This is a genomic window from Luteibacter sp. dw_328 (assembly GCF_018449605.1).
GTDB lineage: Bacteria > Pseudomonadota > Gammaproteobacteria > Xanthomonadales > Rhodanobacteraceae > Luteibacter.
Window position 1 is genome coordinate 1 of the sequence record NZ_JAAVUW010000008.1, and the last position, 57,671, is coordinate 57,671.

The 57,671-nt window shown below is 65.7% G+C and carries 45 protein-coding genes and 1 other RNA gene (1 of these 46 running past the window's edge); 8 read left to right on the forward strand and 38 right to left on the reverse strand.

Going from position 1 to position 57,671, the window contains the following annotated elements:
* Positions 1–311 precede the first annotated feature (311 nt).
* Entirely contained in the window at positions 312–3,026 is a 2,715-nt protein-coding gene (gene secA / locus HB634_RS18390; protein WP_213949655.1) for a preprotein translocase subunit SecA, read from the reverse strand.
* A gap of 131 nt (positions 3,027–3,157) precedes the next feature.
* Positions 3,158–4,096, reverse strand: coding sequence for a M23 family metallopeptidase (locus HB634_RS18395; protein ID WP_213949656.1), 939 nt, complete (start codon positions 4,094–4,096; stop codon positions 3,158–3,160).
* 31 nt (positions 4,097–4,127) lie between these two features.
* Between HB634_RS18395 and HB634_RS18400 the strand changes: the two genes are divergently transcribed.
* Positions 4,128–4,586, forward strand: coding sequence for a DUF721 domain-containing protein (locus tag HB634_RS18400; RefSeq protein ID WP_063574324.1), 459 nt, complete (start codon positions 4,128–4,130; stop codon positions 4,584–4,586).
* Positions 4,587–5,586: 1,000 nt separating this feature from the next.
* Here HB634_RS18400 and lpxC read toward each other — a convergent pair.
* The 16 genes from lpxC to rnpB all read right to left on the reverse strand — a co-directional run bounded on the left by lpxC (position 5,587) and on the right by rnpB (position 23,029).
* Positions 5,587–6,498: a UDP-3-O-acyl-N-acetylglucosamine deacetylase gene (gene lpxC, locus HB634_RS18405; protein WP_063574109.1), complete on the reverse strand. Its 912-nt coding sequence runs from the start codon at positions 6,496–6,498 to the stop codon at positions 5,587–5,589.
* 320 nt (positions 6,499–6,818) lie between these two features.
* Complete coding sequence (gene ftsZ / locus HB634_RS18410) at positions 6,819–8,003, reverse strand: cell division protein FtsZ (protein WP_213949657.1); 1,185 nt, start codon at positions 8,001–8,003, stop codon at positions 6,819–6,821.
* 132 nt (positions 8,004–8,135) lie between these two features.
* The gene (gene ftsA / locus HB634_RS18415) at positions 8,136–9,371 is read right to left on the reverse strand and encodes a cell division protein FtsA (RefSeq protein ID WP_063571605.1); all 1,236 of its coding nucleotides are present in this window, start codon (positions 9,369–9,371) and stop codon (positions 8,136–8,138) included.
* Between the two features lie 8 nt (positions 9,372–9,379).
* Entirely contained in the window at positions 9,380–10,120 is a 741-nt protein-coding gene (locus tag HB634_RS18420) for a cell division protein FtsQ/DivIB (RefSeq protein WP_213949658.1), read from the reverse strand.
* The gene (locus HB634_RS18425; protein ID WP_213949659.1) at positions 10,117–11,091 is read right to left on the reverse strand and encodes a D-alanine--D-alanine ligase; all 975 of its coding nucleotides are present in this window, start codon (positions 11,089–11,091) and stop codon (positions 10,117–10,119) included. The genes HB634_RS18420 and HB634_RS18425 overlap by 4 nt, the downstream gene beginning before the upstream one ends.
* Positions 11,091–12,530, reverse strand: a complete 1,440-nt coding sequence (gene murC, locus HB634_RS18430) for a UDP-N-acetylmuramate--L-alanine ligase (protein ID WP_213949660.1) — start codon at positions 12,528–12,530, stop codon at positions 11,091–11,093. The genes HB634_RS18425 and murC overlap by 1 nt, the downstream gene beginning before the upstream one ends.
* Positions 12,527–13,624, reverse strand: coding sequence for an undecaprenyldiphospho-muramoylpentapeptide beta-N-acetylglucosaminyltransferase (gene murG, locus HB634_RS18435; RefSeq protein ID WP_213949661.1), 1,098 nt, complete (start codon positions 13,622–13,624; stop codon positions 12,527–12,529). Before murG ends, murC begins: the two co-directional genes overlap by 4 nt.
* Entirely contained in the window at positions 13,621–14,844 is a 1,224-nt protein-coding gene (gene ftsW, locus HB634_RS18440) for a putative lipid II flippase FtsW (RefSeq protein WP_213949662.1), read from the reverse strand. The genes murG and ftsW overlap by 4 nt, the downstream gene beginning before the upstream one ends.
* Before the next feature lie 5 nt (positions 14,845–14,849).
* Complete coding sequence (mraY, locus tag HB634_RS18445; protein WP_063571599.1) at positions 14,850–15,932, reverse strand: phospho-N-acetylmuramoyl-pentapeptide-transferase; 1,083 nt, start codon at positions 15,930–15,932, stop codon at positions 14,850–14,852.
* Positions 15,922–17,286 (reverse strand): UDP-N-acetylmuramoyl-tripeptide--D-alanyl-D-alanine ligase, encoded by a 1,365-nt coding sequence (gene murF / locus HB634_RS18450; protein ID WP_213949663.1) that lies wholly within the window; start codon positions 17,284–17,286, stop codon positions 15,922–15,924. The genes mraY and murF overlap by 11 nt, the downstream gene beginning before the upstream one ends.
* Positions 17,283–18,776 (reverse strand): UDP-N-acetylmuramoyl-L-alanyl-D-glutamate--2,6-diaminopimelate ligase, encoded by a 1,494-nt coding sequence (locus HB634_RS18455; protein ID WP_213949664.1) that lies wholly within the window; start codon positions 18,774–18,776, stop codon positions 17,283–17,285. The genes murF and HB634_RS18455 overlap by 4 nt, the downstream gene beginning before the upstream one ends.
* Positions 18,773–20,581, reverse strand: coding sequence for a penicillin-binding protein 2 (locus HB634_RS18460; RefSeq protein ID WP_063572841.1), 1,809 nt, complete (start codon positions 20,579–20,581; stop codon positions 18,773–18,775). The genes HB634_RS18455 and HB634_RS18460 overlap by 4 nt, the downstream gene beginning before the upstream one ends.
* Positions 20,578–20,850, reverse strand: a complete 273-nt coding sequence (gene ftsL, locus HB634_RS18465; protein WP_063572840.1) for a cell division protein FtsL — start codon at positions 20,848–20,850, stop codon at positions 20,578–20,580. Before ftsL ends, HB634_RS18460 begins: the two co-directional genes overlap by 4 nt.
* Positions 20,847–21,770: a 16S rRNA (cytosine(1402)-N(4))-methyltransferase RsmH gene (gene rsmH / locus HB634_RS18470; RefSeq protein WP_213949665.1), complete on the reverse strand. Its 924-nt coding sequence runs from the start codon at positions 21,768–21,770 to the stop codon at positions 20,847–20,849. The genes ftsL and rsmH overlap by 4 nt, the downstream gene beginning before the upstream one ends.
* A 44-nt stretch (positions 21,771–21,814) precedes the next feature.
* Complete coding sequence (mraZ, locus tag HB634_RS18475; protein WP_213949842.1) at positions 21,815–22,261, reverse strand: division/cell wall cluster transcriptional repressor MraZ; 447 nt, start codon at positions 22,259–22,261, stop codon at positions 21,815–21,817.
* 401 nt (positions 22,262–22,662) lie between these two features.
* Positions 22,663–23,029: RNase P RNA component class A (gene rnpB / locus HB634_RS18480), an RNA gene on the reverse strand.
* Between the two features lie 217 nt (positions 23,030–23,246).
* Here rnpB and rsmI point away from each other — a divergent pair.
* The 3 genes from rsmI (at position 23,247) to HB634_RS18495 (ending at position 26,395) form a co-directional block, all read left to right on the forward strand.
* Positions 23,247–24,074 (forward strand): 16S rRNA (cytidine(1402)-2'-O)-methyltransferase, encoded by an 828-nt coding sequence (gene rsmI, locus HB634_RS18485; RefSeq protein WP_213949666.1) that lies wholly within the window; start codon positions 23,247–23,249, stop codon positions 24,072–24,074.
* Positions 24,075–24,185: 111 nt separating this feature from the next.
* The gene (locus HB634_RS18490) at positions 24,186–25,988 is read left to right on the forward strand and encodes a penicillin-binding protein activator (RefSeq protein WP_213949667.1); all 1,803 of its coding nucleotides are present in this window, start codon (positions 24,186–24,188) and stop codon (positions 25,986–25,988) included.
* A gap of 29 nt (positions 25,989–26,017) precedes the next feature.
* The gene (locus tag HB634_RS18495; protein ID WP_213949668.1) at positions 26,018–26,395 is read left to right on the forward strand and encodes a YraN family protein; all 378 of its coding nucleotides are present in this window, start codon (positions 26,018–26,020) and stop codon (positions 26,393–26,395) included.
* A 120-nt stretch (positions 26,396–26,515) separates the two neighbouring features.
* On the opposite strand, the gene HB634_RS18500 is transcribed toward HB634_RS18495, so the two are convergent.
* From HB634_RS18500 to HB634_RS18510, 3 genes are all read right to left on the reverse strand, one after another.
* A complete protein-coding gene (locus HB634_RS18500; protein ID WP_345777512.1) occupies positions 26,516–27,190 on the reverse strand; it encodes an HAD family hydrolase in 675 nt (224 codons plus the stop codon).
* 91 nt (positions 27,191–27,281) lie between these two features.
* Positions 27,282–30,026, reverse strand: a complete 2,745-nt coding sequence (locus HB634_RS18505; protein ID WP_213949670.1) for an EAL domain-containing protein — start codon at positions 30,024–30,026, stop codon at positions 27,282–27,284.
* A 59-nt stretch (positions 30,027–30,085) separates the two neighbouring features.
* Positions 30,086–30,862: an iron-containing redox enzyme family protein gene (locus HB634_RS18510; protein WP_063572800.1), complete on the reverse strand. Its 777-nt coding sequence runs from the start codon at positions 30,860–30,862 to the stop codon at positions 30,086–30,088.
* Between the two features lie 246 nt (positions 30,863–31,108).
* Between HB634_RS18510 and HB634_RS18515 the strand changes: the two genes are divergently transcribed.
* Positions 31,109–33,163: a M13 family metallopeptidase gene (locus HB634_RS18515; protein WP_213949671.1), complete on the forward strand. Its 2,055-nt coding sequence runs from the start codon at positions 31,109–31,111 to the stop codon at positions 33,161–33,163.
* A 119-nt stretch (positions 33,164–33,282) separates the two neighbouring features.
* Here HB634_RS18515 and HB634_RS18520 read toward each other — a convergent pair whose 3' ends face one another.
* The 5 genes from HB634_RS18520 to HB634_RS18540 are packed head-to-tail and all read right to left on the reverse strand — an operon-like array spanning position 33,283 to position 39,546.
* On the reverse strand, positions 33,283–33,996 hold the full coding sequence (locus HB634_RS18520; RefSeq protein WP_063573400.1) for an ABC transporter permease: 714 nt from the start codon (positions 33,994–33,996) through the stop codon (positions 33,283–33,285).
* Positions 33,993–34,922 carry an ABC transporter ATP-binding protein gene (locus HB634_RS18525; protein ID WP_063573401.1) on the reverse strand — a complete coding sequence of 310 codons (930 nt, stop codon included), beginning with the start codon at positions 34,920–34,922 and terminating at the stop codon, positions 33,993–33,995. The genes HB634_RS18520 and HB634_RS18525 overlap by 4 nt, the downstream gene beginning before the upstream one ends.
* The gene (locus tag HB634_RS18530; RefSeq protein ID WP_213949672.1) at positions 34,919–36,043 is read right to left on the reverse strand and encodes an ABC transporter permease; all 1,125 of its coding nucleotides are present in this window, start codon (positions 36,041–36,043) and stop codon (positions 34,919–34,921) included. The genes HB634_RS18525 and HB634_RS18530 overlap by 4 nt, the downstream gene beginning before the upstream one ends.
* Complete coding sequence (locus HB634_RS18535; protein ID WP_213949673.1) at positions 36,040–36,942, reverse strand: glycine betaine ABC transporter substrate-binding protein; 903 nt, start codon at positions 36,940–36,942, stop codon at positions 36,040–36,042. The genes HB634_RS18530 and HB634_RS18535 overlap by 4 nt, the downstream gene beginning before the upstream one ends.
* A 3-nt stretch (positions 36,943–36,945) precedes the next feature.
* The gene (locus HB634_RS18540; RefSeq protein ID WP_213949674.1) at positions 36,946–39,546 is read right to left on the reverse strand and encodes a glycoside hydrolase family 31 protein; all 2,601 of its coding nucleotides are present in this window, start codon (positions 39,544–39,546) and stop codon (positions 36,946–36,948) included.
* A gap of 151 nt (positions 39,547–39,697) precedes the next feature.
* Here HB634_RS18540 and HB634_RS18545 point away from each other — a divergent pair, with 151 nt between their 5' ends.
* Positions 39,698–39,952, forward strand: a complete 255-nt coding sequence (locus tag HB634_RS18545; RefSeq protein ID WP_046968237.1) for a CsbD family protein — start codon at positions 39,698–39,700, stop codon at positions 39,950–39,952.
* A gap of 918 nt (positions 39,953–40,870) precedes the next feature.
* Here HB634_RS18545 and HB634_RS18550 read toward each other — a convergent pair.
* The 7 genes from HB634_RS18550 to HB634_RS18580 are packed head-to-tail and all read right to left on the reverse strand — an operon-like array spanning position 40,871 to position 49,439.
* Positions 40,871–42,256, reverse strand: a complete 1,386-nt coding sequence (locus HB634_RS18550) for a GGDEF domain-containing protein (RefSeq protein ID WP_213949675.1) — start codon at positions 42,254–42,256, stop codon at positions 40,871–40,873.
* A gap of 1 nt (position 42,257) precedes the next feature.
* A complete protein-coding gene (locus HB634_RS18555; protein ID WP_213949676.1) occupies positions 42,258–43,442 on the reverse strand; it encodes a hypothetical protein in 1,185 nt (394 codons plus the stop codon).
* Positions 43,439–45,781, reverse strand: a complete 2,343-nt coding sequence (locus tag HB634_RS18560; protein WP_213949677.1) for an EAL domain-containing protein — start codon at positions 45,779–45,781, stop codon at positions 43,439–43,441. Before HB634_RS18560 ends, HB634_RS18555 begins: the two co-directional genes overlap by 4 nt.
* Positions 45,782–45,788: 7 nt before the next feature.
* Entirely contained in the window at positions 45,789–46,433 is a 645-nt protein-coding gene (locus tag HB634_RS18565) for a carboxypeptidase regulatory-like domain-containing protein (RefSeq protein WP_063574157.1), read from the reverse strand.
* A 44-nt stretch (positions 46,434–46,477) separates the two neighbouring features.
* The gene (locus HB634_RS18570; RefSeq protein ID WP_213949678.1) at positions 46,478–46,678 is read right to left on the reverse strand and encodes a hypothetical protein; all 201 of its coding nucleotides are present in this window, start codon (positions 46,676–46,678) and stop codon (positions 46,478–46,480) included.
* 29 nt (positions 46,679–46,707) lie between these two features.
* Positions 46,708–48,393 (reverse strand): ABC transporter ATP-binding protein, encoded by a 1,686-nt coding sequence (locus HB634_RS18575; RefSeq protein WP_213949679.1) that lies wholly within the window; start codon positions 48,391–48,393, stop codon positions 46,708–46,710.
* Between the two features lie 2 nt (positions 48,394–48,395).
* Positions 48,396–49,439, reverse strand: a complete 1,044-nt coding sequence (locus HB634_RS18580; RefSeq protein ID WP_213949680.1) for a serine kinase — start codon at positions 49,437–49,439, stop codon at positions 48,396–48,398.
* Positions 49,440–49,590: 151 nt separating this feature from the next.
* On the opposite strand from HB634_RS18580, the gene HB634_RS18585 reads away from it, so the two are divergent.
* Complete coding sequence (locus HB634_RS18585; RefSeq protein ID WP_213949681.1) at positions 49,591–51,081, forward strand: radical SAM protein; 1,491 nt, start codon at positions 49,591–49,593, stop codon at positions 51,079–51,081.
* Between the two features lie 8 nt (positions 51,082–51,089).
* A complete protein-coding gene (locus HB634_RS18590) occupies positions 51,090–52,313 on the forward strand; it encodes a nucleotidyltransferase family protein (RefSeq protein WP_213949682.1) in 1,224 nt (407 codons plus the stop codon).
* On the opposite strand, the gene HB634_RS18595 is transcribed toward HB634_RS18590, so the two are convergent.
* The 5 genes in view from HB634_RS18595 to HB634_RS18615 are tightly spaced (at most 26 nt apart) and all read right to left on the reverse strand, a layout consistent with a single transcriptional unit that may run on beyond the window.
* Positions 52,310–53,428 (reverse strand): glycosyltransferase, encoded by a 1,119-nt coding sequence (locus HB634_RS18595; protein WP_213949683.1) that lies wholly within the window; start codon positions 53,426–53,428, stop codon positions 52,310–52,312. The two genes, HB634_RS18590 and HB634_RS18595, sit on opposite strands and share 4 nt — an antisense overlap.
* Complete coding sequence (locus HB634_RS18600; RefSeq protein ID WP_213949684.1) at positions 53,425–54,549, reverse strand: glycosyltransferase; 1,125 nt, start codon at positions 54,547–54,549, stop codon at positions 53,425–53,427. Before HB634_RS18600 ends, HB634_RS18595 begins: the two co-directional genes overlap by 4 nt.
* 13 nt (positions 54,550–54,562) lie before the next feature.
* Entirely contained in the window at positions 54,563–56,077 is a 1,515-nt protein-coding gene (locus HB634_RS18605; RefSeq protein ID WP_063572942.1) for a radical SAM protein, read from the reverse strand.
* Positions 56,078–56,103: 26 nt separating this feature from the next.
* Positions 56,104–56,805, reverse strand: a complete 702-nt coding sequence (locus tag HB634_RS18610) for a class I SAM-dependent methyltransferase (RefSeq protein ID WP_255548701.1) — start codon at positions 56,803–56,805, stop codon at positions 56,104–56,106.
* Positions 56,802–57,671, reverse strand: partial view of an amidohydrolase family protein gene (locus HB634_RS18615; RefSeq protein ID WP_213949685.1) — the 3' portion only. It continues 342 nt past the right edge of the window; 870 of the gene's 1,212 nt are visible here — the last part of the coding sequence; the start codon falls outside the window, past its right edge; its stop codon occupies positions 56,802–56,804. Before HB634_RS18615 ends, HB634_RS18610 begins: the two co-directional genes overlap by 4 nt.

The window sequence follows — 57,671 nt, forward strand, 5'->3', positions numbered from 1 at the left end:
GTGAGAGACCTTGGTGTCCACCCTCGAGGCGAGTTCCGCACAAGTGGAGCGGCCGTAGGCCAGTAGGTACACGGGCCGCGTGAGCGGCCTTCCTTTTCGAACGCGGAGGACGTGTCTGAGCCGCGAGGGTGGGCACCAAGGTCTCCCCGCGAGACGCCCAAGTGTAGAGAGCGATGGCGGAGCCGAGCCACCCGCGAAGCCGAAGGCGAGCCAGGCGCGAGGTGCGAGGCCCGGCCCGAAAGCCGAACGCCCGGGTCCCGGTAATCCGCGATGAACCTAAAAAAACCCGCCTTTCGGCGGGTTTCTTGTTATCAGCTCAGCTGACCGTGGCAGTGCTTGTACTTCTTGCCCGAACCACAAGGACAAGGATCGTTACGGCCGACTTTCGGGCCGTCGTTGAGTACAGGTGCGATCACCGGTTCGGCCGCCGCGGTGTCACCACCGATACCCATCGGCTGGGCATCGGCGTGCTGGAACTGCAGGCGCTGCCCTTCGGCGGCACGCTGCTGCTCGGCTTCCATCGCGGTGACTTCGTCTTCGCTGCGGATGCGGATGCGCGCGAGCATCTGGACCACTTCACTCTTGATGCGATCGAGCATTTCGGAGAACAGTTCGAACGACTCGCGCTTGAACTCCTGCTTCGGCTGTTTCTGCGCATATCCGCGCAGGTAAATGCCCTGGCGCAGGTAGTCCATGCTCGCCAGATGCTCCTTCCAGGCGTTATCGACGACCGAGAGCATCACGTGCTTCTCGAGCGAGCGCATGGTTTCGGCACCGACCTGGACTTCCTTCTCCGAGAACAGCGCATCCACCGCAGCACGCACGTGCTCGAGGATGGCTTCCGCGTCGACGTCCTTCTGGCCTTCGACCCAGTGCGGCAGGTCGATGCGAAGGTTGAGCTCGCTGGCCAGCTCGCGGTCGAGGCCGGCGATATCCCACTGGTCGTCGATGCTGTCGGCGGGCACGTACTTGCGCACGAGCGCCACCACGACATCCTGGCGGATGTCGACGATCATGTCGGAGATGTCGTCGATTTCGAGGAGTTCGTCGCGCTGCGCGTAGATCACCTTGCGCTGGTCGTTGGCGACATCGTCGAATTCGAGGAGGTTCTTGCGGATGTCGAAGTTGTGCTGCTCGACCTTGCGCTGCACCTTTTCGATCTGGCGCGTGATCAGGCGATCCTCGAGGGCCTCGTCTTCCTTCATGCCGAACATCTGCATCCAGCGGCCGATACGCTCGCCGCCGAAGATGCGCATCAGGTTGTCCTGCAGCGACAGGTAGAAACGCGAGGAACCCGGATCACCCTGGCGACCCGAACGACCACGCAGCTGGTTGTCGATACGACGCGACTCGTGACGCTCCGTGCCGACGATATGCAGACCGCCTGAAGCAAGCACCTGATCATGGCGCTTCTTCCACTCTTCGCGTGTCTTCTGGCGATCGGCGTCGGTTGCCGTTTCGGGCAACGTGGCCAGCAGGGCGTCGAGGCTGCCACCGAGCACGATGTCCGTACCGCGACCGGCCATGTTGGTGGCAATGGTGACCGAGCCTGGCGCACCCGCCTGGGCCACGATGTGCGCTTCGCGCTCATGCTGCTTGGCGTTGAGCACTTCGTGCGGAATCTTTTCTTTCTTCAGCAGACCCGACACGAGTTCGGACACGTCGATGGACGCGGTGCCGACCAGCACCGGCTGACCGCGCCCGAAGCAGGCCTTGATGTCGTCGATGACTGCCTTGTACTTGGCATCCGGACCGAGGAACACGGAGTCCGGGTTGTCCACGCGAATCATCGGCTGGTGCGTCGGGATCACCACCACTTCCAGGCCGTAGACGGTCTGGAACTCGTAGGCTTCCGTGTCGGCCGTACCGGTCATGCCGGCCAGCTTCTTGTACATGCGGAACAGGTTCTGGAACGTGACCGTCGCCAGTGTCTGGTTCTCGCGTTGGATGGGCACGCCTTCCTTCGCCTCGACCGCCTGGTGCAGGCCATCGGACCAGCGACGGCCTGCCAGCGTACGGCCGGTAAACTCGTCGACGATGATGACTTCGCCATCGCGGACGATGTAGTCGACGTCGCGCTGGTAGATCGCGTTTGCACGCAATGCCGCGTTCATGTGGTGAACGACAGCCAGGTTCTTCGAATCGTAGAGACCGCTGTCCGGCTCGATGACACCGGCTTCGCGCAGCAACTGCTCGGCGTGCTCCATGCCCTCTTCGGACATGTGTACCTGCTTGCCCTTTTCGTCGACGAAGTAGTCGCCACCGGCGTCTTCCTTCTCCTGGCGAGAAAGACCCGGAACGATCTTGTTCACGGCGATGTAGAGCTGCGGGGAGTCTTCGGCGGGACCGGAGATGATCAGCGGCGTACGCGCTTCGTCGATCAGGATCGAATCGACCTCGTCGACGATGGCGTAGTGCAGGCCGCGCTGATTGCGCTGTTCCTTGCTGAGCGCCATGTTGTCGCGAAGGTAGTCGAAGCCGAACTCGTTATTCGTACCGTAAGTAATGTCTGCCTGGTACGCGCTGCGCTTGTCGGCGTGGTCCATGCCCGGGTAAACGACACCGACCGTAAGGCCGAGGAAGTTGTACAGGCGGCCCATCTGCGCGGAGTCGCGTCGTGCCAGGTAGTCGTTCACGGTAACGACGTGGACGCCTTTACCTTCGAGGGCGTTGAGATAAACCGGCAACGTGCCGACCAGCGTCTTGCCCTCACCCGTGCGCATTTCGGCGATACGCCCACCGTGCAGCACCATGCCGCCAATGAGCTGCACGTCGTAGTGGCGCATGCCAAGCGTGCGCTTTGCCGCCTCACGGGTGACCGCGAAAGCTTCGGGTAGCAGGGCGTCGAGGGTCTCGCCGGCAGCGAGACGCTGACGGAAATCGTCGGTCTTGCTCCGCAGCGCGTCGTCGGAAAGCTTTTCGAATTCCGGCTCGAGGGCGTTGATGCGCTTGACCGTCTTGGAGAGGTCACGCAGCACCCGCTCGTTACGGCTGCCGAAAATACTCGTCAGTGCACGATTGAACATCGATCATCCGGATCTGAAACGAAAAGGGCTGCCGGAAGGCGCTAAGCCGACCGGCACGAAGGGACGATCATACTACGGGCGTCCCCGGCTTTCCTCGGGGTGGCGACTGGCGTGCCCGGATTCAAGCCCGGTCAGCGATGACTCTTCACGAAGGCGAGCGGATTGACGACCCGATCGTGGTACCAGACCTCGAAATGGACGTGCGAACCGGTCGAACGGCCGGTGGACCCGGCTTTGGCGATCACGTCGCCTACCCGGACACGTTGGCCCGGATGCACGACCAGCGCGCTGTTATGGGCGTATCGGGTCATGTAACCGTTGCCATGGTCGATTTCGATGACGTCGCCATAGCCATTGCGCTGACCCGCGAAAGTGACCATGCCCTCAGCCACGGCCGTCACCGGCGTACCCGTCGGCGCGGCGATGTCGATACCCGTGTGGCGCGCGCTGTGGCCGCTGAACGGATCGGGGCGGCCACCGAAATAGGAAGAGATGTAGCCATTGACCGGCATGCCGGTCGGTCGAAGGCTGGATTCGATGCTGCGGTCCATCAGCAGGTCGCGCAGGGCTTCGAGCTGGGCCTGCTGGGCGTCGAACTGGCCGGAGAGGTGGTCGATGCTCTTTCCGAGCGTTTCGGGAAGCGCATAGGCGCTGGTATCGGGGCCATTGCTGACCTCGAGGCCGCCCTGGCCGGGCTCCTCGTCGAAGTTGAACTCGCCGTCATCCAGCTTGCCGGCCTGGGTCAGGCGCTCGCCGAGCGCGTTGAGGCGCACCGACTGGGCCTGGAGCTGGCCCAGCTTGACCGCCAGGGCGTCGAGATCGCGCTGGGCGTCGCGCTTGATCGCGGCCACCTGGGCGCTCTGGTCGCCGACCTGCGCTTGCAGGCCATCGAGATGACCCAGCGCGCGATCTTTCGGACTGGCGACCACCAGAGCCACCGCGGCGCCGACCCCGGCAATGCCGATAAAGCCGGCCAGGGCCATCGCCGTCACCTTGCAGCGCATGCGCCGGCAGGTGAGATCCAGCGTTTTCGGCCCTTTCTGGCCACGAGACACGAGTATGATCTGCATACGTTCCACATCGAATAGTTGAAGCCGGTCCATGCCACCGCCGTACCAACCGACCCGACGATCCACCCATGGACTGAAGTCCATCTCGGAATTCGGGCCTGTCGCGTCGCTGGCCAAACGAGCCCGCGAACTCGACACGTTGGACCGCCAGCTGCGCGCGACGCTGCCTCAACCGCTGCGCGACAACGTCCGCTTCGCGGACCTGCGCGACGGTCGGCTCGTCTTCCTTGCGCCCTCCTCGGCCTGGGCCTCGCGGGTACGCCTTTACCAGACGCAGATCCTCGAGGCCGCCCGCGCCATCGGCGCGAAAGCCAGTTCGGTTGCCGTGAAAGTGGCCCCCCTACCGGTCGAGGAAGTCATTCCCGACCGACATAAACCGCTTTCCGCGTCAGCCGCCCGCCATCTGCGAGCCGCTGCAGCGTCACTCTCCGACCCCACGTTGCGGGATCTGTTCCTGAAACTGGCCTCCGAGGCCGAAAATTCAGATTAATTCTATACTTACGAGCCAAAAGCTCGATCCGTAAGCAGCACCGGATCGGACGGAGCGGCAAACTTTATAGCACGCATGTTCCCTATGAACACCTAAAATGGACGTAAAGTTCACAGGGGCGTGACGGCTGTCACGCGGGTATGGGGGCTTGGGAGCGCTTCTTGGCGGGCTCGCCTTCGGCCTCGCCGTTGCGCTCGCTCTGCGTCGCAAGAGCCGGCGGGTATCACCCTCGGGGCCACGCTGCGGCGACCCACCGGAGGTTTTCGACGCGACTCCTGTCGCGCGAAAACGGTCGGCCATCCATGGCCGACCCCCTGCGGGCTTTTTCCGGTGGGACGCCTCGCCTGCGCTACCGGCCCCGAGGGTGATACCCGCCGGCTCTTCCGAGCGGTGAGGTTCGTGGGGTCGAGCAACCGCTTGCGGCCTGATGGGCGATGTTTCGATGAAGCGCAACGCAGCTCGTGTGTAGGAGCCGATTCATCAGCGAACCCTCGACGGTGCTATCGCGAACGAGGCCGTGCGTTGAATCGCGCTGGCGTCTAACCGCTCGCCCCATCACTACAAGGCCTCCTTCGCCCGTGCGAGAACCTGAGGATTCGCCGATGAATCGGCTCCTACAGACCAGCAGCCTGCCGCGTCGTGGGGGAGAGCCGGCGGGTGCCACCCTCGGGGCTGGTAGCGGAGGCGAGGGCTTCGGCTGGATAAGGCCCGCAGGGGGCCGGCCAGGACGGCCGGCCGTTTTCGCGCGACAGGAGTCGCGTCGAAAACCCCCAGCCGAAGCCCGGCCCGGCCCGAAGGGCAATAAGTAAACGGCCGCTCTTGCGGCCCTCCTTAGCGGGACGCCGCAGCGTGGCCCCGAGGGTGGCACCCGCCGGCTCTCGCGACGCAACGCGAGCGCTTAACGCAATGCCAAAGGCGAGCCCGCACGCGCGAAGACCCAAAAAAAAACCGCCTCGAGGGCGGCTTTCTTCGTGTGGCGAGTGCCCCGAAGGGCCGTGCCTCAGATCGCGTGGGCGGGCTGGGCGTAGGAGATCGGCGCCTTGGCCGGGTCCTTGAAGCTGACTTCTTCCCAGGCGGTGACATCGGCCATCAGGCTGCGAAGGAGCTTGTTGTTGAGCTCATGACCGGACTTGTGCGCGGAGTACGCGCCAATGAGGCTGTGGCCCAGCATGTAGATGTCGCCGATGGCGTCGAGGATCTTGTGCTTGACGAACTCGTTGTCGTAACGGAGGCCGTCTTCGTTGAGCACGCGGTAGTCGTCCAGCACGACAGCGTTGTCCATGGAGCCGCCGAGCGTGAGATTGCGCTCACGGAGCATCTCGATGTCACGCATGAAGCCAAACGTGCGGGCACGGCTGACTTCCTTGACGAAGGACGTGGTCGAGAAATCCATCTCGGCCTGGGAATTGCGCTTGTTGAACAGCGGGTGGTCGAACTCGACCGAGAAACCCACCTTGAAGCCGTCGAATGGCTCGAGCTTGGCCCACTTGTCACCGTCCTGGACGATGACCGGCTTGCGAATACGAATGAAGCGCTTGGCGGCTTCCTGCTCCTCGATACCCGCGGACTGGATGAGGAACACGAACGGACCGGCGCTGCCGTCCATGATCGGCACTTCGGGAGCGGAAAGGTCGACATAGGCATTGTCGATACCGAGCCCGGCCATGGCCGAGAGCAGATGCTCGACAGTGGACACGCGAACGCCATCCTTGATCAGCGTGGTCGAAAGACGCGTATCGCCGACGTTCTCGGGACGCGAATGCAGTTCGACGGGCGGATTCAGGTCGGTGCGACGAAACACGATGCCGGTGTTCGGCGCCGCGGGACGAAGCGTCATATACACCTTGTCGCCGGTATGAAGACCGACGCCAGTGGCGCGAATGATGTTCTTGAGCGTGCGCTGCTTAATCATATTGGGTCAAACCTTAGCCGGCAGCAGCCTTAAGTGGCGAATAGGCTAACACAGTCTTAACCTCGGGCTAGATGAACTGAACGGGCCAGTCTTGCACCGCTTCACTCTTCCTTCAGCATCGGACGCAAGTCATTCTCATTTGGCTTGCGACTGAAACCACGGTCATTCAAGTACTTGAAAAACCTGGCCGGTTTCTCCCGTCGACAGGGCAACGCTCCGCCGCCCGGACGGGATCGGCGGCGGAGCGTCGGGCTACCCGGCATCGTGCCGGGCCAGCCTCACGTTTTCCTTAACGTGCCATCAGGTACGTGTCGAGACAGTCAATCTGCCTGGCGGCGCAGGAACGCCGGGATGTCCAGGTAGTCGATCGTCGGCTCGGCACCCTTGGACGGCGCCGGCTCCGAACGCGTCGACGAGACGACGTCGGGCTGCGCGTAGTCGACCACCTCGTTGCCCGTACCCGTGCGCAGCACGACCGGACGAGGACGCTGGCGCATTTCCACCTGCTGCTGAACCGGCTGGCGAATCGGCTGCTTCGACGCCACGCCCGCACGATTCAGGCCCGTGGCGACGACGGTCACGCGGACATCGTCCTGCATGTCCGGGTCGAGCGAGGTGCCGATGACCACGGTCGCGTCTTCCGAGGCGAAATCGTGGATCACCCGGCCGATCTCGTCGAACTCGCGCATGGTCAGGTTCGGACCGGCGGTGACATTGACCAGGATGCCGCAAGCGCCGGCGAGGTTCACGTCCTCGAGCAGCGGGTTGTTGATGGCGGCCTCGGCGGCAGCCTGCGCGCGGTCGTCGCCGCGAGCCGTGCCAGAGCCCATCATCGCCATGCCCATCTCGCTCATCACGGTACGGACGTCGGCAAAGTCGACGTTGATCAGGCCAGGAGCCGTGATCAGATCGGCGATGCCCTGCACGGCACCCTGAAGCACGTCGTTGGCGGCCTTGAAGGCGTTGAGCAGGGTGACTTCGCGACCGAGCACCGAAAGGAGCTTTTCATTCGGCACGGTGATCAGCGAATCGACGTGCTGCGACAGGTCTTCGATGCCCTTGAGGGCGACCTGCATGCGGCGACGGCCTTCGAACGGGAACGGCTTGGTGACGACCGCGACCGTAAGGATGCCCTTTTCCTTCGCCAGCTGGGCGACGACCGGGGCCGCGCCCGTACCGGTACCGCCACCCATGCCCGCGGTGATGAAGACCATGTCGGCGCCTTCGAGCATTTCCTCGATGCGCTCACGGTCTTCCAGCGCGGCCTGGCGGCCGACTTCCGGATTGGCACCCGCGCCCAGGCCCTTGGTGACATTGCCACCGAGCTGGAGGTGCGTACGCGAGTTGCAGCTCTTCATGGCCTGCGCGTCGGTATTGGCGACGACGAACTCGACGCCTTCGATATTGGAGTTGACCATGTGCGCCACGGCGTTACCGCCACCGCCGCCCACGCCGATGACCTTGATGACCGCGTTCGGTGCCAGCTTTTCGATGAGTTCAAACATTTCCCGTCCTCCGCAGAACTTTTAGTTTTTATGGTTTATGTCCCACGTCCGACTCCTGTCGGCCATGGGTTGCGGGCCATCCTCTTGCCCCGGCGCCCCCCTTCCATCGGGCACCGACAATCCGGTTTCTACTTAGAAATTCTTGGTGAACCAGCTTCGGAACTTCTCGACCACACTGCCGACGTTGCCGACGGCGGAACTCGTGTTACGCGATGCGCCACTGGACCGCGAACCGTGCAGAAGCAGGCCCACGCCGGTCGAATGCAGCTCGCTGGATACGACATCGCCCAGACCCGACACGTGCTGGGGCACGCCGATGCGGACCATCTTGTGAAAAATTTCTTCGGCCAGCTCGAGCGCGCCTTCCATGCGCGACGCACCGCCGGTGAGCACGATGCCGGCAGCGACGAGGCTCTCGTAACCCGAGCGGCGCAGTTCGTCCTGCACCATCTCGAAGATTTCCTCGTAGCGCGCCTGCACCGACTGCGCGAGCGCCTGGCGCGCGAGACGACGCGGCGGGCGATCGCCGACGCTCGGCACCTGGATCGTTTCTTCCGCGTGCGCGAGCTGGGCGAGCGCACACGCGTACTTGATCTTGATCTCTTCGGCGTGAGCGGTCGGTGTGTGCACGCCGTAGGCGATGTCGTTTGTCACCTGGTCGCCACCGACCGGCAGCGACTTGGTGTGGCGGATCGCACCCTGCGTATAGATGGCGATATCGGTGGTGCCGGCGCCGATGTCGACGAGGCAGACGCCGAGCTCGAGCTCGTCTTCGGTCAGCACGGCCTTCGCGCTGGCGACCGCCGCCGGAACCAGCTCGTCGACCGAGAGGCCACAACGCTGGATGCACTTGGAGATGTTCTGCACCGCGCTGGCCGCACCAGTGACCAGATGCACGCTGGCTTCCAGGCGCACGCCACTCATGCCGACCGGGTGGCGGATGCCATCCTGGCCGTCGATGCGGTATTCCTGCGATTCCTTGTAAAGCACCTTGCGGTCGGCCGGGATCGCCACTGCGCTGGCGGCTTCGAGCACCTGCTCCAGATCGGCGGCCGTCACTTCACGGTCGCGGATGGCTGCGGTGCCGTGCGAGTTGCGCGTTTCCAGGTGGCTGCCCGAGATGGACGCGTAGACCGAGCGAATGTCACAGCCGGCCATCAGCTCGGCCTCTTCGACCGCGCGCTGGATGGAGTGCACCGTCGATTCGATGTCGACCACCGAGCCGCGCTTCATGCCGCGCGACACATGGGTGCCGATGCCGATGATCTCGATCGGTTCACCCGGCTCGTATTCGCCGACGATCGCGACGACCTTCGACGTTCCGATGTCGAGGCCGACGACGAGCTGTTTGTCGTTCTTGTTTCTCATGGTTTAGCTCAGCTTCCGACCTTGGGTGCGGCCGTGGTTTCCGATTCCGGCCACCGGATGGCGAATCCGTTGGTGTAACGAAGGTCGGCATAGGCGAAACCGCCACGCCGACCGGCGACAAGTTGTGGGTAGACATCGAGGAAGCGGGCGAGGCGACGGTCGGCCTGGTCACGGTCGCCGATGACGATCTCAGCGCCGCTTTCCGTCGTGACGCTCCAGCTACCGCGCTCGCTCAGGCTCACGCCGACAATGGCGAGCTGCGCCCTGCCCTCGAAAGCCTTTTGGGCCTGCGCGTAAAAACTCACCACTTCGGCGAGGCGGGAATCCGGGCCGCGCAGGCGCGGCAGGTCGCCCATCTGGTCGGCGCCCGGAGCATCGAAGACGAGGCCCTGGCGGCTGATCAGGCGATCCTCGTTCCAGCGCGCGAACGGCTGACGTTCGTAGATGCGCACCAGCAGGGTATCGGGCCAACGCTTGCGCACCTCCACCGATTCCACCCACGGCAGCGTACCGATCGCGTGGCGCACGTCTTCCAGATCCGTTGCGAAGAAGCCCTTGCCCAGCCGAGGCAGCACGGCGCTGCGGATCTGTTCGGCACTGACATGCGCGAACTCCGCCTCGACCTTGATGTTCGTCACCGGCCAGCGACCGGCGGCGAACCAGCCCTGCATCACGCCGACCACGGGCAATACCACCAACGTAATGGCGATACCCCAGGCGACGATTCGCGTGGCGGCGGCTCCCTTCATGCCTTCGCACCCTCCCGTTCCATGGAGGTTTCGAGGACGCGCCAGCAGAGGGCCGGATAATCCAGGCCCGCCACGGCGGCGGCTTTCGGGACGAGCGAATGCGAGGTCATGCCCGGCGCGGTATTCACTTCGAGCAGCCAGTTCTTGCCATGGCGGTCGCGCATCACGTCGACGCGACCCCAGCCGAAGCAGTCGAGCGCATCGAATGCGGTCAGCGCGAGGGCGCGCATCCCGTCTTCGGCAGTCGCGGTGAGGCCGGGCACGATGTACTGCGTGTCTTCGGCGACATACTTGGCGTTGTAGTCGTAGTACTCACCCTTCGGCACGATCTTGATCGTCGGCAGGACTTCACGGCCGAGGATGCCGACGGTGAATTCGCCACCCTCGCTGCCGTCGCCTTCGATCAGCGTCTCCATCAGCATGTCGCCGGGATACTTACGCGCCAGTTCCACGGCGGCGTCGAGGCCGGCTTCGTCGAACACGCGCGTCACGCCGACGCTGGAACCTTCCCATGCGGGTTTTACGATAAGCGGGAAGCCCACCTCACGTGCCGCGGCATGCACGTCGGCGCCACGAGGCAGTGCACGGAACTTTGGCGTCGGCAGACCGAGCGCGATCCACACCTGTTTGGCGCGGACCTTGTCGAGCGACAGCGCGGACCCGAGCACACCGGAACCGGTATAGGGAACACCGAGCGACTGCAGCGCGCCCTGGAGCTCGCCGTTCTCGCCGCCAGCGCCGTGAAGAATATTGAACACGCGCGCGAAGTGGCCGGCGCGTACCGCGTCGAGCAGGGCCGGAATACCGTCGATGGCATGGGCGTCCACGCCACGGGAGCGCAGCGCTTCCAGCACGCCTCGACCGGAATCGAGCGAGACGTCGCGTTCAGCCGAATTGCCGCCCATCACCACGGCGACGCGGCCAAAGTCGGCGGCATCGGTAATCAGGCGGGGGAAACGTGTGTCATCCATTACTTGTTCGTCCTCAGGTGGCCGGCATTACCCAGCTCGACGGCTGCCGCGCCGATGTCGCCAGCGCCGAGCAGCATGATCAGGTCGTTGTCGCGCACCAGCGCGGACAACGTGTCGCGCAGATCGCGCGGATGGTCGACCAGCACCGGGTCGGTCTTGCCGCGCGCGCGGATGGCACGGGCCAGGGCTTTACCATCGGCTCCGGCGATCGGGGACTCACCGGCCGGGTAGACCTCGGTGAGCACGAGCACGTCCACTTCAGCCAGCACGTTGGCGAAGTCGTCGAGCAGGTCGCGTGTGCGGCTATAGCGATGCGGCTGGAACGCAACCACGAGGCGACGGTCCGGCCAGCCACCACGAGCGGCGGCGAACACGGCCGCTAGCTCGCGCGGGTGATGGCCGTAATCATCGACCAGGAGGGCCTTGCCACTGTCGAGCTCGACTTCGCCGCGACGATGGAAGCGACGGCCGACACCCTCGAAACGGGCGAGCGCGCGGGCAATGGCTTCGGCTTCGACGCCGAGCTGCCAACCCACTGCCGCCGCGGCGAGTGCGTTCTGCACGTTATGCCGGCCCGGCAGGTTGAGCGTGACCGGCAGTGTGCCGGCCATACCCGGCAGGTGCAGGTCGAAATGCATCTCGAAACCGACCTGGCGCACGTTGGTCGCCGTGACGTCGGCACCCGGCTTGTCGATCGCATAGGTCAGCATGCGACGCGAGGTGTCCTGCGCGAGCAGGGCCGTTTCCTCGTCGTCGATGCACAGCACGGCCATGCCGTAGAACGGCAGGCGATGCAGGAAGTCGCGGAAGGCTTTCTTCACCTGGGCGAAATCGCCGTTGTAGTTCTCGAGGTGATCGGCGTCGATATTGGTCACGACGGCCATGACCGGCGAGAGCATCAGGAACGAGCCATCCGATTCGTCGGCCTCAGCGACCAGGTACTGGCCGGTGCCCAGACGCGCATTGGCGCCGGCGGCATTGAGCTGACCACCGATGACGAAGGTCGGATCGTAATCCGCTTCGGCAAGCACGCTGGCAACCAGGCTGGTGGTGGTCGTCTTGCCGTGCGTTCCGGCGATGGCGATGCCCCGACGGAAGCGCATGAGTTCACCGAGCATTTCCGCACGCGGCACCATGGGCACGCGCGCGGCCTGCGCAGCGACGATCTCGGGGTTGTCCTGACGGATCGCACTCGAGGTGACAATCACATCGGCACCATCGATGTTCGCGGCGCTATGACCGATGTGGACTTCCACACCGAGCTTGGCCAGGCGTTCGGTCGTGGGCGACGGCGCACGGTCGGAACCGGACACGCTGTAGCCGAGGTTCTTCAGCACTTCGGCAATGCCGCTCATGCCGACGCCGCCCACACCGATGAAGTGGACACGGCGGAACGAAGTCATGAAATCATCGTGAGCGCGCAAACGACCGGGCGTCATGCGGAAACCTCCATGCAGTGACGTGCAATCGTTGCTGCGGCGTCGGGCTTGGCCAGCGTACGGGACGCATTGGCCGCGGAAAGGATGTGTTGGCGGTCGCCGAGCATGGTGGCGAGCAGCGTGGCGATCACCTCGTCACCTTCGGGCGAAGCAGCGAGGGAGTCCGGGAGCAGCAACGCACCGCCGGCGTCGACCATCGCACGGGCGTTGACCGTCTGGTGATCGTCAACCGCGTGCGGGAACGGTACCAGCAGGGCTTCGAGGCCGGCGCCGCAGAGTTCGGCCACCGTCAGCGCGCCAGCGCGGCACACGGCGAGATCGGCCCACTCGTAAGCGCCAGCCATGTCTTCGATGAACGGCACGATGTTGGCGTTGGTGATGCCTGCGGATGCATAAGCGCCGCGGGCTTCCTCGAGGCCGCGTTCACCGGTCTGGTGCACGACCTCGGGCTCGCAGGCGGCAAATTCGGGCTTGGTGCGCATGAAGGCCAGCGCCTTGGGCACCGCGAGGTTCAACGTCCGCGCGCCGAGGCTGCCACCCAGCACCAGCAGGCGCGGACGACCATTGCGATCAGCCATGCGCTGGTCGGGAGCCGGCAGGGCGGCGATTCGGGCGCGCACCGGGTTACCTACCCACTCGCCGTTCGGCAACACGTTGGGGAAACCCGTGAGTACCTTCTTCGCGAACGCGGCGAGCTTGCGGTTCGTATAACCGGCGACCGCGTTCTGCTCGTGCACGACCAGCGGGATGCCGAGCAGGCGCGCGGCGATACCTGCCGGTCCGGCAACATAGCCGCCCATGGAGAGCACGCAGCGCGGACGCAACCGGCGCAGCACTTTCAGCGAGGCGAACAGCGCGCGCGCGAGCATCAGCGGTGCCATCAGGCGAGTCGCCACGCCCTTGCCGCGCAAGCCGCCCACCGCGACCGTATGCAGGTCGAGACCATGTGCGGGCACGACGCGCGTTTCCATGCCGCCCTCGGCGCCCAGCCACGCCACCGCCACGCCGCGCGAACGCAGCTCGTCGGCCACGGCGAGCCCCGGGAAAATGTGACCGCCGGTACCGCCGGCCATGATCAGCACGGGGGCGCTCATGCCATGCCTCCGAGCGGCGCGTTGGCGTCCGGCACCGCGTTGGCAGGCAGGCGCACGGCCGTCTGGCGCGCGTCTTCGGCCCGATTGATCTCGAACGTGGCGCGCAGCAGCACACCGACCATGGCGCAGGTCATCAGCACGGACGAACCGCCCGAGCTGATCAGCGGCAGGGTGAGGCCCTTGGTCGGCAGCACGCCCAGGTTCACGCCGATCGAGACCATGGCCTGGAAACCCATCATCAGTGAGATGCCATAGGCGACGTAGCCGGAGAAACGGTGGCCAAGCTCGACGCCCTTCAGGCCCAGGTACAGACCGCGGCCAACCAGCACGACGTAGAGGAAGATGACCAGGACGATGCCGGCGAGACCGAGTTCTTCGGCGAGCACGGCAAGGATGAAGTCGGTATGTGCCTCGGGCAGGTAGAACAGTTTTTGCACGCTCGAACCCAGCCCCACACCCGTCCACTCGCCACGACCCACGGCGATCAGGGCCTGGGTCAGCTGGAAGCCGTCGTTGAACGGATCCTTCCAGGGATCGAGGAACGAGGTCAGGCGCTTGATGCGGTAGTCCTCGGCGGTCGCTGCGTAGATCAGCGCGGGGACCAGGGGCGTCGCCAGCAAGAGCAGGTTGCGCATGCGCGCGCCGGCCAGCCAGACCATACCGACCGTGGTGGCGACGACCAGCGCGGCCGAACCGAAGTCGGGCTGGGCGAGCAGCAGGAGCACGATGAGACCCGCCACGGCGACCGGCTTGACCACGCCGAACAGTTCGTACTCCACACCTTCGCGATGGCGCACGAGATAGCTCGCAAGGTACGCGACGAGGATGAGTTTGACCGCCTCGACCGGCTGGAAGCTTGTCACCAGCAGGTTCACCCAGCGACGCGCGCCGTTGATACGCATGCCGAACACGGGCAGGAACACCATCAACAACATGATGATGCCCAGCAGCAGGAGCAGGAAGCTGTGCTTCTCGAGCGTCTTCAATTCGGTACGCATCGCGGCGGCGGCGAAGCAGCCACCGAGGAACAGGAACACGAGATGGCGCTTGAGGTAGTAAAACGCACCCTGGTGGGAACCGTCGGCAACGGCGATCGAGGCTGAGGTGACCATGATCACACCCAGCGCGGCGAGCGCGAGCGCAGCCAGGAGCAACGGGAGGTCGAAACTCCCCCGTGGGCCCTGTCGGCGTTGCGCCTGTTTTGTGCCGAAGCCAAACATGATTCTTAGCGCACCTTCAACGTAGCAAGACCGATAAGCACCAGCACGACGCTGATGATCCAGAAGCGAACGATGACGCGGGGTTCCGGCCATCCCTTCAGTTCGAAGTGATGGTGGATCGGCGCCATGCGAAAAATGCGTTTGCCGCGCAGCTTGAAGCTGGCGACCTGCAACATCACCGAGGCGGTTTCCATCACGAACACGCCGCCCATCACCAGCAACACGATTTCCTGGCGAACGATCAGCGCAACGCAACCGAGCGCGGCGCCGATGGCCAGGGCACCCACGTCACCCATGAAGACCTGGGCCGGATACGTGTTGAACCACAGGAAGCCCAGGCCTGCGCCGGAGAGCGCGCTGCAGAAGATCGCCAGTTCGCCGGCACCGGGAATGGCCGGGATGCCGAGGTACTCGGAGAACAGCTTGTTACCGGCAAGGTAAGCGAAGATGCCCAGTGCGCCGGACACCAGCACGCTCGGCATGATCGCCAGGCCGTCGAGACCGTCGGTCAGGTTCACCGCGTTGGAAAAGCCGACAATGATGAAGTAGCCGATCACCACGAAGAACAGGCCCAGCGGTACCGCCACCTGCTTGAACAGCGGCACGTACAGCGCGATTTCAGCCGGCGCCTGGTGCGTGTGGTAGAGGAACACGGCCGCGGCCAGGCCGAAGACCGACTGCCAGAAGTACTTCCAGCGGCTGGCCAGGCCACGACTGTCCTTGAGCACCAGCTTGCGGTAGTCGTCGTAAAAACCGATGACACCGAACGCGAGCGTGACCAGCAGGACCACCCAGATGTAACGGTTGCCGAGGTCGGCCCACAGCAGCGTGGCGATGCCGATGGAGAACAGGATCAGCGTGCCGCCCATGGTGGGCGTACCGGCCTTGGAAAGATGGGTCTGCGGACCGTCGCTGCGCACCACCTGCCCTGCTTTCAGCGCGGCCAGCTTGCGAATCAGGGCCGGGCCGAGCAGGAGCGACACGGCCAGCGCAGTGAGCGCCGCCATGATCGCGCGGAAGGTGATGTATTGGAAAAGATGCAACGACGTGAAGTGCCGAGCCATCCATTCCGCCAGTTCAAGCAGCATCGGATGCTCCTTCAGCGTGTTTCTTCATTGCCGCCACGATCCGGTCCATGCCGGACGAACGTGACCCCTTCACGAGGCAGGTCACGCCCTCATGGATCTGCGTGCAGGCCGCTTCGATCAGCGCTTCCTGCGTAGCGAAATGCTGCGCGCCCGGGCCGAAGGCCTCGACCGCGGCCGCGGACTTGGGCCCGGTGGCGAGCAGGCGCTCGATGCCGCGTTCATGCGCGAGCTTGCCGATACCGGCGTGCAGCTTGATCGTGTCCGCGCCGAGCTCGGCCATGTCGCCAAGGATCAGCCAGCGTTCGCCGCGTGCCAGCGCCAAGGTGTCGATCGCGGCGGCAGCGGAGCCCGGGTTGGCGTTGTAGCTGTCGTCAATCAGGGTCCAGTTGCCTGGCATCGCTTCCAGGTTCAGGCGACCGGCAACCTGCGGCACCTGCTCCAGGCCCTCGACGATGAGGTCGACCGGCACGTCCAGCGCCGTCGCAATGGCGGCAGCGGCGAGCGCGTTGGCGACATTGTGACGGCCAGCCATCGGCAGGTGTACGTCGCCGTCGCCGTGCGGCGTGGACAGGACGAAGTGCGTGCCGTCGATGCGCTCCTCGACGATGTCCGCACCGATGTCCGCGCGATGCTCGAGGCCGTAACGCAGGATCCGGCGTGTGCCGGCGAGGTTGGCGAAGAAGCCGGCAAAACGCGTGTCGTCGGCATTGATCACCGCGACGCCATCGACGGGCAGCGACTGGTAGAGCGCGCCCTTGGTTTCGGCGACGCCTTCGATCGTGCCCATGCGCTCAAGATGCGCGGGGGCGATGGAATTGACGAGGCCGATATCGGGCCGCGCGATGGCAGCGAGATAATCGATGTCACCCGGCTTGCCTGCGCCCATCTCGAGGACGAGGTACTGCGTGTCCTGCGGCATCGCCAACAAGGTCAGCGGCATGCCGATCTCGTTATTGAAGTTGCCTGCGTTCACATGGGTACGTCCATGGCGCGAAAGGATGGACGCGGTCAGCGTCTTCACCGTGGTCTTGCCGTTGGAACCGGTAATGCCGACGACGCGCACGCTGGTCTGGGCACGCACGGCACTGGCGAGATCGCCCAGGGCGATCTGGGTGTCGTCGACGATCACCTGGGGAATCGCCACGTTCACCGGCCGCGTGACAAGGGCGGCGACAGCGCCGCGCTCGGCCGCCGCGGCAACGAAGTCATGCGCGTCGACGCGCTCGCCCGGCAGGGCGACGAAGATGTCACCCGGCTTGAGCGTGCGCGTATCGATGGAAAAGCCGGTGACCTCGACGTCGGCGCCTTGCAGGCGGCCGCGAGTCCAGAGGGCAACGGCGGACAGGCGCATCATGCGCGGACTCCCTTTGTGCTTTTGGCCATCGCCTCTCGGGCGACGGCGAGGTCGTCGAAGGGCAACTTGCCCTGCGGACCTTCTTGATAGGTTTCGTGACCCTTGCCGGCGATGAGCACGACGTCGTCGGCTTTCGCGTCGGCCAGGGCCAAAGCGATGGCCTGCGCGCGGTCGCGCTCGACCAGTACGGTGTCAGGGTGTGCGAAGCCGCCCATGACCTGCGCAACGATGGTGTCGCCGTCTTCGGTGCGCGGGTTGTCGTCTGTGACGATGACGACGTCGGCCAGGCGCTCGGCGATCGCGGCCATGATCGGGCGCTTGCCCTGGTCACGGTCGCCACCGGCACCGAACACGCAGATGAGTTTGCCCTTGGTATGCGAACGCAGCGCCAACAGCGCCTGCTTCAGTGCATCGGGCGTGTGCGAGTAATCGACCACGACCAGGGGTTTGCGACCGTCGCCACCGAGGCGGCTCATGCGGCCATTGACCGGCTCGAGGGCTTCCAGCGCGGTGTGGATGCGATCGAACGGCTCGCCCAGCGCGCCGAGCACAGCGGCGACGGCAAGCAGGTTGGCGACATTGAAGCGGCCGAGCAGCGCGCTGCGCACGGTGCGCATGCCCCACGGCGTATTGAGGTTGAACGAGAGGCCCTTGGCCGACGTCACGATGATGTCGGCGCGGACCTCGGCATCTTTCTCGGTGCTCTCGCCCGCCATCGTGGTGCGCAGTTTCGCCAAACCTTCGCCGAGCCCCTTGGCCAGCTTCGCGCCGAACGGATCGTCGATGTTGATCACCGCGGCGCGCAGGCCTTCGAAGGCGAACAGCTTCGCCTTGGCCGCACCGTACGCTTCCATGGTGCCGTGATAGTCAAGATGATCGCGGGTGAGGTTGGTGAACACAGCGATGTCGAACGCCAACGCGTTCACCCGGCCCTGCTCGAGAGCGTGCGACGACACTTCCATCGCCACGTGCGACGCACCGGCATCGCGGAAGCCCGCAAGAAGGGCCTGCATGCTGATGGCATCCGGCGTGGTGCGCTCGCCTTCGACGACCGCACCATGCATGCCGGCACCCAGCGTCCCCACCGTGGCCGGCTTGCGGCCAAGGAAGGCCAACGCCTGCGCGATCAGCTGCACCGTGGAGGTTTTGCCATTGGTGCCGGTGACGCCGATCAGATCGACCGCCTGCGACGGCTCGCCGAAGAAACGAGCGGCGATGGCGCCGGCCTTTTCGCGCAACTTTTCCACCGCGATGACCGGCACGCCGGCATCGACCTTGGCGAACGGCGGTTCGGCGAGGATCACGCTGGCACCCTGCTCCACGGCCTTCGCCGCGAAATCGATGCCATGGCCTTTGCCGCCGCGCAGTGCGATGAAGGCATTACCGTCGACGATCTCGCGGGAATCCAGCGAGAGGCCCGAAACGACGATGTCGCCGGCACCGGAGGCGTCGGCGAAACCAAGGAGCAGCTCGGCGAGAGGCATGGTCATGGGACCACCTCTTCCGCCGCGCTGTCGTCCGCCGCCGGCGGTGGTGCATTCGAGGAGCCGATAAGACCGCCCACACTCGGACCGCCGACGTACCAGCGGCCGACGTTGTCGGGAGGAATGTCGAGCAGGCGCACGGCGCCCTGCATCACCTGCGCGAAGGCCGGACCGGCCACCGAGCCGCCGTAATAGTGACCGCCCTGCGGATCGTTGATAACGACGACCGTGACGATGCGCGGCGCACTGGCCGGGATCATGCCGACGAAGAGCGAGATGTAATTCTTCGCGTAGTAGCCGCCCACGGAGAACTTATGCGAGGTACCCGTCTTGCCGGCCACACTGTAATTGGCCACCGACGCGAACCCGAAACCGGTGCCGCCCGGCTGAAGGACGGTCTCGAGCATCCGCACGATCTCATGCGCCACTTCCGGAGTGATGACCTGACTCGGCGGATTATCGGCGCCCTTGATGAAACTCGGTGATCGAAGCGCGCCGCCATTGGCGATCGCGGTGTAGCCGGTGGCCAGCTGCAACGGCGTGACGCTCAGGTTGTAGCCGTACGCCATGCGCGACTTTTCGATCGGCTTCCAGGTACGGCTCACCGGCAGGTAACCGGCCGCTTCGCCAGGGAAGCCACTGCCGGTGCTGTTGCCGATGCCGAACGACTTCCACATGTTGTAGAGGAAGTCGGTATCGAGCGTCATGGCGATCTTGGCCGCGCCGACGTTGGACGACTTCGTGATCACGCCGGTCGGGGTGAGCGTGCCCCAGTTATGCGTGTCACGAACCGGGTGCCCACCCATCATCCAGGTGCCCGGCGAGGTCTCGATCAGCGGCGACGTGGGCGTGTACTTGCCGCTGGTCAGCGCCGCGGCCATGGTGAAGGCCTTCATGGTCGAACCCGGCTCGACGACGTCCGTCAGCGCGCGGTTGCGGCGATCGTTCGGCGTGCTGCCACGCACGGCGTTCGGGTTGAACGTCGGCAGGTTGGCCATGCCGAGGACTTCGCCCGTGTGCACGTCCATCACGACGATGGAGCCGGAATCGGCCTTGTTCTTTTCCAGAGCGTCTTTAAGGGCGCTATAGGCGAGGTACTGGATGCGACGGTCGATCGACAGCGTCAGGTCGCGGCCCGGCTGCGGCTCACGCACCAGTTCCACGTCTTCGACGACATGTCCCATACGGTCGCGGATGACGCGCTTCGCGCCTGGCTTGCCGGACAACCAATCGTCGAAGGCCAACTCGAGGCCTTCCTGGCCGTGGTCGTCGATATTGGTGAAACCGAGAATATGGCTGTTCACCGCGCCCGACGGGTAGTAGCGGCGGTACTCGCGCTGGGAGGCAATGCCCGGGATCTTCAGGTCGACGATCGCCTGCGCATCCTCGGGACGCAACTGGCGGGCGATGTACATGAATTCCTTGTCGGCGCGCGCGGCGATCTTCTGCTTGAGGTCGTCCGCGTCGACGTGAAGCGCCTTGGCCAGCTCGGGAATACGGTCTTCGTTTTCGAGCACTTCAGGCGGATTGGCCCAGATCGAGGCGACCGGCGTCGACACGGCCAGGGGCTCGCCATTGCGATCGAAGATGGTGCCACGCGAGACGGCGATGGGCATTTCACGCAGGAAGCGGGCGTCGCCCTGGTCCTGGTAGAACTGCTTGCGCACCACCTGCAGGTCGAACGCGCGGACGACGAGGCCGGTCGCGCAGACGCACAGCAGCGCGACGACGACGGTCATCCGCTTGCGCGGGCTCGGACCCTGGCCGCGACGGCGGCTGGGTACGACCGGCTTGCCGTAACGCGCCTTCATCGGCGCACCAACTGGATGTCCTGCGGCTTCGGCGTGATCATGCCGAGCTTGGCGCGGGCTTCTGCGTCGATACGGGCAGGCTCGGCGTAGGTGGCCTGCTCCAGCTCGAGCCGGCCGTATTCGACACCGAGGTCGTCTTTCTGGCTCTGCATGCGCGAGAGCTCGACGAAGAGCACGCGGCTCTCGTGGCGCGTCCAGACCACACCGATCGCGCTGGCGAGGACCGCCAGCAGCAGGATCGAGAGGCAGATCGCGCCGAACACCTTCATGCGAGTTTCTCCGCGATGCGCAGCACGGCGGAACGCGAACGCGGGTTCGCGGCCACTTCGGCGTCGGAGGGGAAAATCGCCTTACCCACGGGCTTGAGGCGGGTCTGCGCCGCCTCGGGCGGCGGTCCGCGGCGATTGCCCTGCACGCGGCCCTCGTGCGAGCGGATGAACTGCTTCACCGTGCGGTCTTCCAGCGAGTGGAAGCTGATCACGGCGAGACGGCCGCCCACCTTGAGCAGGTCGAGGGCGGCGGCGAGGCCTTGCTCGACGGATTCGAGCTCGGCATTGACGCGAATACGCAACGCCTGGAAGGTGCGCGTGGCGGGGTTCTTGCCGGGCTCGCGGCGGCCGACGCAGCCGGCGACGAGATCGGCCAGCTCGGCGGTGCGGGTAATCGGCGCGGTGGCGCGACGCTCGACGATGACCTTGGCGATGCGACGGCTGAAGCGCTCTTCGCCGAAGCGCCAGAGCACGTCGGCGATGTCGAACTCGCTGGCTTCGGCCAGGAAGTCGGCGGCGCTGATGCCGCGCGACGTGTCCATGCGCATGTCGAGCGGCGCATCGGCCATGAAGCTGAAGCCGCGACTGCGATCGTCGAGTTGGGGCGAGGACACGCCGAGGTCGAGCAAGATGCCGTCGAGGCCGCCTTCGAGCGCCGCCCAGTCACCCATGGTGGCGAAGTTTTCGTGGCGCAGGGCGACACGCGGATCGGTGGCGAGGCCGGCTTCGGCCACGGCGATCGCCGTGGGGTCGCGGTCCATCAGGAACAGGCGGCCATCGGCGGACAGGCGCGAAAGGATCGCCCGGGCATGACCGCCACGGCCGAAGGTCCCATCCAGATAGCGCCCGTTCTCGCGCAAGGCGAGGCCCTCCACCGCTTCGTCGAGCATCACAGGGATGTGAACATCGCGCCCCGCCATCACCACATCCCGCTCCCGTTCCACCAAGACCTCGAATTAGTTCGTCACAACCGCAGTTCCGCCATGTCGTCGCTGATCTCGTCCTCGCCGATCGTTTGTCGGATCTTGGCGAGGTGGGCCTGTTCGCTCCAAAGCTCGAACTTGTTACCCATGCCGAGAAGGACGGCCTTTTTTTCTATGCCCGCCGCCGAGCGTTGACTCGATGGAAGGAGGATGCGGGCCGCTCCGTCTGGCTCGACGATGGCCGCGGCACCCACCAGCTTCATCTGCAAAGCCCGATGGACGGCCTTGACGCTGGGCAGCGCGTTGACCTGGTCGCGAACCTGTTCCCATTCCGCGTACGGAAAGATCCAGAGACAGCCCGTGTCGAAGGGGTTGTAGGTGACGACCAGACGATTCGCGCAGGCGCCGGCAACCAGATCCCGATACGACGTCGGAATCGTCAGACGACCTTTGTCGTCGACCGTAATGGCTGTCTCACCTTGAAACATCTTCGTTGGCCGCCCCACCAAATCCCACGATTTCACACTGGGGCCCACGATAGTCTCGGGTACTGAGACTGTCAAGGAAATTTTTCTTGTGAATCAAGGAGAAAGCTCACGTTCATCACCAATTCCAGCCGTTTCTTAGGAAGGGGCGGAAGGTGGTTGAATCGTTGAGGTTTTTTGCGAATCGCCTCGGTGTTTCAAGGGCCCTGCAAATGTGAAATCGAATGTGTGACTGAACTCACGTTCATGCGACTCATGCAGCTTGTGTAGGAGCCGATTCATCGGCGATCCCCTAACCGTGTCGCAACACCCATCGCCGATGAATCGGCTCCCACAGGGGCAAGGGGCCAATCAGCAAAAAACAAAGCGGCGCCGTCGTAAGACGGCGCCGCGATGCCTTGAAGAAAAGGAGTCGGCCTGTAAGCCGGGTTCTGTTCGTCTTGCGACGTGACAGTCATTCTTCTCGACCTGGCGTCACCACCAGGCTCTAGCAACCTACCCGGGAACGACGCGGGCCGCGTCATAGTTCCCTTATTTGGTCTTGCTCCGGGTGGGGTTTACCGTGCCATGCGACGTTAGCCCCGCATGCGGTGCGCTCTTACCGCACCCTTTCACCCTTACCTGATCCCCTTGCGGGGCCATCGGCGGTCTGCTCTCTGTTGCACTGGCCGTCAGCTCACGCTGCCCAGGCGTTACCTGGCACCCTGCCCTACGGAGCCCGGACTTTCCTCGATACGCCCGAAGGCGTGACGCGACTGTCCGGCCGACTCCATCTAGAATTATACGGCAAAAATCGCCCCCTCCCCCCCTGTAGGAGCCGATTCATCGGCGATGCTCCTCCTTCGATGGGAAATGGGGCTAGCAACCTGGGAGGAGCGCTGCTGCGCAGCGGGTTTATTCGCCATTCGCCGATGAATCGGCTCCTACATGTACTTATTGCCGATGCATCGGCTCCTACAATGCGCGGCTACCCCCACCGGATTTCCCGATGCCCCTCTCCCGCCCCGGCATGCTTCACGTGGTCGCTACGCCGATCGGTCATCGCGACGACATCAGCGCACGCGCCATCGAGACACTGCGCCGGGTCAAGGTGATCGCCGCCGAGGACACCCGGCACACGCGCCCCCTGCTGCAACACCTCGGTATCGACACGCCGCTGGTCGCCCTGCATGACCATAACGAGCGCACGGCAGTGGACGGCCTCATCGAGCGCATGCGCGGCGGTGACGACGTGGCCCTGGTGTCGGACGCCGGTACCCCCCTGATCAGCGACCCGGGTTTCCGGCTCGTTCGCGCCGCTCGCGCGGCGGGACTACGGGTGAGTCCGGTCCCGGGCGCTAGCGCGGTCGTCGCTGCCTTGTCTGTCGCCGGCCTGCCCAGCGACCGCTTCATCTTCGAGGGCTTCCTTTCGGCCAAGGCCGGCGCACGGCGCGCCCGCCTGAATGAACTGGCCGGCGAATCGCGCACGCTCATCTTCTATGAATCGTCCCATCGCATCGTCGAGTCCCTCGAAGACATGTCCGCCGCCTTCGGCGCCGATCGTGAGGCGGTGATCGCCCGCGAACTCACCAAGATGTTCGAGACCGTCCTCGACGGGGGCCTGGCCAGCCTGGTCGAACGTGTCACGGCCGATCCCAACCAGCAGAAGGGCGAGTTCGTCGTGATGGTGGCCGGGCGCGAGGAGGGCGAGGACGAACGACTGGCCGAAGGCCTGCGCGTGTTCGCCATCCTCAAGGAGGAACTGCCCCCGGCCAAGGCGGCGAAGATGGCCGCCGCGATCACCGGTGCACCGCGCAAGGCGCTCTACGGCAGTTGATCGCCACATGAATCGCGGAGGGCGCCTCACATCGGCCTCGCGAAGCGATGGGCTATGATCCTGACGTTTCGGCGCCGGAGGGGCGCCGCCGTGCTGCCCAAGGAATCCTGCATGCGACCGATCCGCGCCACTACCCTCGGCTTCCTGCTCTGCGCCGGTCTTGCCGGCTGCGTGACCCAGGGCGGCGTGAGCCAACACGGCTCCGCCCCTTCGGGTGAAGCCACGCAGGCGGCACAGGCGCTCTACACCAAGGGCCAGTTCGACCAGGCCGCACAGGCTTATATCGCGCTGGCCGGCCAGGATCCGTCACACCGCGACTACTACAACCTTCTCGCCGCCGAAGCGTACCGCCAGGAAGGCGCGCTGGATCGCGCGGCGCCCATCGTCGCCGATATCCGCCGTTCCCGGCTCGAGGGCGAAGACGCGCTGCGCTTCGATGCCCTGCGCGCCGAGATCGCCCTGAAGAACAACGACCCGGCGAGCGCGCTTTCCTATACGGGCAAGCCCTCGTCGCGCGTATCGCCACAGATCGAGCAGCGGCTGGCTGAACTGCGCGCCCGCGCGCAGGCCGCGTCGAACGACCCCTGGAGCGCCGCACAGACCCGCGTGGAGCTCGACACTCAGTTGCGTGGCCTCGATCGCGAACAGAACCGACGGGAAATCCTCACCCTGCTCATCGGGATGGGACCCCAGCCCCTGGCCGAACGCGGCGATGCGCTATCGGCCACTGACCCGATGCGGCCGTGGGTGATCGAAGCGCAGAGTCAGCTCGGTAGCGTAACGCGCACCCCCGCCGTGCTCGACCAGGCCGTCGGCACGGTCACGGGCGACAAGGGCGTTCGCGAAGGCTACAAGGTACCGACCAAGGTGGCGCTGCTGCTGCCCCTCACGGGGCCGTTGGCAGGTGCGGGAGCAGCCATCCGTGACGGCTTCTTCACCAATTACATCGAAGCGGCGCACACCAACGCGCCGCGCCCGGAAATCGTCGTCTATGACGCCGGCAACGACGCGCAGCACGCCGTCGCCGCGTATGACAAGGCTGTCGCCGAGGGCGCCCGTTTCGTCGTGGGCCCGCTCAATCGTGACGGCGTGACCGCCATCTTCGCGAAGGGCGCCCTGCCCGCGCCGATGCTCACCCTGAACTACCCCAACGACAACAAGAACCTTCCGCCGGCCGGCGCGAACGAGTTCGGGCTGCTACCGGAGACCGAAGGCGCCCAGGTGGCCGACCACATGGCCGACCGCGGCATGCGCACGGCCCTCGTCGTGGTCTCCACAGACGATTTCGCCCGCCGTGCCGGCAACGCCTTCAAGGCCGAGTGGCAGGCTCGCGGTGGCACCGTGACGAGCCAGGCGACGCTGGACTCGGCGAGCATCGATTTCGCCTCGCAGCTTTCCGCCCCGGCCGACCAGGACCCCGCCACCGGCGGCGTCTTCATCAGCATGAAGCCGCAACAGGCGCGCCTGCTCCTGCCGCAACTGCGCCTGGCGAAGATCACCTTGCCGGTGTTCGCGACCTCGCACGTGTACAGCGGCGGCGATGACGCCACGGCCGACCGCGACCTGGAAGGCGTGGAATTCTGCGACGCGCCCTGGCTGTTCGATGGACAACCGGGCCTGCCCCGTCGCTCCGACCTGTCGTCCGCACTGCCGTCGACCAAGGGTGTCGCCGCACGGCTGTTCGCCTTCGGCATGGACGCCTGGGGCCTCGTGCCTTACATCGACTGGATGCGCGGCCATCCTGGCAGTTACCTGCCGGGCGCCACCGGCCAGTTGGTGGCGGACGAGTTCGGACGCGTGCGACGCGTACTGATCTGGGCGCGCTTCACCGACGGCGTGGCCCACCCGGTCGCGGGTAGCCTCGAACTCGAAGCGCCGGCAGCGGCCCCGAACGTGGAAAGCGGCGGCGGCTGATTCCCGCCGGCGCGGCCAGGGAGTGCCGCGTGACCACCACAACGAAAAAGACCACCGCACGCCGCGCCACCGGAGATCGCTTCGAGGGCGCGGCGTTGTCGTTTCTGCAATCGCGTGGCCTGCGCCTGGTGCGCGCCAACTTTCTTTGTCGCCACGGCGAGATCGACCTCGTCATGCGTGACGGCGAGACCCTCGTCTTCGTTGAAGTGCGCTACCGGCGCAGCGCTGCGTTCGGTGGCGCGCTGGGCTCGGTCACGGTGGCCAAGCGACGAAAGCTGATCAGCGCGGCGCATCTCTGGTTGGCATGGCATCCGCACGATGCGCAGCGCCCATGCCGGTTCGATGTGCTGGCGTTCGAGGGGGAGACGGTCGAGTGGGTGCGCGGGGCGTTCGACGCGGCCCAGTAAATACATGTGGGAGCCGCTTCAGCGGCGAAAAGCCAACGGAGCGGTATAGCCGACGCCCCCATCGCCGGCATAGCCGGCTCCCACACAGAAGAAGAGGCTCCTACGGAACCCCCCTCGGGATCAGGCGGTGACCAGGAAGGCCTCGCGACCCATCGTCGCCAGCTCACCGACGGTGTCGATCGTGATGTCCGGCGGCGTCTCCTGCAGTTCGGCGCCTGCTGCGGCAGCATAGTGACCCTGCTTGACGAACACCGTGGTCACCTTGTCGCCCAGCAGTTTCTTCAGCGCGACAAGAATGCGCGGTTTATCGTCGACCATGACGTAATGGTCGGCGGGGTAGCGCCTCTGCATGTCGTCGAGCATGTCTTCCTTGTGCACGTAGATCAGCACGTCCTCGCGGAAGGCGTCCCACAATCCGGCGCGACGGATCTTGCGCGGCTGGAATACCGTGTCGCCGTCGGACATGATCACCGGCCGGCCGAGGGTGCGCAGATGGTCGATCGCCTCGAGGACGCCCGGAAAACGCCGCTCATCGAAGGGATAGTCCAGCAGGAAGAACGACATCTCCATGAAGGCCAGGCTGCTGTCCTGGCCACGCAGGCGCTGCAGCACGCCGAGATAGTCCGCGTAACCGACCTGGCCGCGGATCTCCTTGTCGATCGCGGTATAGCGCGCCTGCCCCGCTTCGCCGAAGTCACGCAGCAGGCGTGCGGCAAGGTCGGCGCTGAAACGGTCGTTGTCGATCAGGGTGTTGTCGACGTCAAACAGAAAAACGATGGGGTCGCGGGTGGACACGATGGATCCTTGCACGGGTAGCTTCCCGCCTATATGGGGATGCTCATCGTGGACCGAAGGGGCCTACGGGGTCTTGTATGGGCGAACCCGATCACGCCCGCCGCGGGGGCACGAGGGACAGCCGGGTACCCCCGCTCGTTTTCGAATTCGGCGCCAGCAGGCGCTCGATTTCGTCCGGCGGCAGCGGCCGTGAGTAGAGGAAGCCTTGCCCTTCCTGGCAGCCGGCGCGCAGCAGGAAGTCGTGCTGGGCCTCGGTCTCGATACCCTCGGCGATCGTGTGAAGGTCAAGGCTGCGCGCGATAGCCACCATGGCCTCGGTGATCGCCACGTCGTTGCCGTTGGTCGGCAGGCCGGTAATGAAAGAGCGGTCGATCTTCAGGTACGCCACCGCCGGCAGCTTCAGGTACGCCAGCGAGGAATAGCCGGTGCCGAAATCGTCGATCGCCACACCCACGCCCAACTTGTGCAGGGCGAGCATGGCGCGCTCGGTATCCTCGCCAAGACGCAGGATCGCGCTTTCGGTGAGCTCCACCAACAAGCGCTTGGGGGCGATCCCGGTGGTGAGTACGGCCTGGCTCACCCCCGCAAGAAAATCCGGATGACCGAACGAGCCCGCCGACACGTTCACGGCAAGCCGCAGCGACGGCAGCCGCGCGATATCCCAAAGGCGTAGCTGCTCGCACGCGGTCTCGAGTACCCATTGGTCGATCTGGCGAATCAGGCCGAGGCTTTCGGCGAGCGGAATGAACTCGTCCGGGCCGACGTTGCCACGCTCGGGATGACGCCAGCGGATCAGCGCTTCCACGGCGACGATGCGACCGCTCTTCATCTCCACGCTAGGCTGGTAGACCAGATGGAACTCGTGACGGGTCAGGGCCTGGCGTAGTTCGGAAGCGAGCTTGAGGCGACGCCGCGCATCCGCATGCATCTTCGGCGTATAGAAGCGCAAGGCATTGCGCTCTTCGGTCTTGGCCACGTACATGGCCGCGTCCGCATTGGCGATGAGGGTGACCGCATCGTTGCCGTCGAGCGGGTAACCGGCGATGCCGATACTCGCGCTGACGAAGAGTTCGTAGTCGCCCAGGTCGAAGGGCCGCGCGAGCGCGGCAAGCATGGCCTCGGCGACCACGAGTGCCTCCTCACGCGAGCGCAGGTCGGCAAGCAACACGGTGAACTCGTCGCCACCGATACGGCCGGCAACATCCTCCGGTGTCAGCTGCGCGCGAATGCGCTCGGCCACACGCATAAGGAGCGCGTCGCCGGTGGCGTGGCTGTAGCTGTCGTTGACGACTTTGAACGCATCGAGGTCGACGAAGAGCACGGCGATGGCGCCGCGCTCGTGAGCCGCGCGGGTGATCGCTTCGGCGCAACGGCGCTCGAACTCGGCACGCGTGACCAGGCCGGTGAGCGGATCGTGCGTGGCCATGTGCTGCAGGCGCTGGCGATCGGCCTTGCGGGCGGTGATGTCGGAGACGACGGCGACATAATGCTGAGGGCGCCCTTCGCTATCGCGAATGGTGCTGATGCTCATCAGCTCCGGATAGGTACTGCCATCGGCGCGCTGGCTCTCCACTTCGCCAAGCCAGTTGTCACCGGAGGCGATGTCTTCCCATAGCGACGCCGGCAGTGGTCGGCCATCGGGCAAGGTGCGCGTGGCATCGAAACGCGTGCGGCGCAGCGCCTGCAACGAAATGCCGGTGAGCTTGGCATGCGCCGCATTCGCCGTGGTCACGCGGCGATCGGCGTCGGCGATGATCACGCCTTCGGCGATGCTGGCAAGCGCCTCGGCGGCGATCTTGCGCTCCTGCTCCATGGCTACCCGATCGGAAATATCGCGGACGATGGCCTGGCACACCTGACGCGAGCCCCAGACGACGAGGCTGCTCTGCGTCTCCACCGGCCGCGTGCTGCCGTCGGCATTGCGCAGCACACCGGTACCGGCGTGGTCGGAGCCTTCGACGAACAGACTGGAAAGCTGGATGCCGATGAGTTCGGCACGCGAACAACCAAGCCAGTTCGCGGCTCTTCGGTTGGTATCGAGGATGCGCCCGCTCTCCTCGTCCACCATGAAGATGGCATCGGCTGCGCTGTCGAACAGGAGGCTATACCGCTCCTCGGTGCCGCGAATGGTGGCGACGATACGCCCGGCCATGCGCAGCCACAAAAGCGATGCGAGCGTGGCGACACCGAACACCGTGAAGAACAGGACGCGGCCGATCCACGACGCGCCGTTGGCGATGTCGAGCGAGAACGCCTTGGCACGGGGTTCGACATAACTGTTGAGCGCCGCGATATGGCTGCGCTCCGCGTCGATCATCGCGGTGGGCGGCGTACCTGCCGCATACGCGCGATCGAGCCGGTCGGCGGTATCGGCGAGATCGTTCAGGCTGGCATCCACGGAACGCCATTCCGTCACGGCCTCGCGCACGTACGGCATACCGGAAAAATATTGGAAGATGAAGACCATTCCCGGAATGGCCTCCGGAATGACACCTCCGCGAGCGAAGGCATCGTAGACCTCGGCGTAAACGAAATCGCCACTGGCGATGGAGTCACGCGCCCAGCGATCGGCCATCAATACAGCGTAATTTCGCCGAAAACCGGCAAGGTCCGCCGGACGTCCGTGCGTGGCGTATTCGTCCAGATCGATGACGGCCTGCTTCTGCGCCTTGGACCAAAGACTCTCGCCGTTGAGGAAACCGGCGAGAGTCACCTGGGTCTGGAGCGCTACCCATGTGAGGGCAAGGATGAGGCCAACGACCGCGACGAGCGCATAGGCCAGTGGCCGCAGGCGCCTCGAAAGGGGTACTTGGTGACTGGCCTCAACGCGTTGCATCGTTCCCTCATATCCTCATCCGATCGTGATAGTGCGCCACATGGCGCCCAACTTGCGAGTTACGCGGCGGCCTCGTTCCACTTGCGAATCGAAGCCGTGGCATCCATGCAACGATCGAGCGTGATGCTCATGCTGACGTAGCTGCGACGGACGCACTCCCTTATGTGCTCGATCTGATCCACCGGGGGATTGGTGCCCAGCAGGGTGCAGACAATTTCCAGCGCTTCCCACGGATGTGTATCGTCATAAGCGGCGTGAAGCTGAAGCCAACGCAGCCCGGCTTTACGGCCCGTAATCGGCAGGCTTTCCGCGTAGGCCGCGCTTTCATAGACGATTTGTGACCAATCGCCCGTCGCTCCTTCCACCGCGTAGTTGGTCGCGGCGATACCCGCGGCCAGCGAATCGTCGCGGCTCACCTCCTCACACCACTGAGCCAGGGCCTGCGTGCCCTTGGGCGGTTCGGCCCGGAGCACATCCTCGCGCGACACACCCGCACTCTCCGCCCAGTTCAGCCAGTACTCGGCGTGATTTTGTTCCACCCGGATGTTACGCACCAGCCAGCGGCGGGCGAGGTCGTCGCCCGGGCTGCGGCCGTAACGCGTCTTCAGCAGGCTCTGTGACATGTAGCCCGGAAAACGCTCGATGACCGGCCACACGCCGATCATGAAGTTGCGGGTGGTATCCGGGTCGAGGGTGGCGGCGACCATCGCCGACCACATCTCATGACGGACAATCTGTGCCCGCGTGTCCTCACAGGACGAGACCATGTCCTGAGCCCAGAGTGGATAGCTGGCGATGTCGGTCTGTGAGCCGGTCAGTTCGAAACGTGCATTCATAACGATCTCCCTAGGGATCTGCTGCCAATGGAAGTCAAGGCAGGCCCGGGCGACCCGCGGCCCGCCATGCCGGTCCCGTTGCGGGGCCGGACGATCATTAGGGCACAACCACCAGTGCACTTTTCCGGCAAAAATTGAAGATGCGTGCGAGCCTTGCGCCGGGAATCGCCTAGCCCATTCGTCATGGACACATCCGGTGCGGCGGGGGTCTATCGTGGGTGTCCCGAATGCAAGGACTTCCCTTCCATGGCCACGATCAACCGTATCCTCGCCGCCGCCATCGCCTGCGGCCTCGCCTCAACGAGTGTTGCCGCCGCTGGTGCACCCATTGGCGTCGACCTCAAGGGCATCGACCACTCGGTGCAGCCGGGTGACGACTTCGACGGATACGCCAACGGCACCTGGAAGAAGACCGCCGTCATCCCCGCCGACCGGGCCAGCACGGGCGTGTTCCTGGAAGTGTTCCAGAAGGCCGAGAAGCGCAATGCGGAGCTGATCAAGGCCGCTGGCGAAGGCCACCCGGCGGCGGGGAGCGAGCAGCGCCTCATTGCCGACTACTACAAGGCCTATATGGATGAAGCCGGTATCGAGAAGGCCGGATTGAAACCGCTGGAACCGGCGCTGGCTTCGATCGACGCGATCAAGGACAAGGGTGCGCTGTCGACCGCGCTCGGTGCGCAACTGCGCGCCGATGTCGACCCGATCAACGCGACCAGCCTCGACACCGAACACCTCCTGGGCCTGTTCGTCGCCCAGGGCCTCGAGGATCCGTCGAAGAACATGCCGTACCTGTTGCAGGGCGGCCTCGGCATGCCTAACCGCGACTACTACCTGAAGACCGACAAGGACATGGTCGACACGCGGGCCAAGTACGCCGCCTACGTCGAGGCCGTACTGACCCTGGCCGGCACGCCGGACGCGGCCGCGAAGGCAAAGGCCATCCTTGCGCTGGAAACGAAGATCGCCCAGGCCCAGGCCTCGATCGTCGAGAGCGAGGACATCCACAAGGCGAACAACCCCTGGCCGCGCACGTCGTTCGCGAGCAAGGCACCGGGCATCGACTGGACGGCTTACTTCAAAGCGGCCCAGCTGGATGACCAACCCACCTTCATCGTCTGGCAGCCCGCCACCGTGACGAAGTTCGCCGCCCTGGTCGCCAGCGAGCCGCTGGATACCTGGAAGGCCTGGCTACGCTTCCATACCATCAACGCCGAGGCCAACGGCCTTCTGCCCCACGCCTACGACGACCTGTCCTTCGGCTTCTACGGCAAGACCCTCACCGGCACGCCGAAGCAGCGCGATCGCTGGAAGCGCGGCATCGGTCGTGTAAACGCCGATCTCGGCGATGCGGTAGGCCAGATCTATGTGAAACAGTACTTTCCCGCCTCTTCCCGCGCCCTGGTGCAGGACATGGTGAAGAACATCCTGAAGGCGTTCGATGCGCGCGTGGACACCCTGGACTGGATGTCGCCGGAGACCCGGCAGAAAGCCAAGGCAAAAATCGCGACGATCAAAGTCGGTGTCGGCTACCCGGATACCTGGCGCGACTACTCTAAGCTGGAGGTTCGTCCGGACGACGCGCTCGGCAACCATGAACGCGCCAGGCTGGCCGAATACCATCACCAGGTCGCCAAGCTGTCCCAACCGGTCGATCGCGATGAGTGGTGGATGACGCCACAGACGGTGAATGCGGTGAACCTGCCGCTGCAAAACGCATTGAACTTCCCGGCGGCGATCCTCGAAGCCCCGTTCTTCGATCCGAAGGCGGATGCGGCATCGAACTATGGCTCGATCGGCGCGGTGATCGGCCATGAAATCAGCCACAGCTTCGACAACACCGGTGCCGAGTTCGATGCACAGGGCAGGCTCGCCAACTGGTGGACCGATGCGGATCAGAAACACTTCAAGGACGCCGGCCAGCGTCTCGTCGAGCAGTTCAACCAGTACGAGCCGCTACCCGGCCTGCACATCAACGGCCAGCAGACGCTTGGCGAGAATATCGCCGATCTTTCGGGCCTCACGATCGCCTATGCGGCTTACAAGGAGAGCCTGCACGGCAAACCGGCGCCCGTGATCGACGGACTCAGTGGCGACCAACGGTTCTTCCTCGCCTTCGCCCAGTCGTGGCGGACGAAAACACGTGACGCGGCCCTGCGCGCACAGGTGATCGGCGACGGTCACGCACCGGGAGAATTCCGCGCGCAGACCGTGCGTAACCTCGATCCGTGGTACGACGCGTTCCAGCCGAAAGCGGGGCAGAAGCTGTATCTGGACCCCAAGCAGCGCGTGAAGATCTGGTAAGGGGCTGAGGCTTCCCGTCATCGAGTACGAGCATCGCCGATGAATCGGCTCCTACCAGGCAGGCACACCCCGCTCGGTAGGAGCCGATTCATCGGCGATGCTCCACGGCCCTACCGCGATCAACGCAAACGACGAACGCGCCGCTCAACCAACCCCAACACACCGTCGATCGACAACGCCAACGCCCCCACCAGCAACGCCCCCTGCACCACATAAGCGGTGTTATTCCCCACCAGCCCTTCCACGATGGGCGATCCCAGTGTCGTCGCACCGACGGCCGAGCCAATGGTGGCCGTGCCGACGCCGACGATGGCCGACAGGCGCACGCCGGCCATGATCGGGCCGGCAGCCAGCGGCAGCTCCACATCCCACAATCGTCGCCAGCGTCCATAACCCATGCCGTCCGCCGCATGCAGCGCCGCAGGCGCCACACTGTCGAGCCCTGCCACCGTCTGCCCGAGCACCGGCAACACGCCGTAGAGCGTCAGCGCCAGTAGCGTTGGCGCCGCACCGAAGCCCAGCAAGGGCACGGCGATCGCGAGCACCGCGACCGGCGGGAACGTCTGCCCGATCACGGCGACCGCGCGCACCGTCGGCAGCAACGACCGCCCGTTCGGACGGGTAGCCAGCACACCCAGTGTGAGGCCGACGGCGACGGCAACGAGTGTCGCCAGGACGACCAGCCAGAGATGCGAGAGCGTCAGCATGAGAAACGAGGTGCGCGTATAGAGGGGATGCGACAGCGTGGGCATCCACGCGTGAAACCATGACGCACTGTGCGGCAGTGCCAGGAGCAGGACGACCAGCAATAGCGGGGCGACGATCACCTTCATTCGCGCGAGGCCACAAGGTCGGCGAGCAGGATCGCGCCGGCAAGCTGCCCGTCGTCGAAGACAGGCAAGCGGTCGCGGCCCTGCGTCAGCATCGCCCCCAGCGCATCCTGTAACGAGGCCCCACCATCGATCGCATCGCCATCGGCGACCTCACCCTTGCGCATGCTGTCGCGTACCTGGCGCACCGCCAGTTCGCGCAGTCGCGCGCGCGACCCACCGACGAATTCGCGCACGCGTTCGTTCACCGGATGACGAATGAGTTCCAGGGGCGTACCAACCTGGGCCACCTTGCCGTCGAGCATCAGGGCCACGCGGTGACCGAGACCGAAGGCTTCGTCCATGTCGTGGGTCACGAAGAGGATGGTCGTGGCGGTATCGCGCTGGATCGCCTTGAGACTGGCCTGGAGCGACTCGCGCGTCACGGGATCGAGTGCGCCGAACGGTTCGTCCATCAAGACGATGCGTGGTCGCGCGGCGAGTGCACGCGCGACGCCGACGCGTTGCTGTTGACCACCGGAAAGCGTATCGGGATAGCGATCGGCGATGCCCGGCTCGTCCAGTTTGAGCAGGACCAGCAATTCCGCGACCCGCGCACGGGTGTCCCCGTCCGACCAGCCAAGCAGACGCGGGACCGTCGCGATGTTCTCGCCGACGGTCCGATGCGGAAACAACCCGACGGACTGGATGGCATAGCCGATGCCACGGCGCAGCGGCTCGACCGCCTGAGTCGCGACATCCACGCCATCGATGCGCACGCTTCCCGCGTCGATAGGGACCAGGCGATTCACGGTGCGCAGTAGCGTCGACTTGCCCGAACCTGACGGTCCGACGAGGACGAAGAACTCACCGTCGTCCACGCGAAGCGACAGGTCGTCGATGACGACGTGCTCACCGAAGCGTTTGGAGACGTGCTCGAACTCGATCATGGGCGTCGTTCCGTAAAAGCGAGCATGGCCTGGAATAGGAGATCGACGGCCAGCGCCAACGCGATGATCGCCAGCGTACCCAACATCACCATGTCGTTAGCCCCCTGGCCGATACCGAGGAAGACAAAGCGGCCCAGGCCGCCTGCACCGATCAGGGTGGCGACTGCCGCCAGTCCGATCGTCTGTACGGCGACAATGCGCAGGCCCGCAAGCAGCACCGGCCAACCCAGCGGCAGCTGCACGCGCGATAGCAATTGAAGCCGAGTCATGCCGAGTCCACGCGCCGCTTCGCGCGCATCCGCGGGTACCGCGCCGAGACCGGCGATGGTGTATCGGACGACCGGCAGCAGGGCATAGAGCACCAGCGCGAAGACGGCAGGGGCGGCGCCCGTTCCACCGAAACCGAGCGCACCGAGCGCGGGCCATGCGCGAGCCAACCAGGCAAAGGGGCCGATCAGCAAGGCGAACAGGGCGAGCGACGGCACCGTCTGGAGGAAGGCGAGCATGCCGACGACAGCACCATCCGTTCGGCGCGTGCGCCAGGCCCACCAGCCCAGGGGCGCGCCGATGACCAGCGCAAGCACGAGGGTCGTCGCGGCAAGCGTCAGATGGGTGAGCAGCGCGTCCATGAAGGGTCCGCGCTGGGCATGGAATTCGCGGACCAGCGCCAGCGTATCGAACGCGCCGGCGCTTCCCATGACGACGATTGCCACGAGTAGCGCGATCCAGGCAACGACCCGCCCGGCCATGCGTATCGCGCGCAGCCGGTCGAGCAGAAGGAGGCTCGCCGAGAGCCACATCAACCAGAAGCCCGCACCCAGGGGAACACGCGCACTGGGCGCCGCCGCGAGCAGCAGGGTACGCGCATCGATGCTGGCCAGGAGCGGCAGGCCGGCGATCAGTGCCCACGCAAGGAGTGCGACCGCCACCCGGCTCCCTCTCACGGAGGTCACGCCCGCCGCGGCGAGCAAGACGCACGTGAGGGCCAAGGCGACGACGTGCGGACTGTGCGGCTCGCCGCTAAGCAGTCGGTTTGGCGTGACATAGAGAAACGGAAAGGCGAGCGCGGCGACGAAGCCGATGCAGGCCAGTAGGACAACAGGCAGCGCGCGCGGGGTCATCGCACCAGGCCCGCGTCGCGCAGGTAGTCCCGGGCGACCACCGCCGGATCGTCACCATCGATTTGCGTGCGCGCATTGAGTTTGCGCAGCACGTCCACCGTCAACGGTCGAAAGGCGGCTTCCAGCGAGTTGCGCATGGATGGATAGCGCTGCAACACCTCCTCACGCACGACAGGGGCGGGCTGGTAGACGATTTCCACGTGGCGCGGATCGGCAAGGACGGCCAGGCCGGTGACCGCGATCGCGCCATCGGTCGAATAGACCATGCTTGCGTTGACGCCCGAGATGCCCTCGGCGGCCGCCTTGATCGTCGCCGACGTATCGCCGCCAGCGAGCACGAGGAGCTGGTCGCCACGCAAGGTGAATCCGTACGCGGCCTGGAAGGCGGGAAGCGCCGCATCGCTCTCGACGAATTCGGCAGAGCCGGCCAGGAGGACGTCGCCGCCGCCGTTCACCCAGCGCGCGAAATCATCGAGCGTGGCGAGTTTCTTCGCGCGTGCCACGTCGCCACGAACGCCGATGGCCCAGTGGTTGTCGGCGGGCGCGGGCGCCAGCCAGACCAGGCGGTTGGCGGCGAGGTCGAGCGAGGCGGCAAGCGCATAGGCCTTCCGCGCATCGCGAAAGGCGGGATCGTTCTCACGGTGAAAAAAGAACGCGGCATTGCCGGTGTACTCCGGATAGACATCCAGATCGCCATTGAGCAGGGCGCGACGCACGATGGACGTAGGGCCGAGCTGGGTCCGGTCGATCACCGGCACGCCGTCATGGCGAAGTACCTGGAGCAGGATCTGTCCGAGCACCGCACCTTCGTTGTCCGCCTTCGAGCCCACCCGCACCGCAGCCTGCCCGTGCGCCGCGAAAGCAAGCAGGACGAGCAGGACACCGAGCAGCCGGCGCAACGGTCAGCGCCCTAGCAGGTTGGCGAACGTACGCTTGTAGGACTCGTCGATCGGCGTGGCATCCACGCTGGCCGGCAGGCCACGGAAGCGTGCTTCGAAGGCGAGCACCGCCGCCATGAAGCGACCGGCACGACCTTCGTCGTCGCCCTCTTCCACCGCATAGGCCAGCACGCGTGCCGCCTGCCCTGCGAGGTCGACGTCATCGGGCAGTGCCGAGATGTCGCCCCATACCTGCTTCAGGTAATCCACGGCGATGCCGGCGCGCCGCATGCGGTGCAACAGGCCGGCTGGCATCGAATGTTCCGGCGTGAAACGCGCAACGATGTCCTGGGGTTCGTCCAGCGATACCGAACCCAGATCGATGCGGATGCAAAGCGACGCGGTGTCGAACAGCCAGGTCTGCGGCGCGGGCGGCTCGCTGTACGGCAATGCCATGCCATTGACTTCGATGCTTTCCGGGATACCGGCATCCAGCAGCTCGACGATGTACGAGCGGGCTCCGGGGCGACCTTTGTAATGACCGCGCATGGCGTCGATGTGCACGCGCTGCGCACGATCGCCACGACGACTACGCACGCTGGTACGTGCGAACTCGCCGCGCTGGTAGCCCTGGCTTTCGCCATCGTCGTCGTACAGTTCGGTGGCACCTTCGTCACCCGGGAAAACCTGCAGGATCAGGGCATCCGGCACGCTGGCGAGGTTACGCATGCCCTCGGGGTAGAGCGGCACCACGCTTCCCGGACGCACGAAGATGGGAATCTCCTCGAGCGTGTAGTGCCGCTCGATCATCTGCCCACCTTCGAACGACTCGGCGCCATCACGGCTGTACCAGAGGCCGGGCGGAAGCCACACGGGAAACGGTGCGGCGCCGTCCTCGCCGACGGGCGCCGTGACCGGCGCGACGAGAATGTCGTTGCCGAACATGTATTGCGCTGGATGGTTGTACGCCTCTTCGTGTTCGGGCCAGTGGTAGTACATCGGGCGCACGATCGACAGGCCAGTGTCGTAGGCGTGGCGTGCGGCCCCGTAAATATAGGGCGCAAGCTGGTAGCGCAGACGGATCGCGGCGAAGATCGCGTCGCCGTAAGGCGGCCCGAAGTGCCACGGCTCCTTGTGCAGGCTGGCTTCTTTCGCCGAGTGGGTGCGCAGCACCGGACTGAACACGCCCAGTTGCATCCAGCGGGCGTAGAGCTCCGGCTCGAGGTGTCGCTCTGGTCGCGGGATATGTTTGTGGAAGGTATGCCCGCCGATGTCGTGGCTCCAGTAGCCATAGAGGACATTGGAAGCCATGGCGGTGAAGTGTGGCTGGAACGCCAGCGAGCCCCAGGAGATCACGCTGTCGCCGGAGAAGCCGATCGGATAACGGTGGTTACCGAGGCCGCCCCAGCGGTGATAGATGAGCCCACGCCGATCGCCGTCGCGCTGCATCTCGGTGAAGAACGTGTGGTTGAGCCACCAGGTGTTCGACAGGCCCGGGTGCGCCTTCGACTCCGGCCACTGCTGCCAGTCGAGCCACCAGAAATCGACACCGACCTTTTCGAGCGGGTGCAGCACCGTGTCGAACAAGGCACGCATATACGGCTGCGACGTGCCTTCGAAAGGAATCGCCGCCTGTGTCGAGGTATCCCACGAGAGCGCCTTCGCCATGGCGTCGTACTGCTCTTCATGCGGCAGGACACCCGATGCGGGATGCAGGTTCAGGGTCACCCGAAGATGCTGCCCGTGTGCCCAGCGCATGAAGGCCTTCGGATCCGGAAACAGGCTGCGATTGAAGGTGTAGCCCGTCCAGCCGGACTGTTCACCGAAGACGTCCTTGTGCTCGTGTCCCGGCCGCAGCGACAGGCCCGGCGTGGTGTGCCAGTCCATGTCGAGCACCAGCACGTCGAGCGGGATACGTTCCTTCTCGAAACGTGCGCCGAGCGTACGCAGTTCCTCGTCGGTGTAGTTCCAGTATCGCGACCACCAGTACCCGAAGACGAACCGCGGCGGAATCGGCTGGGGACCGGCGATGGCGGCGAAGTCGCCCAGCGCGGCACGGTAGTCGTGGCCGTAACCGAAGAAATACAGATCCTGACGCTCGCCGGCCGGGCGCTCGAGCACCCAGCCTTCGTCATCGATGCCGAAACCGGCGGTGTCGTCGACAACATGCCAGCCGTCCCGCGCGATCAGCCCCTCTTCGATCGGCAGCTTGCTGCCGTCCTGCCAGGTGTCCCCGTCGTACCGGTCCAGGGTGCGGTAAGTGCCGCCAAGATTGTCTTTCTGGAGATCGCCCGGCTTCCAGGTCAGGTCGCCTTCGGCCCGACGAACCAGGATCGAAAGGTTGCCCGAGGTGAAGCGCCCGCTGCCCTTCAGGTAGCGCACCTGCAGCGCGCCGGTGTCGATCTCGATCGCCTGGTCGTCTTCGGCAATCCGGAATCGGGGTACGTCCAACGCCCGGTGCACCACGATCTGGGTGCGACTGTCGCGGAAGGTGCCGACGGCACTCCATTCCAGGCGGATGAGCCGAGGCGTCAGCACGGTGAAGCGCACCTCGGCGCGCTCGATCACGGCCTCGGGATGGGCCGCTGCGCCAGCATCGGGCCGGTGGTCTGTCGTGGCTTCCATGGGCGTGGAGCCCCCTTCTTAGACGCGAGGTACACCATTATGACGCGTTGCCGCATGGAACCGGTGAAAGCATCGGATTGACGGCGTCTTGCCGCGCCGTGCACTTCCCGGTCGGCACCTTCACCTCTTCAATCAACGGAGGAGCGGGACCATGAACGAAGACCAGATCCGTGGCGCGGCGAATACCATCGGCGGCCGTGTGCAGCGCGCAGCAGGCGCCCTGGGCGGCGACCACGGCCTCGAAGCCGAAGGCGCCATCCGTGAGACGGCCGGGCGCGTCCAGGCCAAGGCTGGCGAGGCCGTCGACACCGCCCGCGACGTGATCGCCCACCGCCCCCTTGGCGCGATCCTGAGCGGCTTTGGCGTCGGCATCCTTGTGGGCATGCTGCTCGCTCGTCGCGACTGATCCGCTCCGGAATCAGCGCAACAAAAGCCCGGCTTCGTGCCGGGCTTTTGTTTGGTTCTTCGCGGATTACCGGGGCCCGGGCGCGCGGGTTTAGGTCGGGGCATTCTTTCGCACCTCGCACCTCGCACCTCGCGCATGGCTCGCCTTCGGCTTCGCGGGTGGCTCGGCTCCGCCATCGCTCTCTACACTTGGGCGTCTCGCGGGGAGACCTTGGTGCCCACCCTCGCTGCTCAGACACGTCCTCCGCGTTCGAAAAGGAAGGCCGCTCACGCGGCCCGTGTACCTAACTGGCCTACGGCCGCTCCACTTGTGCGGAACTCGCCTCGAGGGTGGACACCAAGGTCTCTCACGACGATACGGTTGAGTGGAAGGAGAGCCGTTGGAGTGGGTGTGGCCGCCCAAGCGGACCGTTACGGCGGTCGTGCAGATACGTCATTTCCGGCGCGGCGAGCGTTTTCCTCGCCGCTGCGCTGACTCGCGGACGATCTCAGCGCGCTGGGGTCGACCGTTTGGCGGTGCCGACGAGCCAGCATCCGAAGCGGCGCTGCTTTGTCGGCTCGACCCACACGAACCTCAGGGTCCGGGAGAGTCTTCGGTGCCCACCCTCGAGGCGAGTTCCGCACAAGTGGAGCGGCCGTAGGCCAATAAGAACATGGTCCGCGCAGCGGACTTTCCGGTACGAAACGCGGAGGACGTGTCTGAGCAGCGAGGGTGGGCACCGAAGGCTCTGCGCCTCACCGTCTTCGGCGTCCCCGGCATTCCGCGAAGAACCCTTTGTTTGGTGGGTCACGGGGTTTCTTCCTGGCGGGCTCGCCTTTGGGCTCGCGGTTGCGCTGCGTCGCAAGAGCCGGCGGGTATCACCCTCGGGGCCACGCGACGCGAGCGCATAACGCAATGCCGAAGGCGAGCCAGCCCCGCTCAGAGCAGCAAGCAGCGATTGCGTCCTGCGCGTTTGGCGGCATAGAGGGCGCGGTCGGCGCGATCGAAAACGGTAGCGGCGGTGTCATCGACGAGGAAGCGTGTGATGCCGCCGGACATAGTGACGGTCACGGGCTTCTGGCTGGCGTGGAAGGCAAGTGCAGCGACCGTTTCGCACAGCGCCGTGGCGGCAGCGATAGCTTCCTCGGCCGGGACGCCGGCGAACACCACGACGAACTCCTCGCCACCGTATCGGGCGACGAAGGCCGGTTCCGGCAGTTCGCGAGTGAGGGTCTGGGCGACGATACGCAGTACGGCATCGCCCGCCGCATGCCCGAAGCTGTCGTTGATCACCTTGAAGTGATCGATGTCGAACGCGCCCACGCAAGCGACGCCACCGTTATCGCGGACATCCCGCTCGATCTCGGCCATGCGCCGCTCGTACGACAGACGATTGGGCAGGCCGGTCAGTGGATCCGTGAGCGCCAGCTCATGCTCGCGGCGCAGTGAGTCCTGCAGCGACGTCGCCTGGATTTCGAGTTCTTCGACGCGATCCTTCATGCGTTCCGCACGATCGCGATACGTCGCCAGGCGCTCGTCCTCGCGCGCGCGGAAGACACGAAAATGTTCGTCGATCATGGAGAGGCGCGCGTTGACCTGCGCCTGCAAGGCTTCGAGATCGGTGGCACCCTGCGTCTGTTCGACGAGCAACCGCATTTCCTCGCGCACCGTCGCATCCAGGTCCCGACCCTGTTCATCGCCCACGTCTGTGTTCTCGGTCTCGGCCACGAGATAACGAGTCATGTCACCGAGCCTTCCGCTGACATCGGCCAGAAGTTCCTGCAGCTGGGCGATGTCCTGGCGCAGCGCGTTACGCTGCAGGTTGACCAGATCGGCGATGCCGCGGGCCGCCGCCGAGATAGCCGCCGTGTCGCGGGCCTGCCCCAGCGAAGCGTGCAGTGCGTCGACACGCCCCGCGAGTGCGGGCATGAGCACGACATGGAACAGCACCTGTCGCAAGGCCTCCATCGCCTCCTGCACGGTATCGACGGCTGCGGCGAGCAAGACGGGCTCAAGCGCCTCGGTCATGTGGTGTGGCGCCGGAGCCGGCCGCGGCTCCAGTGCGGTCACTGCCTCGGCCAGGGCATCGAGCAGGGTATCGAGAGCGTCCGGATCGGAGGCGAGACCCAGGCCGTCACCGAGCTGGTCGAGGAGGCGGTCGGCTTGCGCGCTTTGCCCACGCGCTAGCGCAGTGAGACGCAGGACAAGCCTCCGCAACCCCTCTTCAAGCCGCCGGAAGTCGTGCTCGTCTCGCTCCATCCGCTCAAGGGCGAGATGGTATTTGCGCTCCCAGACGTCCTGGTCCAAGCCGTCGCCCTCGTTCATGTCAATAAAGCACCCGGGCGAGCAACTGCAACTGGTTGCCTCGTTCGTGAGGTGAGAATCCCGCGTCTGCGCGGTCATCGCGCGTGGCGTCGACATGCAGCCATTCGCCGGTGAGACGGAGCCAGTCGCTCGGCCGCCAGTTCAAGGCGGCGGTGAGGGCGCGTCCGCGCTCGCCGGACGGCCACGTACGAAAGCGCTCCACGCGAAGGGTCGGACGCCAGGCACCGCGATTCCAGCCTGCCAGCAGGAAGGCCGACTGGAAATGAGTCAGCAGGGTGCGTTGGTGCGGCTGAACCTCGGTGTCTCCATCCATGCCCTGCGCAATCCAGGTCACCGGCCCCGTGACGTAACTGGCGCCCGCCGACCAGAAGCGCGTGCGCCAGGCGAAAAGCTTGTCGCCGTCCGCGTAGAGCCGGTAGGCGCGGGGATCGGCCCCGTTGTCGTAGCGCAGCACGCGCACGTCGAGACCGTTCGTGCTCTTCCAGCCAGTGTCTGCATACCAGCCGGTGCGACCACCGATGCTCTGGAATGGAGCGTACTGCTCGCGGGTGCCGTCGTCGGAGGGCTCGCGCAAACGGCCGCCCACACCGTATACAAGGTCGCTCAGAGACCAGCCGCGCATCGCGAGGATATTTCCGGCGACGTCGTTGTGCCGGAACAGGCCGCCACCAAAATCGAGCGTGCCGCTTTCGCCGCGCCATGCTTCGCGGCCTTCGACACCGAGACCACGCAGTTCCTCGCCGACCCAGCTGTTGATCGCCGAGGGCGTGATCGTCCATGGACTGGTCCAGCCGATGCCCTCGTTCTCGAGCGACATGGGGATGAAGTACAGCCCGCCCTTGATCGACGCCCGCCACGCCGAAAGCGACACGGGGCGATAGCGCAGGAAGGCCTCCGTCAGCTGGGGACTCGCATGGTCGGTCTGCTGGAGCTGCATGTCGGCCAGGGCGAACAGGGCCGGCGTGAACTGCGCGGTGACGACGAGGGCTGCCGCGCCGAAGCGTGCCTGCGTGTCACCGCTGCCGTAACGCAGGCGTCCCGGTCCGCCGTTGACGAAGCTCGGATCGTTGGCGGCGTCGGTCAGGCGCAGGTCCGCATACGCATGCACCTTCACGTCCTGCGCGCTGGCGAAGGGCGTCGCGAGGCAGACAGCGATGGCGGCAACGGCGTGGCGGAACCGACTCACGCGGATCCCACGCCTTGCGCACCGTGGCGCGCGACCAGGGCCGCGAACGTCATCGGCCGGTCGACGTGGAACCCCTGGGCATGATCGCAACCTATGCTGCCGAGGAAGGCGACGGTGGCTTCGTCCTCGACGCCTTCGGCGGTCACCCGGTAGCCCAGGCGATGGCCGAGCTCGACCAGCGATCGGACGATCACGCGGTCGGTTTCATCGGTGGCGAGGTGTTGGACGAACATCTTGTCGATCTTCAGTTCCCTGACGGGCAGGCGGCGAAGGTAGGCGAATGAGGTCTGGCCGACGCCGAAATCATCGATCGCCATGTCGATACCCATATCGGCCAGGCGACGAAGGACTTGAAGTGCGGCCTCCGGCTCGCCGATCACCGCGCTTTCGGTCACCTCGAGGGTGAGCGAGGTGGCGGGCAGGCGGTGGACGCTCAGAAGATGGGCCACGCGGTCGGGCAGCTCGATGTCGCCGATGTCGCGTGCCGAGAGGTTGATCGAAATGCGCATGGCTTGCCCTGCGCGGGCCAGCTCCGCGGCCTGGGCGATACCGCGCGCCAGCACCCATCGGGTCAGCCGGCCGATATTGCCGGTTTCCTCGGCTATTCCGACGAACTGCTCGGGCGGAACCATGCCACGCCCTGGCCGCGGCCAGCGCACCAGCGCCTCCGCACCGTCAATGCGGCCATCGGCCAGACGGCGCTTCGGCTGGTAGTAAAGCTCCAGCGCATCGGTGTCGATGGCCGCGCGCAGTTCGCTCATGAGCGAGAGTCGCTCCGGGCGATGCGGATCGGCTTTCGGGTCGTACACGTCCACGCCTCGTGCCGATCCCACCGCGGAGAATTCCGCGACCTCGGCCCGACGCAACAGGGCAGCCGCACGCTCCCCATGACTGGGCGCCAGCGCGATACCTACCGCAGGCCCCATATCCATGTTGACCTCGGCCTCCTGATAGGGCTGGCCGAGGGCATCCATCACCCGGAACGCCACCGAGATCGCTTCCGCGCGGTCGGCGCCGCGAAGCCACACCGCGAACTGCGTATCCGTGGCACGTGCAACGTAATGCGTACCCGTGGCCTGGCCCACGCGCGCACCGGCATCGCGCATGAGGCGGTCGGCCAACGCGTGACCGATCGTCTTGATGATGTCCGGCAAGCGTGTGACGCCGACGATCAACAGCGCACCCTGCTGGCCCGGCGCGGTGGCGAGGTCCTGGTCGATCGCCTCCTCGGCTGCCGCCCGGTTCGGGAGCCCGGTGACACCGTCGTGCATGGCCTGGTGGCGAATGCGCAGTTCGCGTTCGCGTACCGCGTCGCCCATCGTGCGGAAGGCGGTCGCCAGTTCGCCGATCTCGTCACGGCGACGCACCTCGGGCGCATCCCGGTAGTCCCCACCGGCGATGCGCCGCGCCGCGGCAGCCAGGGCCTCGACCGGGCGCGAAACACCTCGGGCCACCAGCCAGGAAACGAGCAAACCGGCGGCAAGGCCGAGCGCGAGCAGGAGCAACCACGCATTCCAGACAGCCTTATAGGGACGCAACGCGTCGTCGAGCGAGTAGCCGAGTACCGCATAGACTGCACCACTGCCTTTCGGCTGGCGAAGTAACTGCGCGAGCACGAGGTAGTCGCGACCGCCGATGGTCAATGCGGTGGGTTGAGTAGGCAGCGACCGGTCGCTGGCGGAGAAACTCACCGTGAGCTCGGAATGGCTGCTACCACGCGCGATCACCGCGTAATGACCGGAACCGCTCGGCGTGGCGAGCTCGATGTCACGAGGCAAGGCGGAAAGCTGTTGCATGTGCGCGATCAAGGCGTCGTCGACCGGAATGCTGGCGACCACCAGGCCGACCGGTTGGGGCGCGTAGATCGGAACGACGACCACCCAGAAGGCCTTGCCGTCGATAACGGCAACGGCGGCCGTGCGTTCGTTGAAGGCCCGGCCCAGCAGATCAGGGAACGCAAACGGCTGGCCGTCATCGGCGCCGGCCGTCGTATCGGCCTGGACCTTGCCATCGAGACCGAGCAGCTGCATGCGCGACGCACCGACGCGACGGCCGTGGTTACGCAGGACGGAAAGAATGGTTTCCTTGTCCCGCGCACCGATGGCCGAGCGCAGGCCGTAGTCCAGCGACATGATCTGCACGCCGTTGGCGACGCTGGCCGACAGATCGTTCATCTGCGCCACGAAGGCGCCGGCATTCGCGCTCAGCTGGCGGCCACCTTCCTTGACCAGCTGTCGTCGCGCGACATCGTAAGCCAGTACGGCGGTGAGGCCCTGGACCAGGATCAGCGTGGCGACGAAGAACATCGCCAGCCGGGTGCGGAAGCCGAGGACCCGCATGGTCCGCTCAGTATCCGATGTGTTCGCGATCCATCGCGCCGCGCGGATCGGGCAGCAGGGCGAGGTTGAAACGGACGGTGGCCGGAGCGGCCTCGCTCACGGTGACGCCCTGGATCGGCAAGGTCACCCCGGGACGCAGTTGCGGATGCCAGGCATGGGCGCGGTACTGCCCGTCATTGACCCCATCGATGCTCGCCCTGCCCTGTGCGTCGGTCGTCGCCATCTCGGGATCCTTCGTCACATAGAGGTAAGTGAGCATCTGGTCGTGGATGTTGCAGCCGACCGCGGCGTTGCCGGGGTTCTTCATCAGCAGCGCGGGCGAACTTTCACCGGGGCCGAGCATGTATTCGAACTTGACCATGTCCGAAAACGAGTAGACGTGGTGCCGCGTGTTGTCGCTGTTGCGGAAGATCACACTGTCGCCGGCGTGCAGCGCGGTGACATAGGGGAGGAAGGTTTCGTCCTTCTGGTCGACGTAGCGGGTGGCCGCTGGGATCGTGCGTGACGTGGTGCCAGGCATGGGTGCAAGGCTCACCACCGCATCCGCCACGGGATGCCCGTTCGTATCCACGACCTCGATAACCACCCGTCCGGCCCGGGCCGGTGCGGCGCCCAGGATCAGTACGGTCGCAACGGCGAGCAGGCAGCGCATAGGAATCCCCTGTGTCCCGCGGCTAGCCTAGCTCAGTTGGCGGTTCAGCCGCGAACGGGCCGCAGCATGCGGCAGATGGCGACCATGGGACGATGCGGACCGCAGGGGTCCGTGCTCCAGAAGTCGCCGCGATGCGAAGCGGCGACACCGTCGAATGACGGTTGCCCGGGCCCCTGTAAGCGACCGCAGGCGAGGGCGAAGACGAGCCCGGCCAGCATCGCGATGGATTTCGTGGTGACGCGCATGGCCTTCCCCCCGGTGGACGACGCCGACGTTAGGCTCCGGCGCGTGAAGGAACAATAGACCGAAAGGTGGGGCCGACGGTCACGCAACGGTCGGCCAGGACGGAAACGCCTTCCCGATGGGACACGACGATCAGCAGGCTTCGTGACAGGCGACGCTTCATCGCCGAGAGCACGGCCAGTTCCGAGGCCGCGTCCAATGCTCCGGTCGCTTCGTCGAGCACGGCGACGGCGGGCTCGCGAAGGATGACCTGGGCCAGTAGCAACCGTTGCAACTCGCCGCCGGAAAGACGACTCGACACGTCGTGCAAGGTGGTGTCCAGAGGCTTGTCGAGGCCGACCTCGCGCAGGACCTCGCGCAGTTGCCCGTCCGTCGCCGATGCCGCAGCCCAACGCAGGCACTCACGGACGGTCGCCTGCCATGGCCGCACACTCTGGCTGACGTAGGCGCCATGACTGACATAAGCGCGGTATGCGTCGTAGTGGATGGCATGCCCGTCGACACGCACGTCAAAGATGGCAGGTCGCGCCATGCCGGCAAGCACATCGACGAGGCTGCTCTTGCCGATACCGGAATCGCCCTGGATGAGGACGAGCTCCCCGGGACGCATGACCAGGTCGACAAGTTCGATGCCGGGAACCGGCGGCGTGACGTGGATGCGCCGGAGGTGGATGCCGCTGGCCGGAATCGCCGGCAACGCGGTCGACGCGGGCGGCGTGTCCGAAGCTGCCAGGTTCATGTAGCGCCGCCACAGCGCGAAGGCGGGCGCCGCCGAGCGCATCTGTTGCATGCTCTGCCGCGTCGAGACCAGGTAGGGCAACAGTCGGCCGAGCAGCAGGCACACTGCGATCAGCGCGCCCTGATCTATGCCGTGCCAGCGTTGCGCAACGACGAAGAGCAGGGCGATACCGCCTACCGCCAGCAGTTCGAGCATCAACCGGCCCGACGCGATCAGCTCCAGTTGGCGCGCATAGCCACGTGAGAGGTCTTCTGACACCTCGCCGAAGCTGTCGCGTTCGGTGTGCTCGCGGCCGAATGAGCGTACGTGTCGCAGCCGGCGGGGGAAGTCTTCGCTGTGCCAGAAAAGGCGGGTGATGTCGGCGACGTAGCGGCGGGCCACCTCCACCTGTTCGCGGCCGTAGAAACGCGAAGCCAGCAGGGCAAGGACGGCCAGCGGCGGTGCGACCAGCAGGAGCAGCGGCGACACCCAGAACGCCAGCGAAAGGCTGACCGCCGCGGTGATACCGGCGACGAGAAGCTGCTGCAGCGCGCTGAAGGCCTGCACGATGATCTCCACGTTGTGGGTAAACACGTTGGCGATCTCCGCCGAGCTGACGCCGGCGAGCGGACCGATCTCGGCGGCGATCAGTCGTGCATGCACCTGCCGGCGCAGGCGCATGCCGTAGCGGCCGGTCAGGCGCGCGCCGAGACACGCGGCCTGCCAGCGCAGCAGGGCGAAGGAAAGCGTGACGGCGGTAAAGGCCGCGATGCGCCAGCCCACGCTCATGGAGGCATGGAACCAGCGACCGTCGAACGGTAACCGTGCATCCGGCTGCACCAGCGGCACCAGCAACACGGCGGCGAGAGCGCCGGCGAATGCCGAGCCCAGGGAAAGCGCAACGTAGATACCGACTTTCCAGCGGTCTGCCAGCGGTAGAGTCCTAGCGAGCGATCTCAACAGATCACGCAGACCGGCGCGCGGCGTCGCGACATTCATCGTCAGGCGCTCGCGAGGTGGCGTGAGGCCAGCAACGGCCGCAAGGCATCCACCGAAGCACGCGGATGCCTTCCACGCCGGAGTACGTGGACATCCATCTCCGCAAGCCGATGGACGAATCGGTGCCATCCGGCCTGACCGGCCGCATAGGGCTGGTCAGCGAGCAATCGTGCGGCAATGTCGTCGTGGGAGAGCGGGAGGAGCATGTCGGCGTCATCGGCCGCCGTTTCGGCAGAAACGAACACGGCACCCACCAGGGCCAGGGGTGCGGTCGCGACATGACCGTAACCCTGGCGAAGATCCGCTTCGAACTTCTCCACGCCGCTGCGACGGCGGATGGTCGGCGAATCCGCGATCCAGCGGCGCAGCGGACCCTCGTCGATGAAGCGCAAGGCATCCTCGCGCACATGCAGGAAGTTGCCGACGCCACGCGCTTCCATGCTGCGGGGATCGACGAAGATGGCATCCTCGGCGACGAACTCCATTCCCTCGAGCAGACCATGCAGGGCAAGCGTGGACTTGCCCGCACCACTCGCTCCGAGCAGGAGTACGCCGCGGCCGTCCAGGCCCAGGCAGGCACCGTGCAACGGGAGCAGATCCATCCCGCGTGCGGCCAGCACGAAGACCGCGAACTCGATCAGTTCGTAACGTACGTGATAGGGCCAGTCGAGCATGTCTTCGGACACGACCACGAGGGCCCGTTGGCGCCCGTGGTCGATGATGACGTAGTTGGACGCATCCATGATGCCGCACAGCAGACCCGCGCCGGATTGCGTGAGCACCGGCGGCGGCTCGTCCCAGGCCGGCGCGTGACGCCGCGGCGAGAGGCGTAGCTCGATATGAAAGCCCGGCAGCGGCGTGTCCGGCACGTCGCGCGGCAAACCTCCGTAGGCAGCCTCCACCGGCTCCAGAAGCTCCGGATGGGTGCTGTCGAAGCGGAAACGGGCACCGAGGATGGTCTTGACCATGACGAAGGGATAAGGCGAGCGCTCGAGGAAGGGATCGGCGCCAATGTCGCCAATGCCCGGAGGGGTGATCTGGGCCATGCGGCATCCCGGCTGGTGTAACCGTGGGTGCGGCAGCCCTGCGGAAAGGTTGCGCACGAGCTTGCGAACGCGGCAATGCGACTTTCGAGGCAACCCTCGCATCGCACGGGGGCACTCACCAGCCAAACGCGATCATCGAGGCGCTCCCGACATGCTCAAGATTCAGGTCGGCCACTCCTACTTCCTTCGATACGACCCGAAGCAGTGGGAACGTGGCAAACCCTATCCACCGCTCGCCACCATCCAGGTGGCCGCACTGCTTCGCGAGATGGGCCATGAACTGGCCTTGTTCGACGCGATGCTGGCCGACGGCGTCGAAGACTACGCCGGCGCGCTGCGTGCCGCGCAGCCCGACCTCGTGGTGATTTACGAAGACAACTTCAATTACCTGACGAAGATGTGTCTGAGCCGCATGCGCGATGCGGCCTGCCAGATGATCGCCGAGGCCCGCGCCAGCGGCGCTCGGGTCATCGTTGCCGGCTCGGACGCATCGGACCAGCCGGAGGCGTTTCTTGCCGCGGGAGCCGATGCGGTGCTGGTCGGCGAAGGCATCGCCGCGCTCGCGGCCCTGGTCGACCGGCTGCAACACACGCCGGATATCGACCCCGCGCGCTGGACGGCTGGCCTTCCCGGCGTCGCCACCCTCGTCGAAGGACAGACGCAGCTGGTGCGCGTGGGAGCGGTACCACCGGACCCCCGCGTGGTGGGTCGCCCTGCCTGGGACCTGGTCGACATCGAACGTTACCGCTCCCTCTGGCAGGAACGGCACGGCTACTTCAGCCTCAACATGGCAGCATCACGTGGCTGCCCGTTCCGCTGCAACTGGTGCGCCAAGCCGATCTGGGGCAACCATTACAAGCAACGCAACGCCGAGGACGTCGCCGCCGAGATGACCTATCTCAAGCGTACGTTTCAACCCGACCACATCTGGATGGCCGACGACATCTTCGGTTTCCATGTCGGCTGGGTGACGGCCTTTGCCGAACATCTTCGCGATACCGACGGCTCCATCCCCTTCACCATCCAGACCCGAGCCGACCTGGGCAGCGACCGCATGGTCGCCGCCCTCGCCGAGGCGGGTTGCGCCGAGGCGTGGATCGGTGCGGAAAGCGGAAGCCAGCGCGTCCTGGATCGCATGAACAAGGGCACGACCGTGGCCGAACTGATCGCGGCACGCCGCCGCTTCGGCGAGCACGGCGTACGCGTGGGCTTCTTCATCCAGCTGGGTTACCTCGGCGAGCAGCTCACCGACCTGCTTGCAACGCGCGACCTCGTCGCCGAGGCCGCGCCCGACGATATCGGTGTGAGCGTGTCGTATCCGCTACCGGGCACCAAGTTCTACGAGGAAGTGAAGGAACAACTTGGCAGGAAGACGCATTGGCGCGACAGCAACGACCTGGCGATGATGTTTCGTGGGGCCTATGACTCCGACTTCTATCGCAGCATGCGCGACCTGCTTCACCAGCAGGTGAACCTGCGCCAGTCGCGCGACACACTTTCAGCCGCTCGACGCAGTGAGGCGCATGCCCTGCTCGAAGCGAACTGGAACACGCTGTTCGCGCATGAGGCCGAGCATCGCTCGGAACAGCCCACGCCATCGCCGTTCTCGGCGATGCAGACGATCGCCTTGCCCCTACTGTAGATATCGCCATGATGCCCTCCCTGAAGCTCGTCCGTAGCGGTCTGCACCGCACCACCGAGGCGCTCGCCGCGGAGCTCGCACTGGCCAGGCCGGGCAGCCGGGTTCCCGCGTGGACCGACCTCGAATGGCGACTGGCTTCCGCGGTGGCCGTGGCGCACGGCGTCTCGCCCCTGCTCAGCCGCCTGTCGACCTGGCAGAAGCCTGCGTGGCGGGCGTTCCTCGCCGCCCAGCGCGAGCATGTCGAACAGCGGCATGGCCGCATCGCCGCCCTGCTGGAGCGTATCGACGACGGAGCACGCGACATCGGTGTGGCGATCGTCCCGTTGAAAGGCTCGGCTTTGCACGCGCTGGGGATCTACGCTCCGGGTGACCGTCCCATGGCCGATATCGACCTTCTCGTTCGCGAACAGGATGTCGGCCCCACGACCGCCCTGCTGCTGGAGCTCGGCTACGAGGAATCATTCGCGCAATGGAAGCACCGCGTGTTCAAGCCGATCGATGGCAGCATCATCGCCGGCCTCGGCGAACACCGCGACACACCGGTCAATATCGAACTGCACGTGCGCATCCAGGAGCGGCTTCCGATCTCCACCGTCGATATCACCTCGCGCGTCTACCCTCGTCCTGCGCGACCCGGGCTCAATCCCTACCCGTCGAACGGCGCACTGATGAGCCACCTGCTACTGCACGCCGCGGGTAACGTCTGTGGACGGAGCCTGCGGCTCATGCATCTCAACGACATCTCGCTGCTGGCAACCCGCATGCTGGCCAGCGACTGGCAGTCCTTGTGGGACGACGGCGCACCCGGCTCCGCATGGTGGGCACTGCCACCGCTTCGCCTGGTGGCGCGCTACTACCCGCACGCCGTGCCGCCCATGGTTCTCGCACGGCTGGAACGCGAGTGCCCTCCCCTGCTACGTCGCCTGTCGCGACGGTGGACGCTGACCGATGTGTCCTGCTCGGACCTGTGGCTACATGCGCTGCCAGGCGTGGAGTGGTCCCGCAGTCTGGGCGAGGTGGCACGTTGTGTGCGCAATCGCCTGCAGCCCTCGGCGGAGAGCGTGAAGGAACGCGCGGACATGGTGCGCACGCAGGTGTGGCTGCAGGGCCAGAGCTGGGTGACCCAGGGACATCGTCGCCGCATTCTCACCTGGCTGACCCGGCCGGTGCCGCGCATGGACACGTTGTACGTCGTGCGCGCCGCGCTCGAGCCTGCCGCGCCGCTTTCCTAGGCCACCACGGCGCCGCGACGTGCGAGCAACTCCTGGTACAACGCCTCGAAGGCCCGTGCGGTGTAGTCGGCATCCTCGGCGAGCGCGCGGCGTTGCGCGGCTTCGGCCAGGCGGAAACGCAGCGTCTCGTCGACCAGGACGCGCTGGATCGCGGTGGCCAGGCCCACCCAGTCGCCCACCGCGACGGCGAGCGCCGCGGACGGCGACCATTCCGCGATATGCCCGACGGCCGTACCGACCGTCGGCACGCCGGCGATCGCCGCTTCAAGCAGCACGAGCGGTCCGGCTTCGTGGATTGAAGACATCACCAGCAGGTCGGACGCTGCGATCAGGGGACGCAACTCGCTCTGGGTTCGGAAACCAAGGAAGCGCACGTGCGCCTCGAGCCCCAGCTGGCGGGCAAGCCCGTCCATTTTCCCCTGCAAGGTGTCGACACCGACGATATCCATCTGGAAGTCCACGCCGGCGTCGCGCAGTGCGGCCAGTGCGCGCAGCAAGGTTGTCTGGTCCTTGACCAGGTTGAGACTGGCCACATGCATCAGGCGCGCTCGCGGCGTAGCGCGGCGCCGGGGGGGCAACGGCGACCACGCCGCGATGTCCACACCGAGCGGGATGCGGCGTCCCGTGATACCTAGCGCGGCAAGCGCATCGATGATCGGTGCACTGGCCGCCGTCACGGCATCCGTCATGCGCAGCACGATCGCTTCGCGCAGCCGTCCTTTCCAGCGGCGACGTCCGCCGTAGCCGATGGCGTGGAAAGCGACGAGCTCGCCGCCAGCGATGTGCACCAGACTTGCTATACGCAACAGTTTCGCCGCCGCGACGGCGACGAAACTGCACGAACCGGAGAAGATCGCGTGGACCATGGCGAACGGGGCCCGACGGTGCTCTGCGCGAATCGCGGCGATCGCGCGCAGACGTGGCCAGCCCTCGCCGATATTGTGTATGGTCGCGCCTGCCAGCTGCCAGGTGGCCGGTAGCGGTTCCTGGTGCAGGACGAATACATGCACCTCATGGTGGCGCGCGAGCCGCGCGATGAGGGCAAGGAACACGGGGATCACCCGGTACTCGCCGGTACGATCCATGCCACCCGGCACCACGACAGCGATCTTCACGATCGACCCTCCCGCCTGTCGGCGAGCAGGCGCGTGTACGCATCGGCCCATTGCCGGCCCACGGCGGCGAAAGAAAGCGTGGCATCGAAGAACGCACGTACGTCCGCCCGGGATGGCCGGATGCCGGCCGCGCGCACCAGCACCTCGGCAAGGCGAGCCGCATCGCCACAAGGCCAAAGCTCGCCAACGACGTTACCCGTTAACGAACGGAACGACGGAATATCCGTGACGACCGGCGTGACACCACAGGCCAGTGCCTCGAGCAGCGCGAAGCCACAGCTCTCGGCGTGACTACCCGACACGAAGAGGTCGGCCGCACGCATGAGTGTTTCGACACGCGCATGCGGCTGGTTACCAAGAAGATGCACGCGGCCGTGCAAGCGAGGATCGCTGTCGATCTTGTGGCGTACCTCGTCCAGCAGGGGCGCGCTGCCGAAGGCGAAGTAGATCTGTATGCCGGGAAGGCGCTGCGCGGCGCGCGCGACACCTTCGAGCACGGTCAGCGGATCCTTGCCGTGGCTGAGATGCCCCACACACAGCACACAGGGATCGCCGCGCAATCCTGTTTCGACGCGTGCGGCCTGATGGTCGCCCGGCTGAAAGCGGCTGCTCGATTCAGGGATGGCGAACAGCCGCGTGCGCTGCGCGAACAGGCCGGCACGCGTGAATGGCCCGGCCAGTCCCGGCGAGGTGAAAGCGATGCCGGAAGCCGCCGCGTACCACGTGCGCCACCGCGCCCGCCGCCACCATCGTGGTAGTCGATCCGCATGGTCCTGGATCAGGATGGGCACGCGCGGCAGGCGTCGGGCGACGGCGAAGGCGTCGGCGGCGAAGCCAAGGCTGTGCACGTGTACCACCTGGCTGCCGATATCGGCGACCAGGTCGGCGAGAAAGCGGCCCCGCGTCTTCGGGGAATGCATGCCGCGAAGATCGACGAAGTGATAGTCGATACCATGTCGACGGAGCAGCTGCTGCCGTGTCGCCACCTGGATCACCGACACGCGCGTTCCCGACGCTGCTGCCGCCTCGGGGATATCCGCCAGCGACGGCCAGCGCTCGAACAATTCCTCGGGCGAGCAATCCGCCGGCGCGCGAAGAAAGTTTATCTGGGCGACATGCACAGGCCTACCTCGCCTAGAGACCGGAGACCTGGGGCATGCGCAGGCGCACGAGCCGGTTGGCGAGGTTGAGCTCCCAAGGCCGGTCGTACTGGCGGCGACGGTAGCGCCATGACGCCATCGCGCTCAGGCCACGCTTGGCCCATGACGGCGAGCGCAGGTCCTGCACCGTCGGAAAGCGACAGCGCAGCACGGTCACGAAGTCCTGGATGTGCCGGCGCAGCTCGTCGGTGAGCCAGGGCGCATCGGCGTGACAGGCATAGTCCACCCAGCGACGCTCCGTCCACTCCTCGGGTGAGGAAGGGAAGACCACCGGCTCGCCATGCAGGTCGAGCAGTGGCATGGACGCATGCTTGCCGCGATCCTTCTCATGCTTGCTGCTTTCGGGCAGCGGCGTGTAGATGTAAACGATGATTTCCGACGCCGGATTGATCCGCTTCAGTTCGCGGATGAACTCGAACGTGTGCTCGGTCTCCTCCAGCGTGTTCTGCGGCGGCGCCACCATGAACGAGAGTTCGGGAATCACTCCATTCTTGCGGCACAGTTCCGCCACCTGCAGGGTCTGGTCAGGGCGCGTGCCCTTGCGGATTTCCTTCAGCATGGCGCCGCTCGGCGACTCGGCACCCACGTAGGCCATGCGCAGGCGACTTGCGCGCACCAGTTCCCAGGTGCTCTCGGAGAGATTAAGCAGTGCGTCGGAACGGGCGTAGCACCACCAGGGCATTTCCAGCTTCGCCATGACTTCGAGCAACGGAATCATTTCCACTTCACGATCGAAGAAATTGTGGTCGAAGAACTGGATCGAGTCGGCGCCCAGTTCGTACTTGAGGTAGCTGAGGTCGCGTTCGAGCCGCTTGGCCGTGGGCAAGGCGGTCATGCCGCCGAACATCGCGTTCACACCGCAGAAGGTGCAGCGGAAGCGGCAACCGATGGACGCCTGGTGCGCTGCCGTCCGCTCGCCCAGGAAGGTGCGCGCGAGGTACCGGCGAGGATCGCCCAGCTTGTCATAAGGAAGCACGATGCCACCGTCACTCAGCGAGAAACGCCGGTTGGGATTGTGCACAACCGCCCCATCGCGCTTCCAGGACAGGCTGCCGATGTTCGAGACGGCGGGCTCGCCGGGTCGGCTCAGGGCCGCGACCAGTTCCGGCAGGCTCTCTTCGGCCTGCCCGCGTATCGCGTAATCGACATACGACGCCGAAAGCGCCGTGTCCGTGTAGAGCGTCGGGAAGTAGCCACCCCAGATGATCGGCAGCTGCGGATAGCGCTCGCGGATAAAGCGGGAGACTTCGATGGATGGCGCGACCTGGGGACCGCCCATCACACTGATACCGACGGCGTCGAAGCGATCGCCCTCGATCGCGGCCCGCGTGGCCCCGATGAGATCGCGGTCGACATTGCCGTCGATGATCTGGCTATGCCCGTTGTGATCCAACGCGGCCGCCAGATTCAGCAGCGCAAGGGGAAAGCGTGCGCTCGAACGCGACGTCATCGTCGGGTTGATCAGCAACGTCCTCGGCAAACGCCCCATGTCAGGCGTCGATGTGTCGAATAGGCTCACGCGATGCGCCTCAGCTGAAAGACCAGGGCCACGGGAAGTTCGAGGGCCATCGGGTCGAAATGTGCGCCGACGGGGATATCGGCAGGATCGAGCATGGGTTCTTCCACACGCTCGATGGCCAGGCCGAGCGCCGCGCACGCCGCGTGCCAGTGGCTGTAGAGGTGCCGCGTGTGGCGTACGGCATAGCGCCGGCCTTCCGCGCGAAAATCGCGCTGCCAGCCCAGTGCATGACCGATCGGGTGCACGTCGCTGCAGAGGATTCGCCCACCGGGACGCGTCGCCCGACGCAGTTCCGCCAGTGCGGGCGCGAGCGCCTCAAGGTGCCCGATGGTCAGGCCACACACGGTCAGGTCGGCCAGCGAACCGGGCAACGGCAGGTTGGCGAGATCGCCCTGGCGAAGGTCGGCACGGCCATCGGCGATAGCGCTGCCAAGGGCCTCACGCGCGCGCTCCAGCATCGCGGGCGAAAGGTCCACGCCAGTGACATGGGCTGCGTCACGACGCAGTGCATGCAACAGGTAACGACCGCTGCCGCAACCCGCGTCGAGTACGTGCCGGCCTCGTAGCACCTCGGGCATCAGCGCCAGCATCGCGCGCTCCTCGGCCATCATCACCGGGTTGTGCGCGTGCGCGGGGTAGCACGATGACCAGAGCGCATAGGCTTCAAGCGGCTCGAGCACCGGCAAGGGGGACGTCAGTGACACCGTGCCTCCATGGCGAGTTCAGCCTCGCGTTCGTGATCGGAAAGGGATACGTCGAGCCCTGGCTCGAGTGCGAACACCGCGTGCTCGACCAGGGAGCGCGCGATCAGCTTCGGCCAGCCGTCGAGCAGGACCGGAACGGCATCGACACCAGCGGCGTCGAACCATTCGGCAAAATCGGGATCGGCGATGCACGGGACGCCGTCGCGCACGACGACACGGAGATCCCTGCGAGCGAGGCCGACCAGGCTGTCGGCGGCAAGGCCGTCGCGATCCCGCACGATGACGATATCCGCCGGGGCGCCTGTCGCCAGGCTGCCGCGCAGGCCGAGGCGAAAGATGCGGGCAGCGGCCGTGGTAACGAGATCGAGCAAGGCCGAACTCGGCAGGTCCCCGCGTGCGGAGGCCTCGCCGAGCTCGTCAAGCAGATCACGGCGGCCACTCAGCCGTGAGTCGCTGCCCAGCGTGAGGCAGCCGGCGGCGTGGAGTCGACGCGGATCGAGCGTACGCCCGAGCAAGGCAAGGTTACTGCCCGGACACCAGACGACGGCGGCACCCCGGGCAATCACGCGCTCGATATCGGCGTCGTCGAACCCGACGCCATGGATCAATACCGTGTTGGTGCCGAGGCAACCGAGGGCGTCGAGCTCGGCGAGCTCCGCCGCGGCAACCTCGTCCGTGCCCTCGGCCAGATGGATCATCCAGGGCTGCCCGGCGGGCGTGGCAAGGTAGCTCTCGCGTACCGGCGGCCCGAAACCGGGACCACCCAGTGCGTAGCTCCAGCCGTGGCCGCGGAGCAGCGCGACCGGGAAGTCCTCCGCGTCCAGCGCCGGGTGCCAGGGATCGTGGTGGACGACGCAGGT

What these genes read in the sequence shown, in the direction of transcription:
- secA (WP_213949655.1), bottom strand. Translation starts at nt 3,026, where the DNA reads ATGTTCAATCGTGCACTGACGAGTATTTTCGGCAGCCGTAACGAGCGG.
- HB634_RS18395 (WP_213949656.1), bottom strand. Translation starts at nt 4,096, where the DNA reads ATGCAGATCATACTCGTGTCTCGTGGCCAGAAAGGGCCGAAAACGCTG.
- HB634_RS18400 (WP_063574324.1), top strand. Translation starts at nt 4,128, where the DNA reads ATGCCACCGCCGTACCAACCGACCCGACGATCCACCCATGGACTGAAG.
- lpxC (WP_063574109.1), bottom strand. Translation starts at nt 6,498, where the DNA reads ATGATTAAGCAGCGCACGCTCAAGAACATCATTCGCGCCACTGGCGTC.
- ftsZ (WP_213949657.1), bottom strand. Translation starts at nt 8,003, where the DNA reads ATGTTTGAACTCATCGAAAAGCTGGCACCGAACGCGGTCATCAAGGTC.
- ftsA (WP_063571605.1), bottom strand. Translation starts at nt 9,371, where the DNA reads ATGAGAAACAAGAACGACAAACAGCTCGTCGTCGGCCTCGACATCGGA.
- HB634_RS18420 (WP_213949658.1), bottom strand. Translation starts at nt 10,120, where the DNA reads ATGAAGGGAGCCGCCGCCACGCGAATCGTCGCCTGGGGTATCGCCATT.
- HB634_RS18425 (WP_213949659.1), bottom strand. Translation starts at nt 11,091, where the DNA reads ATGGATGACACACGTTTCCCCCGCCTGATTACCGATGCCGCCGACTTT.
- murC (WP_213949660.1), bottom strand. Translation starts at nt 12,530, where the DNA reads ATGACGCCCGGTCGTTTGCGCGCTCACGATGATTTCATGACTTCGTTC.
- murG (WP_213949661.1), bottom strand. Translation starts at nt 13,624, where the DNA reads ATGAGCGCCCCCGTGCTGATCATGGCCGGCGGTACCGGCGGTCACATT.
- ftsW (WP_213949662.1), bottom strand. Translation starts at nt 14,844, where the DNA reads ATGTTTGGCTTCGGCACAAAACAGGCGCAACGCCGACAGGGCCCACGG.
- mraY (WP_063571599.1), bottom strand. Translation starts at nt 15,932, where the DNA reads ATGCTGCTTGAACTGGCGGAATGGATGGCTCGGCACTTCACGTCGTTG.
- murF (WP_213949663.1), bottom strand. Translation starts at nt 17,286, where the DNA reads ATGATGCGCCTGTCCGCCGTTGCCCTCTGGACTCGCGGCCGCCTGCAA.
- HB634_RS18455 (WP_213949664.1), bottom strand. Translation starts at nt 18,776, where the DNA reads ATGACCATGCCTCTCGCCGAGCTGCTCCTTGGTTTCGCCGACGCCTCC.
- HB634_RS18460 (WP_063572841.1), bottom strand. Translation starts at nt 20,581, where the DNA reads ATGAAGGCGCGTTACGGCAAGCCGGTCGTACCCAGCCGCCGTCGCGGC.
- ftsL (WP_063572840.1), bottom strand. Translation starts at nt 20,850, where the DNA reads ATGAAGGTGTTCGGCGCGATCTGCCTCTCGATCCTGCTGCTGGCGGTC.
- rsmH (WP_213949665.1), bottom strand. Translation starts at nt 21,770, where the DNA reads ATGGCGGGGCGCGATGTTCACATCCCTGTGATGCTCGACGAAGCGGTG.
- mraZ (WP_213949842.1), bottom strand. Translation starts at nt 22,261, where the DNA reads ATGTTTCAAGGTGAGACAGCCATTACGGTCGACGACAAAGGTCGTCTG.
- rsmI (WP_213949666.1), top strand. Translation starts at nt 23,247, where the DNA reads ATGCCCCTCTCCCGCCCCGGCATGCTTCACGTGGTCGCTACGCCGATC.
- HB634_RS18490 (WP_213949667.1), top strand. Translation starts at nt 24,186, where the DNA reads ATGCGACCGATCCGCGCCACTACCCTCGGCTTCCTGCTCTGCGCCGGT.
- HB634_RS18505 (WP_213949670.1), bottom strand. Translation starts at nt 30,026, where the DNA reads ATGCAACGCGTTGAGGCCAGTCACCAAGTACCCCTTTCGAGGCGCCTG.
- HB634_RS18510 (WP_063572800.1), bottom strand. Translation starts at nt 30,862, where the DNA reads ATGAATGCACGTTTCGAACTGACCGGCTCACAGACCGACATCGCCAGC.
- HB634_RS18515 (WP_213949671.1), top strand. Translation starts at nt 31,109, where the DNA reads ATGGCCACGATCAACCGTATCCTCGCCGCCGCCATCGCCTGCGGCCTC.
- HB634_RS18520 (WP_063573400.1), bottom strand. Translation starts at nt 33,996, where the DNA reads ATGAAGGTGATCGTCGCCCCGCTATTGCTGGTCGTCCTGCTCCTGGCA.
- HB634_RS18525 (WP_063573401.1), bottom strand. Translation starts at nt 34,922, where the DNA reads ATGATCGAGTTCGAGCACGTCTCCAAACGCTTCGGTGAGCACGTCGTC.
- HB634_RS18530 (WP_213949672.1), bottom strand. Translation starts at nt 36,043, where the DNA reads ATGACCCCGCGCGCGCTGCCTGTTGTCCTACTGGCCTGCATCGGCTTC.
- HB634_RS18540 (WP_213949674.1), bottom strand. Translation starts at nt 39,546, where the DNA reads ATGGAAGCCACGACAGACCACCGGCCCGATGCTGGCGCAGCGGCCCAT.
- HB634_RS18545 (WP_046968237.1), top strand. Translation starts at nt 39,698, where the DNA reads ATGAACGAAGACCAGATCCGTGGCGCGGCGAATACCATCGGCGGCCGT.
- HB634_RS18550 (WP_213949675.1), bottom strand. Translation starts at nt 42,256, where the DNA reads ATGAACGAGGGCGACGGCTTGGACCAGGACGTCTGGGAGCGCAAATAC.
- HB634_RS18560 (WP_213949677.1), bottom strand. Translation starts at nt 45,781, where the DNA reads ATGCGGGTCCTCGGCTTCCGCACCCGGCTGGCGATGTTCTTCGTCGCC.
- HB634_RS18565 (WP_063574157.1), bottom strand. Translation starts at nt 46,433, where the DNA reads ATGCGCTGCCTGCTCGCCGTTGCGACCGTACTGATCCTGGGCGCCGCA.
- HB634_RS18570 (WP_213949678.1), bottom strand. Translation starts at nt 46,678, where the DNA reads ATGCGCGTCACCACGAAATCCATCGCGATGCTGGCCGGGCTCGTCTTC.
- HB634_RS18575 (WP_213949679.1), bottom strand. Translation starts at nt 48,393, where the DNA reads ATGAATGTCGCGACGCCGCGCGCCGGTCTGCGTGATCTGTTGAGATCG.
- HB634_RS18580 (WP_213949680.1), bottom strand. Translation starts at nt 49,439, where the DNA reads ATGGCCCAGATCACCCCTCCGGGCATTGGCGACATTGGCGCCGATCCC.
- HB634_RS18585 (WP_213949681.1), top strand. Translation starts at nt 49,591, where the DNA reads ATGCTCAAGATTCAGGTCGGCCACTCCTACTTCCTTCGATACGACCCG.
- HB634_RS18590 (WP_213949682.1), top strand. Translation starts at nt 51,090, where the DNA reads ATGATGCCCTCCCTGAAGCTCGTCCGTAGCGGTCTGCACCGCACCACC.
- HB634_RS18605 (WP_063572942.1), bottom strand. Translation starts at nt 56,077, where the DNA reads ATGGGGCGTTTGCCGAGGACGTTGCTGATCAACCCGACGATGACGTCG.